A 57,671-nucleotide genomic window follows, 5' to 3' on the forward strand; every position below is an offset into this window, starting at 1 on the left:
CTGAATCGTCGAGACGATATCGCGCAGTCGGTTATCCTTATTCTCACCAAGTCGATAGACGAGAAACTCGTCAGACACCCCAGGAGTGTCGGCATTCTCATTGAAAGTATCCACGACCCGCTCCAGCTTCCTCTGACGGATCACGATATTCCGTTTCAGCGAGACTTTGCCTTCGATCAACCCTTCTGGAGCCTCGTATGAGGCTGAATCCCCACCGGTAAAAGAATAGAATAAACTGGCAACTGGAGCCCGCCAATCGATCACCATCGGCTGCTTGCCCACTGTATCGCTCACGCCCGCTTTTCCAATATAGAGCGGCATAAATTCCCGGCCAGACTCCTCAAAATCCAAGCGTCCAAAATAAGGCTCCTGTGCGGACTGTATCAGCTTCTGACGCTGTCCTTCCCTGCTTGCCTCAAGAGCTTGCTCCGTGAAATCATCCCCTATATAGACTGGGATGCTCCGAAGCTGCTGCAGCTGATCATCAATACTCGCCAGGGCACGGTCGAGCTTCCGTTCCTCTTCTTGATAGGCACTTTGAAATTCACTCACTTTCAGTTACCTCCTAAGATAAAATTTGTCAAAAGGAATTCAATTATATCACTGCGATCCATAAAAAGCGAACAAGAACTTTCAGCATTACAAAAATAGACGCCCGAGGCTTCATAACCACCGCAGCGTCTGTTCTTATTATTTATTGGCTTGTTCTTTATCCAAAAGATCTCGTACAGCTACACTAACCATGATCAGACCGACGACCGGCGGAACAAAGGAATTGCTTGCCGGAGGCTGCTTCGCTTTGCGAATTTCTGGTGCATTGGCAGGTACGATTTTCTTCGTTACTTCGGCGCGCGGTTTAACCGGCTGCTCCGTAGAGAAGACGACCTTAACACCCTTCTTGATGCCAAGCTCGCGCAGCTTCGTACGCACAACTCTGGCTAGAGGGTCCATATGAGTCTTAGATATATCCGCAACCTGGAATTTCGTAGGGTCCATCCGATTCGCCGCTCCCATACTGGACAGCATCGGTATGCCTCTCTTACGGCATTCAAGAATAAGATGAATTTTATAAATGATTGTATCCGAAGCATCAAGCACATAATCGATATCGTATTTGAACAATTCCTCATAGGTTTCTTCCGTATAGAACATGTTCAAGGCGATCGTTTCACATTCGGGATTGATCAATTTGACCCGCTCACACATCAGATCCGCTTTTTTCTGGCCGATCGTCGTCGTCAGCGCATGAATTTGCCGATTCAAATTTGTTATATCTACAACGTCCTTGTCGATTAGAATAATACGGCCTACTCCGGTCCGGGCCAGAGCCTCTACCGCCATCGAGCCGACGCCGCCGATCCCAAGCACTGCTACTGTACTATTCTTCAGAATTTCCAGCCCTTCTGCTCCGATGGCCAGCTCTGTCCGTGAAAATTGATGAAGCATGATTCATATACCTCCCATTAGCCCTGACGATAAATTCAATTTCCTGTATGCAAATGAACCGTCATTAACTATACAGAAGATTGTCCCGTTTGTCATCATATCACCCCGATGCATCTCTACTCAAGCTTCTCCTTCAGTTTTACACAAATTACATTTAAACAATAGGGTTAATGGGAGTTTCTTGTTTGTTCATAATACCAAATTGGATCATATTAGGAATTTTAAAAGGACCTCACCCCGCAGCAAGCGGAGTAAGGTCCTAGTGTATAACTCACTATAAGTAGTCTGTTCAGGCAGATTGCCCGAGACTGCTATATTATTTTGCAGCTACAGGAGGCTTAGTTGCCACCTTAATATGCAGTTGCTCCAGTTGAGGCGTATCTACCTCGGATGGTGCATTCATGAGTAGATCGGTCGCACTTGCCGTCTTAGGGAATGCAATCGTCTCACGCAGGTTGGAGCGTCCAGCCAGCAGCATGACCAGGCGGTCGAAACCGAAGGCGATACCGCCATGTGGCGGAGTACCATACTCGAACGCATCCATCAGATATCCAAATTTGTCCTTCGCTTCTTCCGGCGACAAGCCAATTGCGTTGAACATCTTCTCCTGAACATCGCGCTTAAAGATCCGCATCGAACCGCCACCTACTTCATAGCCGTTCAATACGAGGTCATAGGCTTGAGCCAGGATTTTGCCTGGGTCTGTATCGAACAGTTCCAGATCTTCTTCGCGCGGACGGGTAAACGGATGGTGCTCAGCTACATAACGCTTCTGTTCTTCATCCCAGCCCAGCAGTGGGAAGTCCACTACCCAAGCGAATTTATAGACATTGTCATCGATCAGGCCAAGATCGCGTCCGATCTTCAGACGAAGTGCACCAAGCACATCGGCAACAACCTTCTTGTTATCTGCGGAGAAGAGCAGCAAGTCGCCTTCTTCAGCTCCTGTACGCTCTTTCAGAATCTCGATTTCTTGCTCGCTCAAGAACTTCACGATCGGTCCGCGGAACGTTCCTTCCTTAACCTGTACCCAAGCCAGACCTTTGGCTCCATAGCGTGCCGCATAGGGTCCAAGATCATCGATATCCTTACGGCTCCAGGTTCCGCAGCCCTTCGCGTTAAGGACTTTAACCTCTCCGCCCTTCTCAATAACGGAGGAGAATACCTTCACACCGCTGGTTGCGACGATATCGCTAACGTCAACGAGTTCCAGACCAAAGCGAAGATCTGGCTTGTCAGAGCCATATTTGCCTATAGCATCGGCATAGGTAAGACGCTGGAACGGAGTCTCAATATCGATCCCCTTCGTCTCTTTGAACAGACGAACAACCAGCTTCTCCATCATTTCCAGCAGCTCATCACGCGACAGGAATGAAGTCTCAATGTCCACCTGAGTGAATTCCGGTTGACGGTCAGCACGCAAGTCTTCGTCACGGAAGCAGCGGGCGATTTGATAATAGCGCTCAACACCACTCACCATAAGAAGCTGCTTGTACAGCTGCGGAGATTGCGGCAGAGCGAAAAATTCACCAGCATGCACACGGCTAGGTACCAAATAATCGCGTGCGCCTTCTGGAGAGCTCTTCGTCAAGATCGGAGTTTCCACTTCGATGAAGCCTTCCCCATCGAGGAAATCACGGAATACCTTAGCTGCCTTGGAACGGAGCCAGAGTGTCTTCTGCATTTCAGGACGGCGCAGGTCCAAATAACGATATTTCAGGCGCAGTGATTCATCCACTTCCACTCCATCTTCGATGAAGAATGGAGGTGTCTTCGCAGCGTTCAACACTTCAATCTCTGTAATTTGCACCTCGATGTCGCCGGTTGGCATATTCGGGTTGATCGTCTCGGCGTCACGCTTCACTACTTTACCGCTGACAGCAAGGACATATTCGCTGCGCACTCTGTCAGCAATACTCAAAGCCTCGCCGGAATAAGCAGGGTTGAATACGATTTGAACCAGGCCGCTGCGGTCACGCAAATCGATGAACAGCACGCCACCCAAGTCGCGACGGGTCTGAACCCAGCCGTTCAGCGTAACTGTTTCTCCAATGTTTGCGGCGCTAAGCGTTCCGCATTGATGAGTACGTTTCATGATATAAATATCTCCTTTGCCATTTTTTAAGGTTGTTCAAAAAGTCCACTTTTGATCACGAAGTAATACTGAAAGCATATTTGACATCGAATCTTGAATTCAGCCGGGCCTTCCGATGCTCACGTAGGTTTGGCATACGTTCCGCTTCTTTCGTCCCTAGCTTCATTCAAGCTTCTCGGTGCTGAAAATCGGACTTTTTGAACACGCATTTTTATGAGTAAAAGCTCAATTGAAGCTCTTGATCATTTCATTATTTCTTCAATTCATTGGCCAGATCGTCCAGTTTGACATTACGCTGTTCTCCGGTCTCCATCGATTTCAGCATAATCTCACCTCGCTCTAGCTCGTCATCACCGAGAATCGCTGTGAACTTAGCCTGCATCCGATCTGCCGATTTCATCTGAGCCTTAATCTTACGCCCCAGATAATCGCGGTCCGCCGAGAAGCCTGCCTGACGCAGCTTGGCTGTCTGGATCGTAACTTCCTTATCGGCCGCTTCGCCCAGTGATACGAGATAAATATCAAGCGGTCTGATTCCGCTGATCCCAATCTCCTGTTTCTCCAGAATCAAAGCGATGCGCTCCAGACCGATCGCCATGCCGATACCCGGCTGATCCGGACCGCCCACTTCACTGACAAGTCCGTTATAACGTCCGCCGCCGCCAATCGTATCAATCGCACCGATCCCCTGAGCCTTATATTCAAACGCTGTGTGCGTGTAATAATCAAGTCCACGTACAAGACGAGGATTAATGACATACTCAACCTCCATCGCGGTGAGCAGCTCTTGTACCTTGGCAAAATGCGTCGTGCACTCTTCATCCAGACTATCCAGAATCGAGGGGGCATTCACAAATTTACCTTGATCTATTTTGCAGTCGAGAACGCGTAGCGGATTACGCTCCATACGGGACTGGCAATCCTTGCAAAGCGTATCCTTCATTGGTGTGAGGAAATCAAGCAATGTCTGACGATAAGCAGCCCGACTCTCCGCATTTCCTACCGAGTTAATCTCCACCTTAACATCCTGAAGGCCGAGCTCACGGCAGAACTGATAACCGAGCGCCACTACTTCAGCATCAATCGCCGGATCTGTCGCTCCGAACGCTTCGATACCAAATTGGTGGAACTGTCTTTGTCTTCCGGCCTGCGGGCGCTCATATCGGAACATCGGCCCGATGTAGTACAGCTTGCTCACATCTGGCTCTCCGTACAGTTTGTTCTCCACATAGGCTCGTACAACCCCGGCAGTGCCCTCCGGACGCAGTGTCATGCTGCGGTCCCCTTTGTCCGTGAAGGTGTACATTTCCTTCTCAACAACGTCTGTCGTCTCACCGACGCCACGTTCAAAGAGTGAGGTCTGTTCAAATATCGGTGTACGAACCTCTCTGTAGTTATAACGCCGACATAAATCGCGCGCTTTCTCTTCGATGAACTGCCATTTTTCCACCGTGCCCGGCAACAAATCCTGTGTACCTGTCGGTTTCTGAAAAGCCATAATATCGATCCTCCATCGTTATGAATTGCTCGAAAATAAAAAAACTCCCGCCCCTGTCATCTATAACAGGGACGAGAGAATATATTTTCATATTGCCCGTGGTACCACCCATATTCCGAATACGTGCAAGGAATCCGCCCCACATACAACACTCAGTACTGTACGCGTAACAAACCTGCCTGCATTCGCTCCATACGGTTAACGCCCGTTCCACGCTGCACGTCTACTAAGCACTCCTCGCAATAACCATTGCAAATGCCTTTCGTCGCCAGTTCTCGGGGAAGTCCTTCCTTCAATCATCAACCAGAATCCTTCCAGCCAGCTGCTTCAATTGCTACCAAACGGTGATACCGCCATACAGCATATTGAACAGTCAGGGATTCTTCTCTGTGGGTGTGGGGCTGAAGTACTCGTCCCGTCATCAAATCGCTATAAATGTTGCTCATACTCAAACTAATATATATTTTTTGATTTTAATTAACTAATGCGACAAAGTCAAGTCCCCTATACAAGAAAAAAACCTGTTACCAACGGGGTACAGGTTCAAAAGGTATATATTAAAAAGGGGGTCATGTCTTTATTATAAACAGGCTATGTTAAAGGACTGTGAAGCGAATGTTACAGTTAGATTACAAAAATCACATATCAGCCGGTTCAATATAGGCCCCCAAAGACCGCAATTTAAGGACGACACGCTCATACTGATCATCGCTTACTTTAGCGCTCAGCGCATACTGGAATTGGTCCGTATCATCCGCTACTGCATCATCCAGTGCATCGTCTCTAACTGCATTTCCATGATCAGCATCCGCGCTATTGCTTCCATCCAGATCACTGCGTACATCGCCATCCCTCATGTCAACGACATGGAATAATCCTTGGGCAGACATCGTCCCAGGTCCGGTGGCAACTGTAAAGCCGTTGTTACTCATCGGGTAGAAGGCAGGAGCAGACCAATCGCTGCGAGCTACCGAGTCGGACAATCGCCCGACCTCAACGTCATCGGCCTGGAAGGCCATCAAGCTTGCTCTGGCTCCTTCAGCCTCATCCTCATTATGAAAATAAGCTTGAATATGTTTGGACATCCTTGTTCACTCCCTTATAGAGGTTGCTTCAAAATATAACGAACAATACATCGCATGACTATACGGTAATTGCTTAACGACGCGGCAGATATTCGCTAGAAGGTCTGAAATCCCGCAAAGATTCGAACTCATCCTTCTGTCCCGACTTCGCTAGCTTTCCAGCCTCATTACAGCTCCCTACCGGGATGTGTGAGAGACTCTGCCATATTTTTGATTTTAAGGATTGGCGCATAACAAACAAGCTCCCTCACTGATCTTCTATGCGGCAAATGCTTGTCCAACAAGTCGCCATGATTGAACCCAATCTCGGTAACTTTATTGAACTCTCTACATAGAAGGGTATCCAGTGAAGGAGCCCTTTATCCGTAATATACAGCGGTGGCTAACTAACGATCAAGCGCTAGGGCTGTCCAGCACAATGGTAACAGGTCCCCAGTTCGTCAGAGCGACGTCCATATTGGCACCAAATTGGCCAGTCTCCACCACAAGACCTTTCTCACGCAGCATCTCATTGAAGCGGTTATAGAGAGGCTCAGCCTGTTCTGGTCTGGCAGCAGCGATGAAGCTTGGGCGCTTGCCCTTACGGCAGTCACCATAAAGCGTGAACTGCGATACCGACAAGATAGCTCCTCCGATATCTGTAACGCTAAGATTCATCTTCCCTTCCTTGTCTTCAAAAATCCGCAATCCCGCGATCTTCTCAGCAAGATAAGCGGCTCCTTTGTCCGTATCCTCATGCGTAATTCCGACCAGCAGCATAAGGCCTTGCCCGATTGAGCCAATAACTTCACCCTGTACCGTAACACTAGCTTCTTTACACCGTTGTAAGACGACTTTCATTTCTGCATTAACTCCGTTCTTCTTGAAATTACAGGTTCAGAATAAGCTATTGCATGATCCGATGAACTGTATAGACATCCTTAACACGCTTGATCCTCTCGACGACGGACTGTAAATGATCTGTGTTACGAATGAGGATAGTCATATGAACCTGGGCCATTTTGTTCTTATCCGAGCGCCCTGACACCGCAGAAATATTCGTCTTGCTCTCCGATACTGCCTGAAGAACTTCATTTAGGAAGTTGCGCCGATCATGACCCGTGATCTCGATATCAACACTATAGTTGGCTTCGATCGCTCCAACCCATTCTACTTCGATAATACGTGCTGCCTCTTCGCCGTCTCCGTCATGAGGAATATTCGGACAGTCACTGCGGTGTACAGATACGCCCCGTCCCCGAGTGATGTATCCAACGATTTCGTCCCCCGGAACCGGATTACAGCATCTCGCGAAGCGAACGAGCAGGTTATCGATCCCCTTCACGACAACGCCATTGGTCGGACGAGATTTACGGGCCTCTGGCCCCGGCTTCACTTCTTTGATCTCCGAAGTGAGCTCGATGGAATTGCTCTCTTCCTGCTCCTTGCGCAGCTTCTCTGTGAGCTTGGTGCATATTTGTGCTGCCGTAATCCCACCAAATCCGATAGCCGACAGCATATCATCGATATCATTGAAAGAGTATTTCTTTGCGGCATCCAACAATTTATCGTCCGTCATCCATAACGATGCATCAATACCGGCGCGCTTCAGCTCACGTTCAATCGCTTCGCGTCCCTTTTCAATATTCTCCTCGCGCTTCTCTTTCTTGAACCATTGCTTAATCTTACTTCGGGCATGGGAAGACTGCGCGATCTTCAGCCAGTCCTGACTTGGTCCGTAGGAATGCTTCGAGGTCAATATCTCGACGATATCCCCTGTCTTCAGCTGGCAATCCAGTGGAACAATCCGCCCGTTCACCTTGGCACCGATCGTTCGATTGCCAACCTCCGTATGGATGCGATATGCAAAATCGAGCGGAACAGAACCCGCGGGCAGTTCAATGACCTCTCCGGAAGGGGTGAACACGAACACCAAATCGGTGAAGAAGTCCATCTTAAGGGATTCCACGAACTCGGAAGCATCCTTGGCTTCATGCTGCAGCTCAAGAATTTCATTAAAGAACGTCATCTTATTCTCCGGACCACCCGCATAGCTGCCTTCCTTGTAGGCCCAATGCGCCGCGATCCCATACTCTGCCGTTCGATGCATTTCCCAGGTACGGATTTGTACTTCTGTCGGCTCACCATTCGGCCCAACTACGGTCGTATGGAGCGATTGATACATATTCGCCTTAGGCATTGCGATATAATCTTTGAAGCGCCCAGGCATCGGTTTCCATAAAGTATGGATAATTCCAAGGGTTGCGTAGCAATCTTTAATATTGTTCACGATAATACGAATAGCAAGCAGATCATAAATCTCATTAAACTGCTTGTTCTTCGTCGTCATCTTCTTATAGACACTATAGATATGCTTAGGGCGGCCCAATAGATCAGCTTCTACCCCCATTTCCTCCAGCTTTTCTGTAATCCGCCCGATCACGTTCGCAATATATTCTTCTCGCTCTGCCCGTTTCTTGCGCATTAAATTGGCGATCCGGTAATACTGCTGAGGGTTTAAATAACGCAGCGCAATATCTTCCATTTCCCATTTAATGGCCGAGATACCGAGTCGATTTGCGATCGGACAGAAAATTTCCAGTGTCTCATAGGCAATACGACGCTGGCTCTCTTCTGATTGATATTTCAAGGTCCGCATATTGTGAAGACGGTCGGCAAGCTTAATCACAATCACGCGAATATCCTGCGCCATAGCTATAAACATTTTGCGATAATTCTCATTCTGCTGCTCTTCCTTGGAACGGAACTTAATCCGTTCGAGCTTAGTCAGACCATCAACCAGCAAGGCGCATTCCGTGCCGAATTGATTCTCGATCTCCTTCAAGGAGACGGTAGTATCCTCCACCACATCATGAAGAAGCGCTGCAATAATCGACAAAATGTCCATTTGCATGCTAACGACGATATCCGCCACCGCCAAAGGGTGCAGAATATACGGTTCTCCGGATTTCCGTAACTGGCCATGGTGGGCCTGTTCCGCGAAATCATACGCCTCCCGAATACGAGGAAGATCCGGTTCTTTTATATAGGCGGACGCCTTTTCAAGTAATCGCTCTATGCCCATTGAATCCAGTCCGAGTCCTTTCTATATATAAATCTAGATTGAGATTTGTACGTTAGAGGGCACTATACCCCCAATTTTGATTTCCTATAATTATGACTCTTACATACCTTGCCGTCAACTATTGAGTCATCTATTTTAGCTGCTTGTGGAAGGTTGTACTGAATCTGTCCGACAGGTTCCAACTATTTTCCCGTTTATTTGAAAATAATGTTTCATATTTGGGAGGAATTAACCCCCATACTGACGAATATCCATATAGCAGAAAATCTCGATTTTATATCTTAATTAGGAGGAATCCCATTCTTATGAACAATGTGAATGTCGATCCATCCTCGACCGGGTTAGACCCAAAAGTGGCCGGTCTTCTATGTTATGTATTCAGCTTCATTTCAGGTATCATCTTCCTCGCTATCGAGAAGAAAAGCCAATTTGTTAAGTTTCACGCGGCCCAATCCCTCATCGTCTTTGGCGCCTTAACACTAATTAATATTATTCTAGGCTTCATTCCGATTATCGGGGCGATCATTGCTTTTATTGTTTGGCCGCTTTCTTTTGTGCTATGGATCGTGCTTATGCTCCTTGCCCTGCAAGGGAAGCAGACGAAGTTGCCTATCGTCGGCGATTACGCCGAACAGCTCAGCAGAAGCTTCTAAAGGTAGTTCAAAAAGTCTGCTTTTGATCACGAAGTGAATCAGGAAGCAATTCGGCATCGAATCTTGAATTCACCCGGCTCTTCTGGTGCTCACGTACAAACTACATAAAATCTCTTGAAACTGGGTCCGGATTTGCAGAAATGCAAATACCGGGCCTTTTTTTGCTTCTGTGCTTCTAATTACCTGCGATATACGATTGAGAATATTCAACTTTACACGGGGGATTCTGAAGGATAGCGTGACTCGGCTAAATTTGTTGTTGAAAAATGTCAGGATTGTCCTTATCATATTAGGGATGCCTTAAGAACGTTAAATAAAATAGAGGAGTGACCCTGCTTGCAACGTGAAATTCAAGTTAATGAGAAAGTTCCTTTCGGGCCTGGCGTACTGTTAAGTATTCAGCATTTATTCGCCATGTTTGGCAGTACAGTTCTAGTACCGAATCTATTCGGTGTAGATCCGGGCATGATCCTGCTGATGAACGGAATTGGCACCCTGCTCTACATTCTTATCTGTAAAGGCAAAATTCCTGCCTATCTTGGATCAAGCTTCGCCTTTATCGCCCCTGTTAGCCTGGTACTCAAAGAATACCCGGGCAATGGATATTCACTTGCTTTGGGCGCTTTCATCATTACCGGTCTTATTTTCATCCTTGTAGGATTACTCGTAAAATATGCTGGAACCAAGTGGATTGATGTTGTATTCCCACCAGCCGCTATGGGCGCTATCGTAGCATTAATCGGTCTTGAATTGATTCCAGTAGCTGCCGGTATGGCAGGATGGATCTCTAAAAATCCTGGAGAAGCATTTACTCCAAATGCTACCAGTATTACTCTGTCACTAGTAACTCTAGGTGTAACCATTCTCGGTGCAGTACTCTTCCGCGGCTTCCCTAAGATCATTCACATTCTGATTGGCATTGTGGTCGGCTATATCCTCGCTCTAATCCTCGGTGAAGTGAATACAGGAGCAATTGGCGCCGCAAAATGGCTCTCCATGCCGACTGTAACGACACCTCAATGGAACCCGGCAGCCATTATTACGATCATCCCAGTTGCACTGGTCGTTATCGTCGAACATATCGGTCACTTGCTCGTTACTGGCAATATTGTCGGTAAAGATCTATCAAAGGATCCAGGACTGCATCGATCCTTGCTGGGGAACGGTATTTCTACCGTATTATCCGGGTTTGTCGGCTCCACGCCAAATACAACCTATGGTGAGAATATCGGTGTTATGGCATTAACCAAGGTGTACTCCACGTACGTAATCGGTGGAGCTGCAATCTTTGCCATCCTTCTCTCGTTCTCAGGCAAATTCTCGGCCGTCATTGCCAATATACCTGAACCGGTTATGGGCGGAGTATCGTTGCTCCTGTTCGGCGTCATCGCCGCTTCCGGTCTTCGTATCTTCGTTGAACAGAAGGTCGATTTCTCCAAGGCTACAAATATGATTCTAACTACCGTCGTATTTGTGGTCGGACTTAGTGGCGCTACATTGAAATTCGGAAATGTGCAATTGAAAGGCATGGCGCTTGCCACGATCGTAGGTATCGTGCTCAGCCTGTTCTTCAAGTTCATCCAGCATTTCGGCCTCTCTAACGAGAAGGAAGACGCTGCTTAATTTTATAATATAGACAAGGGCGGTCTCCCAGTAGTGAACTACTACTCTGGAGACCGCCCTTGCTGTATCATAAAAAGGTTGAATTCAGGCGCACCTGATTAATAATCATATTTTGCGAGAGAGAATACACTAATGTCCGGCAGCTTCGCACGCCCGTTCAACTCGCTTAGCTCTATTAGGAAAGCCGTGCCTACAACATTGCCGCCTAGCTCGCGAACGAGATTGACAGAGGTTGCGATGGTGCCGCCCGTTGCCAGCAAATCATCAGCGATCAATACGTTCTGTCCAGGCTTGATGGCATCCTTATGCATCGCTAATTTATCTTTGCCATATTCAAGATCGTAGCCAACCTCAATTGTCTCATATGGTAGCTTGCCGCTCTTGCGTATCGGTACAAAACCAACTCCTAGCGCATAAGCTAGCGGAGCTCCTACAACAAAACCGCGGGCTTCCGGTCCAGCGATGACATCGATCTCCAATTCGCTTACCATCTCTTTAATCGCATTGATTGCTTCCTTGTATTTCTCACCATCATTCAGCAAGGTCGTAATGTCCTTGAAGCTGATGCCTGGCTGTGGGAAGTCAGGAATGACGCGAATATACGGTTTTAAATCCAACAAAATCTCCTCCATCAAAATAAAATAGACTTCAGCGTAAGACTTGAACAAAATTCAATACTATGAAACCCCCTGCAATTGACAGGTGATCCATTCCGTAATTTGTGGCACTTCTTCATGAAGCAATATTTGCTCCATCTCGGCAAGCAGACCCAAGCTTTGATAGCCCGATGCCGATTCTAACGGACGTTTAGATGGCGCAGAATTTACTGTAATCCGTCCTTCACCTCGAACGATGAAATCCAATTCTACAAATATATCCAGAATAAAATATAACATACGGCGAGAGATTCCAAAACGGGACATTAATTCAGCAATGACCCGTTCTTCCAGGCATTCATCCTGGCCAGCATATTTCCTGAGAAATATATAGACCTGCTTGAAACGCTCCCGCGACGGGGCTTCGATCGTATCTACCGATGAGCGTGGATGAAGCAGAAATACCCGTTCCAGATTAACAAAGCTAGTTAACATTTTATTCCAAATATCCGCCGAATCCGGCAATTCTATTACAAATAATGTTTTTACTGTAACCGCATCGCCACGATCCGATTCAGACCTGCCAGGGCTAATCCCCTGTTCCTGGTCATAGACCCAGACCGAAGTTCCCTCCAAATGGCCAACAGCGAGCAAATCAGCTCTACGACTAGAGACCGCAGCCATCGATCCTGCACTGCAATATGAAGTCTTCAAGATGCCCTGCTGCAATTCCTCGATTTTAGTACCAGGGTCCAGTGGATCGCGATAATCAAACACCTGCAGATGCGGAATCGAAATATCCTGAATGAATAGCTGCGGTTTACGCTGACCGTTCCATTCATTGATCCCGGCTTCTACAACCAGATCAACTCTCGCTTCCGGTGTTAAAAGCTTGAATATTTCCCCTTTTCCAAAAGCAACGGCCTCTATCATACTTCCATCCTGACGGATCGTCAACTTCAAATGCTTGCCATCCTTACCCATCTGCCTATAATCGAGCAGTTCAGCGCCACGAACGAGCAAACGTGGGGAAGGATTCCCCATGCCGAATGGCGCTAATTGGGCCAATTGTTCAATCACTGGCAGCGTGATCTCTCGCAATCTGCATTCGAGATCCGCCTGTAGGGAGGGGATGAAATGCTCCGGCCTAAGTACGTTCCGAGCAAACTCATTCAGCCTCTGTTCGAACTCCTCCAGACGGTCTCTATGCAATGACATACCTGCCGCGGAAGGATGTCCACCATAATGATCAAGCAGCGCATCGCAATACGTTAAGGCTTCATAGATATCAAAACCCGGGATGGAACGCGCCGACCCTTTGCACTCTCCGGTAGCAACATCAATGCCCAGCACCAAAGTCGGACGGTAGTATCGTTCTAGTATTTTAGAAGCTACAATGCCAACTACTCCGACATTCCAGCCCTCTCCAGCAACTACTAGCACATCCGGTAGCGTTCCAGCAGCTTCTTTTGCCTCAATTCGTTTGAACGCTTCACCTACGATATCATCGACAAGCTGCTGTCGCTCCCTATTGAGCAAATCCAGCTTCTCTGCCAAGTCCTCTGCCACTTCCATGCTCGTTGCGGTTAGTACGTCGAGCGCGCTGAATGCATGGCTCATCCGCCCTGCCGCATTGATACGTGGTGCTAGACCGAAGGCTACATTCGTAGAGGTCACTTCCCCCTGATTCCATCCGGCAGTATGAAGTAAGGCTGAGATACCTGGGAAAGAAGAAGCTGTCATCTGCTCCAGCCCCATGCGGACAAGTACTCTGTTCTCGTCCGTCAACGGCATCAGGTCCGCTATGGTTCCTAAGGCTACCAGCTCAAGCCATGCAGCGGGAGTGTCCTTACCTAGCAGAGCATAGGCCAGCTTATATGCAACACCTACGCCAGCCAATCCTTTGAACGGATAAGGGCAATAAGGAAGCTTCGGATTGATCAGCGTATAAGCTTCTGGCAGCTTTGCCGGTGGCTCATGATGGTCGGTTACAATCACGTCAATGCCTAGCTCAGCAGCATAAGCGATCTGTTCCACTGCGCTAATTCCGGTATCTACCGTAACGATCAGGCTGACTCCATTGTCATGAGCCTGCTTGAGAACATGATTATGTAATCCATAACCTTCCTTGGAGCGATGCGGAATATAGAATTCAAAGTTCGCCTGCAGCGTTCGCATCAGCTCAATCATAAGAGCAGTTGACGATAGTCCGTCCGCATCATAATCCCCGTATATCAATATCCGCTCCCCGGCGTCCACCGCCTTGCGGATTCTTGGAACCGCTTCCTCGATTCCACTCATCTGATATGGATCATGCAGTTCCATTAAGGAGTGATCCAGAAATTTCGAAGCATCCTCGGAATTGGAAATTCCCCGCGTCACTAACAGTGATGCCAGCAGAGCCGGAATCTCTAACTGCTGTTGCAGTTGACGAGAGGCCTCCAAGTCATAAGGAGATATATTCCAATGGTATTTCGATTGAAGCAATGACTTTACACCCTCTTTCTCCAGTCGATCCCCCGATATTGATTACAAAGTGAAACAGGAAGTATGATTGGAAGTATTATTGCAGCAGGTTCGGCATATCGTCATTCGCCCCGAGCTGATTGCTCTTATAGGGATAGCCGGGATCATAAGGTAGAACAAGAATACTGACATCATTCACATGAGAGAAGCGATGCATGAGCAGTACCTTGGCTCTATTGGCGATATCATTTGCCTCTGTCACCGTAATCTGCGGATTTACGCTAATCTTAGCGATAACCCTCACATAGTGCCCCTGCTCTTGTGCACGCAAATCTTCGACGGTAATAATTCCATGGACGCGCTGAACGGTCTCTATGAGTCGTTCTGTATCCTCTCGGAACAACGTTGTAGTCAACGTACTGTTAATCACCCTACGAACCATAATATAGGCTCTGTAGGCTATGAGAATAGCCACGATGATTGCCATGATCGGATCGAAATAGAGCATCATCGGTATATCCAGAGCATGACCCGCCATCGCACCGAACACACCCAGCATGACGATTATTGAGCAGTACAACGAATAACGGTGGTTCTCGACATAAGCTTCGCGCTCTTTCTCAGCCCGAGTAGATGAAGACCGATACTGTATCTGAAAAATAAGTTCCTTCATGACGAGAGAGACAACCACAACGACACCAGCTACATAACCAGGCGCAAGGATATCTCCTTCGAAAATCGCCGTTACCGTCGTGATCATCGTCTGCATAGCACCTAGCAAAATCAAGACAGCTATGAATACAGCAATAGGAAGAAACGATTTCGCCTTCTGAGCCGGGTCCTGTCGGGAAAGTGGTGATTTGTGCTCATAGAATCGTCTCCATGCATCCGTTAACGAAGAACTGACTGTAGTTAAAATTTCAGCTAAAGAGAATAATGCATCTGCCAGCAGAGCATAGCTATTAAACAATATTCCTATGATTCCTTTTAATGCTGTTAGAGCAAAATTGCTTGCCATACTTACTGCAGCGATGGAATCACCAGCAGCAGTTTGTTCGCGTCTCATGATATCCCCCCCTGAAACCCGAGAACTAATTAAGAATGATAGAGCCGCGTCGTAAACGACGCGGCTCTTCATACCCAGCAACAATACTTCTCTCTATATAATCGCTTAAGCCGCCTTAGCCGGTTTTTTCTTTTCTCTTACTTTAAGCACAAACCACAATGGGCTAGCGATAAAGATGGTCGAATAAGCCCCGAGCACAAGACCGATCGTCATAGCAAGTGAGAACATTTTAATCGATTCCCCGCCGAGCAAGAACAGGAAGAATGCTGCGATGAATACAGTCAAGACCGTATAAATCGAACGCATGATCGTCTGAGCAATACTGTGATCGACGAGTTCTTTGAGATCATCTCTGGTCTTCAGTTTGGCGAATCGCATATTTTCACGAATCCGGTCAAAGATAACGATCGTATCGTTGATAGAATAGCCGATGATCGTAAGTACGGCAACGATAAACGTAAGATCGACCTTGAGCTGGAAGATGGAGAATATCGCTATGACCAGAATTGCATCATGCAGCAAAGAAATAACAGCTGCTATAGCAAAACGCCATTCAAAACGGATACTTACATAAATAATAATCCCTAAGCACGCAATAAGAACCGCTTTAATCGCATTTTGCGCCAGCTCCTTAGCCATTTCCGTATCTACGGTATTAACCTCAAATGCTGCACTCTCATCGAGCTTGCTTATTTCTTTCTTCAACGCTACATCCTGATCTTCATTGAGAACCTTCGTGAAGCGGATGCTTATCCGCTCCTCCCCAACATTAATGGTTGTTCCCTCTGCAATGTCGAGATCCTTGACAACAGATTCAATCTCGCCCTTTGAAATCGACTTCGAGACCGTCACGTCTACGTTGGAGCCAGATTGAAAATCTACACTATAATTCAATCCAAAAAAGGATAGAGACGCTACGCCAAGTACGATTAAAGCAATCGATATGGCGAAGAAATATTTACTTAGATGGACATAATCCAGTCTTTTAATGCTCTTATCAAAGTGCACGAATCTCACTCTCCTTAACCCCGAAGTATTTCGGTTTCATCAGCTTACCAGCCTTGAGCAGCAAGTTAAGGAGGAACCGGACGAAGTAAACATTCGTTGCGATACTAAGCACGATTTCCACGATGAGCACAAGGGCAAACCCTTTAACTGATCCAGTTCCGTAAATATACATCACGATAGCTACAATAATCGTCGTAATGTTGGAGTCCAAAACCGTACGGAGTGAATGCTTGCCGCCTGCTTTTACGGACGACATCACGCTCTTGCCGCTCCTGAGCTCTTCTCTTATCCGTTCGTTGGTAATGATATTGGCATCGACGGCCATCCCGATCCCGAGAATGATCGCGGCAATCCCCGGTAGAGTCAACGTGAAGTTCGCCCACGCGAACACCGCAATCAAGAGCCAAGTGTGTAAAATCAATGCAAAGCTAGCAATAAGTCCAGGTGCCCGGTACATTCCGACCATGAACACTAAAATAAACACGGAGCCAATCAAACCTGCTTCAATCGTAGACTTCAGCGATTGTTGGCCAAGGGTTGCTCCAAGGCTCTGCGAATATTTCTCATGAAGCTTCAAAGGCAAGGCGCCAAGGTTGATAACATCGCGAAGCTCTTTTGCTTCATCCATACTGCCCCCAACGCTGATTGACGCTGTTCCATCGGTAAGAACGGCTTGTACAACTGGCGCTGAGATCAATTCATCATTCATATAAATAGCAAGTGGTTGACCGAGCAAACGTTTCGTTATTTCAGCAAATTTATCTTTACTCTTCACCTTGATGCTTACCTGCGGCTTATTCATATTATCGAACTGAAGCGCAGCGCCATTCTCGGCAAAGTCGGTACCGATCATTTCGATCTTGTTATATTCGTCTGCGTTTTTCTCAGTTCCATCCTTACTACGGAACGTCAATTCCGCAGGCTCCTTCATCATTTTACGCACTTCTGCTTCGTCGGTCACACCGGCCAATTTCACACGAATCCGGTTCGTGCCTTCCGTAGTAACTTCCGGCTCACTCGTACCGAGCTTGTTCGCACGCTTCTCTAAGCTTTGCGCTGTTTTGACGAGCGATTCTTTTGTTACTTTAGCCCCAGCCTCCAAAGGCGAAGCCTCGTACAAAATCTCGAATCCGCCCTTCAAGTCCAGGCCGAGACGCATGCTTTTCAGTAAACCAGGGGTTGTCCAACCCATCAGGGCTGATACGACAACCACGACGGTTATGAATGCCACTATTCTTTTCATCCCGTACTTCGATCCCCTTTCAATTCTCAATATTCCTATTATAGCTAGGCAGGAATCGACCGTCAATTTAACGAATTTTGTCATTTTTATTACGATCGACTCTTATACCTGTGTTCAGAAAGATCATTTTTTAGTGATAGAGCACAAAAAAGACCCCTTAATCTAAATGGGATCCACGAAAAGCTGAAATCGTCAAATAATTCATAAAATGGGTTATCTTCAAAGAAAGGATATCATTTACCAATTGATGCAATGGCGGAAAGCCATTCTTTTCATACTTCTGGCTGACACAGCTCCATATTTCCTCTTCAGTCACATGTTCATAACCGATCATTCGGAATTCTTCCACTTTGCTGCGGCACAAATTCTCGATCGTCTCAAACAGTTCCTTCCTCGTGTAATCCTCTTCAGCCATCCTGGTGCCTCCTTCCTCATCCCCATCTAAATAACATTCTACTTCATTTTTCCGATTCCTGCTTGATAGAATTATTGAATTATAATCGGACTTTTTGAACTTCCTCTTAAAGACAAGTCATGAATTGGGACAGGACCAGCATATGGTTAATTAACATTGATATTCGTAGAGGCTTATTTAGGGAGAGAGGGAATCACTTTGAATAAACAAACCTTTATCCAGGGCACGATGATCCTGCTCTTGGCAAGTGTTGTTAATCGTATTCTCGGCTTCATTCCGCGCATTATGCTTCCAAGGATCATCGGTACAGAAGGCGTTGGCTTGTATCAGCTCGGCTATCCCTTTTTCTTGGTGATTGTTACCCTCATAGCGGGCGGCATTCCGCTGGCCATTGCCAAGCTGGTGGCCGAGGCAGAGTCGGCGGGGAATCCACAGCGATCTGCTACTATTTTACGGACAAGCCTGGTCTACGCGACGGCAGTCGGATTTCTATTTACGTTCATCTGCCTCTTCGGGGCCCCTTGGGCAAGCCGCTATATTCTCACAGACCCACGGGTCTATCACACCTTTATCGCGATGAGCCCAATGATCGTCATTGTCGCTGTGTCTTCCGTCTATCGCGGGTATTTCCAAGGGAAGCAGAACATGGTCCCCTCCGCCGTCTCATCAGTCACAGAGACCATTGCAAGAATTGTCTGTGTCCTCTTATTCTCCTACCTGTTCCTTCCTTTGGGAATCGAGTATGCCGCAGCTGGAGCGATGCTTGGAGTCGTATTCGGGGAGATTGTCGGCCTCGTAGTCTTGCTATGGCAATATAGCCGTATACGCCGGAAAAATCCATCCAATGCTGCAACGGCTCCCGTCGTCATAGGGCAACAGGACAAGAACTCCTTTTTCTCACAGATCTGGCAGATCCTCAAAGTGGCTATTCCAGTAACTGGTGGTCGCTTAGTTGGTTCGATGTCTTACCTGTTAGAGTCCATTATTACAGCACGCAGCCTCGCCATAGCTGGAGTCGCCACAGCCATCGCCACCTCTCAATATGGCGCGTTACAGGGGATGATCATCCCGCTCCTGCTGCTGCCGGGCGCATTGACCTCTTCGCTTGCCATATCACTTGTTCCTTCTCTGGCGGAAGCTCAGGCCAAAGGGGATATGCGAACGATTCATCTAAGACTTCATCAATCGATCAGGCTGGCGCTAGTGACCGGCGCACCTTTTGCAGCGATCATGTATGTCTTGGCCGAACCGCTCTGCCAGCTTCTATACGACAACGGGAGTATCGCAGGAATGCTGAAAGTTATGGCTCCGATCGCCCTCTTCTCCTATGTGCAAGCCCCGCTGCAAGCCACACTACAAGCACTAGACAAACCTGGGCGGGCATTGATCAATACTTTAATCGGGGCTACCGTCAAGCTAGTTCTCATCTATTATCTCGCCTCGAACCCTAGCATGGGCATTTACGGAGCTATTTTCGCGATCATTATCAACATTGTTGTCGTTACTATACTGCATGGCTTCAGCGTCTCACGCGCGCTTCGCTTCCGATTTCCCTTGCTTGATATTTTAAAAGTCGCTTGTCTGATGATCATCATGAGCGGGGCCGCAGCCTATCTCTATAACGAATTACTTACTATCTCAAGTAAGGGATTTCGCTTCATCATTACCTCACTGATCGCTGTAGTGATCTACTTAATCCTGTCCGCAGGCATGAAACTGATAGATTGGCATGATATTAGCCGAATTCCAATTTTACGGAGATGGATTAAGAACTGAACAACTGACATACTTCTGAGTTGTCATAACCTCCCCTGCTTGACCATAAAATAATATCAATAGAGGTTGTTCAAACACGAAGTGAATCAAGAGGTATCCCTACGTCGAATCTTTAATTCAGTGGGGACTAAGCAGATGCTTAAGAAGTTATGTTTCCTACGAAACCATTTCAGGTGCTCACGTAGGTTTTGCCTACGCTCCGCTCCTTTCGTCCCTGACTTCATCCAACTGAAGCGTTTCGGAGAAACGTACATCGGAAGCATAAGTTTCGGTGCTGAAAACCGACCTTTTTGAACATGCACTATTAATAGGAATGGAGGAACGCGTCATGAATTTCATCCGCCGCATCGTTTCAATCCGTATTTCCCATCCGACCATATCCGGGCTGTGGTACGCTTTTCTCTGGATGATGATCGGCGCTCTCGTACTCTCTCTGCTTCTACAGTCCAATATGCTAGAGGAGCAGGAGCTTGGCTTGTATACTTACATCGTTCATTCCATAGCTATCCTATTCGGAGGACTAGTCTCCGGCAAGCGCGCTCAGATGAAAGGTATGTACCAAGGCTGCATCACAGGTCTAATCTATGGAATTCTCGTATTTGTAATCAGTTTCCTAGCCCTCGACAGCTCGATTCAGCTTGCTACATGGCTCTTACTGCTGCCAGCACTGATCATCGGCGCGATCGGAGGTGTATTTGGAGTCAATTTGAATAGACGTTAGCGGATACAAAAAAAAAAGAGCCTGAATTTAGGCTCTTTTTGTTATTCACTCAAGGATTAACGGATTAAACTTACGACTCTTTAACTTGGTGACTAATCGCACTGCGCTCGAATGTAAGCTTAGTTACATCATTGACGCGAAGTACAACGGTGTCGTCTGTCAACTCTAAGATCGTACCATGCAAACCGCCGATTGTTACAATCTTATCGCCCTTTTGCAAAGCATTCAGCATGTTATTGCGTGTACTCTGTTTTTTCTTTTGCGGACGAATCAGCAAGAAATAAAATACCGCAAACATAATAATAAGAGGCACTACAAAGGATAGCAATTGGCCAGATGTCGATGGCGCTGCTGCACCTTCTGCAAGTTGAAACATGTTCTTATCCTCCTTCCATTTATCTCCTAATTAATTTAAAATCCTTTGTCATTGCCAAACAGACCATACTGTTCGAAGAATTCGTCCCTGAAATCCAGCAGTCTATCGTCCATAATCGCCTGCCGCACTTTCTTCATCAGATTAAGCAGAAAATGCAGATTGTGATATGTAGTTAACCGCAATCCAAATGTCTCATCACTCTTAATCAAGTGACGCAGATAAGCCCTGGAATAGTTCCGGCATGTATAGCAGTCACATTCAGGATCCAATGGTCCAAAATCTCTGGCGTACTGGGCATTGCGAACAACCAGTCTTCCCTGGCTCGTCATTGTTGTTCCGTTGCGGGCAATCCGAGTCGGCAGTACACAGTCGAACATATCGACACCACGTATTGCTCCCTCGATCAATGCATCCGGAGACCCAACACCCATCAGGTACCGAGGCTTGTCTGCTGGCAAGAGTGGAACTGTGTAATCCAAAACCTCATACATGAGATGCTTAGGCTCGCCTACACTCAGTCCACCAATAGCATACCCCGGGAAATCGAGCGAAGTCAAATCCCGCGCGCTCTGCTTGCGTAGGTCTTCATACATGCCCCCTTGCACAATCGCGAACAGTCCTTGATCGTGCGGTCGAGCATGGCTCTTCAGGCAACGCTCTGCCCATCTCGTCGTCCGTTCCATCGACTTCTTCACATAGTCATAATCTGCAGGATAAGGTGCGCATTCATCGAATGCCATCATAATATCCGAGCCAAGGGCGTTTTGAATTTCCATAGCAACTTCAGGCGATAAGAACAGCTTGTCACCATTCAGATGGGAGCGGAAATGAACGCCTTCCTCGGAAATCTTCCGCATCTCGCTTAGAGAGAATACTTGGAATCCGCCGCTATCGGTCAGAATCGCCCGATCCCAGTTCATGAATTTATGAAGTCCGCCAGCTTCGCGGACAATCTCATGACCCGGACGTAGGAACAGATGGTAAGTGTTGCTGAGAATAATCTTCGCTTCCATCTCCTTCAGTTCTTCCGGACTCATTGTCTTGACCGTAGCCAAGGTGCCTACTGGCATGAAGATCGGAGTCTCGAAGCTTCCGTGCGGAGTATGCACGATCCCGAGCCTTGCTCCGGATTGTTTACAAGTTTTGATATGTTCATAAGTAATTGCAGCTGTCACGTTGTTCCCTCATTCCGTAGACCTAATAAATAAACATCGCATCGCCAAAGCTGAAGAAACGGTATTTCTGCTCAATCGCTTCCCGATAAGCATTTAATATATTCTCCCGCCCAGCTAACGCACTAACTAACATCACCAGCGTAGACTTCGGCAGATGGAAGTTAGTAATCAAAGCATCGACCAGCCTGTACGTATACCCGGGATAAATGAAAATTCCCGTCCAGCCGCTACTCTTCACGATTGGACCATCACCGCACTTCTGCGCCACAGTCTCCAGTGTCCGCGCTGATGTCGTGCCAACAGCAACGACTCTCCCGCCCCGCTGCTTAGTAGCATTCAAGAGATCAGCCGTCTCCTGCGGCAGGACATAATATTCCTCATGCATCACATGATCCTCTATGCGGTCAACGGATACCGGACGAAATGTGCCGAGCCCGACATGCAACGTTACAAAAGCGATGTCAACCCCTTTATTGCGAATCTGCTCCAGCAGTTCCTCCGTGAAATGCAATCCCGCCGTCGGCGCCGCCGCAGACCCCTCGTGCTTGGAATAGACCGTCTGATAACGCTCCTGATCATCTAATCTTTCCTTAATATAAGGAGGCAGCGGCATCTGTCCCAACCGATCGAGAATTTCATTGAAAATTCCTTGGTAAGAGAAGCGCAGCACTCTGCCACCCATCTCTCCTTCTGATTCAATAACCGCCTTCAGCTCATCACTGAAGACGATGACTGATCCCGTCTTAAGCTTCTTGCCAGGTTTCACTAATGCTTCCCAGCTGTCATTTCCCAAATTCTTGAGCAGCAGTACTTCCGCCTTAGCTCCTGTATCTTCTTTGACACCGAAGAGGCGAGCCGGAAGCACTCTTGTATCATTCAGTACAAGAGTATCCCCTGGCTGTAAATACTGGGTAATCTCCGAGAAATGATGATGCCTGGTGCTTCCACTGCGCTTATCCAGCGTTAGCAAGCGCGAAGCGCTCCGATCCGACAAAGGGGTCTGAGCGATCAGCTCTTCCGGAAGCTCAAAGTCGTACATATTTATATCCATATCTTGTTCATTCCTTAACGATAGTTACATTTTGGTAGTAGTGTTGCAAAATCTTTTGGTAATCATACCCGGCATCCGCCATTCCCTTGGCTCCCCACTGGGATAGTCCAAGGCCATGCCCGTTGCCGCGTCCTACAAAGAGGAACTGATTGGATTGGTCAACCACACGAGCAACCCCGTCTCCATCCATAACGACCATATTACCGCCGCTCCAGGTTTTCTGACCGGAAGCCGTTAGAACAGATGTGCCAGAAGCTGCTGTACCGCTTGTAGTCGCTCCTGAAGCACCCAGTACAGTATACCTTCCCGTTGCCTTAATATCAAACAGGGTGCTTGGCAAGCTACCTAACGCGGAACGGAAGGCATCTGGGTACTTCACATCAAGATTCTGCCCGTTCGCTTTGATCTGCGTGACCCGACCCGAAGGTCCTCTCTGTGTAACCTCCATATTATAGATCGACGACGGAGCCGGCGTAGAGGTCTTGCCGCTTAGAGACTTCACTAATTGATCCGATGTAAATGGACCGCGAATCCATGCATAAGTGCTAGATTCATCGACTTTATCAAGTACGATAGCCTCATCACCAGGGTTCAGCTTAGCTACAGGATCGACATCGGATTGAATCTGTGGCAGAGGCCGAACTGCTACGGAATTAGTCGTTACACTTAGCTTCTTCAAGCCAGCAGCTGTAGTTCCGCCAATCAATTCTGTATTATCCTCACGTACGTATCCCGTCTTACCGTTAGACAGCAAAACATAGTACCACGACTTTAGCGCGGCCTGTGCCGCCTTGTCCCATTCACTGTTTACGCTCGAGAATGTCGGATTCACACTGCCCCATACCTCGGAAGAATCAGCCGACACGCCGCCGCTGTTGGACGAGAATATGGCTTCGACAATTTTACCATTGGACTTGATAACTTCACCTGCAGTGCTATTAACTGCCTCGATGATGCTGTCCTTCTCGTTATCCACACCGTTATATACTTGACTCAGAGTCGTATCGATGAGCCCGGCGACCTTGAACCGATTCGTCGAGGCTGAATAGAGGGCATAGCTGCGCGCAGCAACGGCTTGTGCCTTCAAGGATTCCTGTGGCCAAGATGCTGGAACTTCCCCGGAAACTACCGAATACAAATATTTCTCGAGTGGAAGTTCATTGACAAGGGCGAGTTGACCGTTAAGCTGGCTAATCTCAAAACTCCCTCGATAATTGCGCCCCGATCTTTCGACGACCTGGGTTGCAAGCATATCATCTCCATTAACAATCAACTTGCTATCCGTCCCTCTCAGCTCGTAGTGATCCACTGGGGACGGCGAATTGAGATTAAGCGTTACGTCCTGTTGCACGATCACTCCTGGCTCGGAATCGTCAACCTGGGACCAGGAAGCCTGCGGTAATGAACCACGCACTGCTGACAATTCAGACTCGCTCGCTGCTCCACCAGCCCATACCGTATATTGCTGCTGCCCAATCAAGACGAGATAGGCATCCACACCAGCAGCAGACACAGATTTTCTTAGAGCTTCCGCTTCTGACTTGCTGCCAAGGACCCCTGCGGAATAATAATAGCCGCCTTTGACAGAAGGAGCTTGTCCGCTAATAACTCCAGACAAACTGCCGGATACTCGACTTACCGCTTTCTTAGCTTCTGCCGCGCTCGCATAAGGCCCAGTATAAATTTGATAGACTGTGCCTCCCGACTGCTCTACAGCGTAAGCCACAGGACGGTCTGCCGTACCCTGCAGCTTTTTAACAGCTGCGGCAATCGATTTCCAGTCGGAGCTCTCCGCCGCTTTAATTCTATTGCTTCCTGCGCTGAAACGCACAGTTTGGCCGGAATCCAGGGTAAGCAATGAATTATTGCCGCCAAAGGAAGTCTGAAGCACCAAATCCATCGCGGATCCTGGTTTTAAGGTCACTGCCGGTACTGTTAATTTATAGGTACTGCCAAGATCAAGGAACATCGCTACGCGTACGCGATCCCCCGACCAATCATCGGCAGATACGGGTGCAGATACAGGAAGCTGTAGAGCCCCTGCCAGCAAAACTCCCGCTAATATCCCCCTTCCCCATTTTAACAGCTTGAATGTTGTCTTCTTCTCCTTCACTTGTTCGCTCCTCCTTCGTGTTGTCTTTTTATTGTAATGTCAATAATTGCTTCAAACGAATAGTTGCAAATATACACTTATAACCTAAAAGCCTGCATGAAATGAAGAAATAGCTGCACAGGTGCAACTATTTCCTGACTAAAGCCTCGATCGTCAGAAAATCGATCCAAATAGTTGTATAAATGCAGTTATCTTCCCTGTTTAGGGTACAAAGGCTACTTTTAGGTGCAAATAAGCACTTATTATCTGTATTCGGCCCTCAAGGGAGGGGAGCCGGGCTTTAGCCCCTGTCTTCTGGATAAGGGATTCCCAAGTGATTGTAAGCAGCAGCTGTTACAATTCTGCCACGCGGTGTCCGCTGTAAATAACCGATTTGCAGCAGATAAGGCTCATAGACATCCTCGATCGTCTGGCTCTCTTCGCCGATTGTTGCTGCGATCGTATCTAGTCCAACGGGACCACCCCGGAAGCCGGTGATCATCGCATTGAGCATTTTGTGGTCGATCATATCCAAGCCCTTCGGATCCACCTGCAGCATTTGCAGCGCTTCTCCGGCAACTGCCTCCGTAATCATTCCATCACCGCGAACCTGGGCATAGTCGCGCACTCGCTTCAGCAGGCGATTGGCAATTCTTGGCGTCCCACGCGAACGTAGAGCAATCTCATCAGCTGCATCGCCAACAATCTGTATACCGAAAATATCCGCACCACGAGATACGATATAGCTCAGTTCTTCCATCGTATAGAACTCGAGCCGACTGACGATGCCGAACCGATCCCTGAGTGGTGCAGACAACAGTCCAGCCCGGGTCGTAGCCCCCACTAATGTAAAAGGCGGCAAGTCAAGGCGTACGGAACGTGCACTTGGTCCCTTGCCGATCATAATATCCAGCGCCGAGTCCTCCATCGCCGGATACAGGACCTCTTCGACAGTCCGATGCAGACGATGAATCTCGTCAATGAACAGGACATCGCCCTCTTGTAGATTGGTCAGCAAAGCCGCCAAATCTCCAGGTCGCTCAATCGCTGGCCCTGAGGTCGTACGCAGATTTACGCCAAGCTCATTGGCAATAATGTTGGCTAGTGTCGTCTTCCCGAGTCCTGGCGGACCATACAACAGCACATGATCCAACGCCTCTTTGCGCATTTTAGCCGCTTCAATATATATCTTCAAGTTCTCCTTGATCTGATTCTGTCCAATATATTCAGACAAGTAGCGGGGCCGAAGGCTCAGCTCCTCCACTTGATCCTCCATCATTAAATTCGCGGAAATGATTCGATCCTCCACCGCTCTCCCACTCTCCTTCTATCCCTCTCGCCTGTTAGAGGTTGTTCAACATGTACTTCTAACCTGCATACAACAGCTTGAGGGCCTTCTTCATTAACGAGTCAACCTCTTCATCTGGCTTCAATTGATCTTTCAACTTCGCCCACACACGATCAAGCTCTGCATCCGTATAGCCCAATGCCTTCAGAGCTTCTCTAGCCTCCGGCCAGCCTGGTGTAACATTGACGTCATCCAGTTCTGACACATCCGCCGAGATCGGATTGAACAGAGTCGCACCACCCAGACCTTCGAGCTTATCCTTAAGATCCAGAATCATTCGCTGCGCCGTCTTCTTACCAATTCCTGGCAGCTTAGTCAGGAAAGCGATGTTCTCATTATGAATCGCTGCAATCACTCCATCCGGATTACCGCCGCTAAGAATACCGAGCGCTACGCGCGGACCAATTCCCGATACCTCGATCAGCTTGCGGAACAGCCGCTGCTCCTCCCGAGTCGGAAATCCGAACAACAACTGGGCATCCTCCCTGACATGATGGTGAATGTACACCGTAATCGCATCCTGCCCTTTGGCTGGGAATACGTACGGATTCGGACAGAACACGCGGTAGCCCACACCCTGTACATCAAGTACAATATATTCCGTCTCTACATAAGCAACTTGGCCTCGCAAAAAATCGATCATGACCTCAATACCTCATTTAACTTGGAATTTAAAGTGTATGAATGCGCGTGGCAAATAGCAATCGCCAATGCGTCAGCCACATCATCCGGCTTCGGAATCGCCTTCAGCTTCAGGAACATCCGGGTCATCTCCTGCACCTGGCGCTTCTCCGCCTTCCCGTATCCGACGATGGCCTGCTTGACCTGCATCGGCGTATATTCGGCTACTGGCAGTCCCTTCTGGACCGCTGCAAGCACAAGCACACCTCTCGCCTGTGCAACTGTCATCGCCGTCGTTACGTTGCGGTTGAAGAACAGCTTCTCGAGTGCAACCGCATCAGGTTTATATTTCTCGATCAACTGGACCATTCCTTCATATACATAGAGCAGCCGGTCTTCCTCCGGCGTATGGGCCTTCGTCTCAATGCATCCATACTGAACCGGTGTACATTTGCTGCCTTCTTTATCGATAAATCCGAACCCGACAATCGCAATTCCCGGGTCTATCCCCAATATTCGCAAATACAATCTCTCCCTAATATCCACTTTTGATAAGAAAACCTCCAACGAGGCCATTCAGTGATGAGCGATCGCGACTCAAAGGTTGGTTTTCTTGCGATATAGAATTTCATCAGCATAGCTGATAACTTATAAATTCTATATCTAACACGAAGCAACTCAAGGAAGTGGATTCGACATCGAATCAATTCAGCCGGGCCTTCCAGTGCTCACGTACAAACTACGTACGCTCCGCTCCTCATGCCCTAGCTTCATCCAACCTTCTCGGTGCTGAAAACTGGACCTTTTGAACTCAGGTTTCAAGCCTTTATATCAAGAATTCTTCCAGTAACCTTCTAATTTCCGCTTCCCCGAGCCGGGAAGAACGCATGTCCGATAAGCGAACATATGTATTCACTTCATTATAACAAAAGATTTCCACCCTTGCGGAAAAAGTTTGAGGGAATAACAAAAGGAGCTATCCCAAGTAGATATCACTACTTATGGAATAACTCCCGGTCTGGCCTTGTTCTTATTTATGCTGTTTTAGTGCTTCCTGCGATACTTCCACCGCGAAATCACTGAAGGTTGACAGCACACTGTTATATTCATCGACATCCTGAACCCGGATTCCTTGTTGCAATTGTCTCACTACATCTTCAGGCAGCACACTCTCCATCGTCTCTACATCCAATTGGAAAAAAGTACGCAGTACTTTCTCTTCCTTGGGCGGTCCTTCGAATAAGCTCAAATTCCCATCTTTATCGATGCCCATATACCCTGATCGCTGACATTCCTCGGATAGTCCGACGATATGTTCCTCCAGCCAGACTTCGCCGAGCGCATCCACCCGTCCTGTCCATTCTGGATGCTCCTTGGCTAACACTTCAATTTCCTTCGCATCCATTATCCCGAGTACAGAGCGTTCCTCACCACAGGTATATATTTTATTTAAATGGACGATACGAGCTCGCTTCCGATCCTGAAGTCCCTTCACCCAATCAGCGGATGGCGGTCCAGCCTGATCCTCGGCATAGCTGCGCAGCTTGCCTAATGTCTCAAGCGCGAGCGGCTCACCGGTCATCAGCTTCTCAAGCTGACCAGACAGCTGCAATCCCATCCATGCCATTGCCGCAACCACAGCGCAGGCACTAAAGGTCCAAATCGCACGTCTCCACCTTTTCCAGCGTCTTCTCCATTGCTTTTTTGTACGGAATATATTCACGATGATCCCCTTCTATCGACCTTTTTGAACATGCACTAATATTGTGACCGATAGAATCAGGAAATATACGGCGTTACCACTCTGTACACTCTTCAGCAAACACAAAAAAACAGCCATTCGCAAATGACTGTTCTTGATCGGGACGACACGATTTGAACATGCGACCCCCTGGTCCCAAACCAGGTGCTCTACCAAGCTGAGCTACGTCCCGAAGTAAAAAACCTGACAAAGAAGATAATAGCACATCTAACTTGGTATAGCAAGAAAAAGTAGATTTAAAAAGAGAAAGGGGAATAATCACTCATTATGCCCCTGACATAGCCACCCAATGTCCCTGAGATACCTCTACTAATCTGGAATGCTCGAGCTGATACTTGTCCGCCTCGGTATAATCGTAGAGGGCCGATCTCGTCTTTTTCGCCTCGATCTTCGGATCAGGTACGGGGATTGCTTTAAATAACGACTTGGTATATTCATGCTGCGGATTGGCATAGAGCTCCTCGCTCTCGGCGAGTTCCACGATCTTGCCCATATACATCACAGCTACTCGATCACTGATATGCTTCACCATAGAGAGATCATGCGCAATGAACAGATAGGTTAGTCCAAGCCGCTGCTGCAGCTCTTCCAACAGCTTGACGACCTGTGACTGAATCGATACATCAAGCGCAGAGAGCGGCTCATCACAGACGATGAACTTCGGTTCGACCGCAAGCGCACGGGCTATTCCAATCCTCTGTCTCTGCCCTCCCGAGAACTCGTGAGGATATCGCATGGCGAAGGATGGATCCAGTCCTACCATATCAAGCAGTTCCTCAACTCGCTTCTTCCGTTCCTCCTTGCCGCCGACAAGACGATGGACATCAAGCGCTTCCCCGATAATATCAAGCACCTTGAAGCGAGGATTCAGCGAGGCATATGGGTCCTGGAAGATCATCTGCATGTATCGACGCATCGTCTTCATCTCTGCTGAAGTTAGACGGTTCACCGCCATCCCCTGATATAATACTTCTCCCCCTGTTGGCTGATGAAGGCGAAGAATTGCCCGACCGGTCGTCGATTTGCCACTGCCTGACTCACCGACAAGACCCAGCGTCTCTCCCTCGCGGATATGGAAGCTGATATCATCGACGGCCTTCAATATGTTGCCTTTGCCCAAATCAAAATGCTGTCTTAACGATCTAACCTCAAGCAGAGAACTTGCACTATCCGAGTTCGTTATGATAAGAGGTGATGGCTTCGCCTTCTTCTTCTCGTTCAGCCTTGGCAACGCATTTAATAGCTTCAACGTATACGGATGAGAGGGCTTTTCGAAGATTTCCTCGGTCGTACCGCTCTCTACAATTGCCCCTTCCTTCATAACGACGACACGATCGCACATCCCGGCGACCACCCCAAGGTCGTGTGTAATTAAAATGATCGAGGTACCGAATTTCTCTTGGATATTCTTCATTAGACTCAAAATTTGCGCCTGAATCGTCACATCAAGTGCCGTCGTCGGTTCATCGGCAATCAGCAGAGCAGGACGGCATGCCAGGGCAATCGCGATCATAACCCGCTGACGCATCCCACCGGAGAATTCATGCGGATATTGATTATACCTGACTTCACTATTGCGGATCCCTACCAGCTTGAGCATTTCCAGAGCCTGCTGCTTCGCTTCCTTCTTCGATAGTTGCTGATGCTTGATCAGACTCTCTGAGATCTGTTTTCCGATTTTGATGGTCGGATTTAAGGATGTCATCGGGTCTTGAAAGATCATGCCGATATCACGACCACGAATGCTTTCCATCTCTTTTTCCGAATAATCGGCCAGGTTTTTACCTAGAAAAGTAATCTCTCCTGCTTTCATATATGAAGGCGGCGAAGGCAGTAAACGCATAATCGAACGAGCCGTTACGCTCTTCCCGCTGCCGGATTCCCCTACAATCCCCAGGGTCTCTCCCTTTCTAACCTCGAAGCTTACCCCGCGGACCGCTTCAACTTCTTGTTCACGTGTCTGAAAGGAAACCGTTAAATCCTTCACTTGTAGTATAGTTTCCACATTAATCACACCTGTCTAGTATGTATTATCGTTAAATCTATCATTTCGAGTGTTGACATAAAAAACAACCTACCATAATATATACTATATCCATCGGAATAATGCAAATTGTTACATCAGGAGGGGAACTGTTGTGGAAGTTGCTAGAGCGACCAAAGAGCAAACTAGAGAATCGCATTTTATCCATTACATAAGTAACACCTATGCCAAAATGCTGCGGAATCCTTCCTATAAATATTTTTTACTAATCCTGGGAGCACCCGTTAATCTCGCTGTTCTACTATTTCACTTATCTCGCCGAAAGAATGACGTCTATCACACTCTACTTGACGAGACTCATCACGAATTACTTGAATCCGGCTATATGGGGCAACTATTAGAAGAGACGCGAGAGCAGCTACTGAGAAAACAGCAATTCTTCAAACAGAACGTAAGCGCGGAGCAGACGGAGCGCGAGGCCCATAAAATAGCCAAGGCCAGATTTCAGGAGGAGCTGACCGAGAGCACGAATCGCAAGCTACTACTTAACGGACAACAGAGATTAAGCTATGCCGAGACTTTTGCCTCGTGTATTCAGAACCGGGTCTTTCTGCTCCTCTCATTCATTCCTGGGATTCTTATGTATCTGCTGATCTTTCTCTATAGCAGCCCTTATGTGAAATATGTGTTTGAGAGATTGCTTATGAGTCTGCTCGTCATTATGGGTGTATCGGTGCTCGTCTTTACAATTCTTCATTTGTCACCGATGAATCCGGCAGCGAATATTCTCGGCGAGACGGCTACGGAAGAACAGATCGCTAACTTTAATAGAATCTATGGACTTGACCAGTCCTATCTATCCCAGCTATGGAACAACATCAAGGGAATCGCCACCTTCGATCTGGGCAAATCGTTCTCCGGCAATGAACAGGTGACAGCGACAATCGCCAGGAAGTTTCCAATTACCTTTACGCTGACGATGATCTCCCTGCTAATATCCATGATCATCGCCATACCCGTGGGGATTATATCAGCGATGAAGCGCAATTCCTTCTGGGATTATACGTTTATGTTTATTGCCCTGATCGGCTTGTCTATTCCAAGCTTCTGGCAGGGACTCATCTTCATATTGAATTTCTCGATCAAGCTTCACTGGCTGCCGGCCACGTATAATCCGCAGAACTGGCTGTCGATCATCATGCCGACGATCGTGCTAGGAACTGGGCTTACTGCATCAGTTGCCAGAATGACCCGTTCTTCCACCCTGGAAGTCATCAATGAGGATTACATTATTACAGCCAAAGCTAAAGGGCTCAGCAAACGTCAAGTGCTCTGGAGACATGCGGTCCGCAATGCGATGATCCCGATCATTACCGTCATCGGCTTGCAATTCGGCGGTATGCTGGGCGGATCGGCGGTCACCGAGAAAGTATTTAATATTAGCGGGATCGGCAGCTATATCGTAGATAAGCAATTTATTCCTGATATCCCGAGCATTATGGGCGGGGTTGTCTATACCGCAATCACGATATCGCTGATCAACGTCATTATCGATATTCTGTATGCCTTTTTCGATCCAAGAATCCGAACCAGGATGAAACAATATTAAAGCAGGTGTAGATATGATCAAGACGAACTTGAAAACTTCCGAGGAATACAGCAAAGCGATCTTCGCTCTGGTGGTCTCCCTTGCCTTATCCGTACTGCTGCTGCTGAACAGCTACAATTTCTCAGCACAGACAGTTAAGCCATATGTTTTTGCCGCTTTTGTTGCGTATGCGCTGTTCACTATCATTCAGACGGCCATTACCCTGCTGATCAGGAGAGATATTCTCCTATACGGAGAGATTAGAAGCTTCACGCGTGCACTCGGCTATGTACAGTTGGCTAGTATTGTGACAGGGAATCTATTCACGGTCACTTCGGCTTTTTATCTCGTTAAGAAGCAGAGGACCCCGGAATATGCCCTGGCTGTATATACATTACTTACAGGTATCTTTGTCATTGCGGTATCGGCGCTCAATCTGTTCAAGCCGTATGTATCAGATACATTCCTGCCGGCGATGTTCATTCTAGTAATCGTAAGTCTATTTCATCTCATCGCATTGCTGCTTGTGGCGAAGTATGTACGTGGTCACCAACCCATCGCCTCGTGGATGTCAGTCGTTGCTTGTCTACTAATCCTGACCGCCACTACTGGCAATCTATTTGCTCTACTGCTCGGCATCAATCTGCTGCTGAAGATCCGCAACCAAGGAAATCCCGCCTCGGCAAAGTGGGAGGATATCTGGGAGAAAATCACGAGAAATACGGCGGCGATGATCGGCTTGTTCTTTATCATTTTCCTGTTCTCGATATCGATCTGTAGCCTATTCACCTTCGATTACGCGATGGCAACCGAGAATAACTACAGCGCTATATTGCAGCATCCGAGTCTTGCTTATCCGCTTGGTACGGACAATTTCGGCAGATGTCTATTCTCGCGCATCATATTCGGTGCACGTACTTCCCTGATTGTTGGACTGATCTCTACAGCGATCCCTCTCGTTATCGGCGGTATCCTTGGAGCGGTATCCGGCTATTATGGACGGCGCACCGACAATATCATTATGCGGCTGCTTGATATTCTATATGCGATTCCTGGGGTTCTGCTAGCGATTGCGATTATAGCCGCCTTCGGCGCCAACACCATTAACCTGATCCTGGCGCTAAGCATTGGCTCCATTCCTACTTACGCCAGGACGATGCGGGCCAATGTACTGCTAGTCTCTACCTTCGAATATGTAGATGCTGCCCGAGCTTTCGGATCCAAAGATACTGCGATCATCTTCAAGCATATCGTTCCGAACTCGCTCGCACCCATGATTGTTAAAGCGACTTTAACGATCGGTGCAGCGGTGATCTCTACAAGCAGTCTCAGCTTCCTCGGCCTCGGCGTAGAGCCGCATATCCCGGAATGGGGAAATATTCTGAAGTTGGGCAGCACTTACTTGGAGACAAATTCTTACTTGGCTATTTATCCTGGGCTGGCCATCATCGCTCTCGTTCTATCTTTTAACTTTCTTGGAGACGGGCTTCGCGATGCATTGGATCCTAAATTAAGCTAGCTTCATATCTTTACCTGGCATTAGTTTTTACCATTTGCGGTTGGCCTTCATTTTCATCAGCTATGCGGAGGCTCGCCTCTCATTTGTCGTATGAGAATGAATCAATATATATAACAACAATTCAGGAGGGAACTATTCATGAAAAAATCTTCTTTGCTTGCACTACTGCTTACGTTTGTGCTGGTGGCGAGCGGTTGCTCCGTGAAAACCAAGACAGATGTAGCAAGTAACCCAGATAACTCTGGAACAACACCTGCCCCGAACAATACCTCGGTGGATATTGAAGTGCTTAGCATGAGTTCAAATGAATCAGATATTAATATTATTCGCGACCAATTAACAAAGAATGGCTTCAATGTGAAGCTGAACATTCAACCAGACTACGGCAGCTTCAAGGCACAGGAGGACGCGGGTAACTTCGATATCGCCCTGTCCAGCTGGACAACCGTTACCGGGAATCCCGATTATGCCGTTAGATCGCTGTTCAAGACCGGTGGCGACTACAGCATTATCTCTAATCCTGAGCTGGACAAGCTAATCGATGAAGCTGCTGCCCAGACGCCGGATCAATACACAGAGACCTACAAGCAATTGGAACAGCATCTCGTATTTGACAAAGCTTATATTGCTCCGCTCTATATTTCCCTGAAGAGCCAGGCAGTGAACAAGGATGTGCTGAACCCGGATACTGTCCGACTCTCGAAATCCCGTTCCCTGGCTTGGGAGACCATTGATTTCAACGATATATCCAAACGGGACAAGGAGCCGCTTATTCTGACGCAATCTGCTTCAGTCCTGACATCCCTGGACCCGATCAAAGGCAATGACGGATCGATTAACCAGCTTAACACAAATATGTATGTACGCCTGATTAATCTGACGGATGATGACAAAATTACTTCTGACGGCTCTCTATCCTATAATCACAGCATCGCAGAAGGCAATACGGAATATTACTTCATCCTTAGAGACGACATTAACTTTGCCAAAATCGATAACAAAAAGGCTGTCGACACCGGTGAGCGCGTAGGTGCGGATGACGTCATCTTCTCCCTCGACCGGGCCAAGGACAAAAATTCGGTACCAGATCACCGTACATACAGCCTGCATGAGCATATTAAAACCGTTGAGACCGTTACTGACCTGGCCGCTCTGGACAATGTGAAGCAATCTTCGGGCAGCGGCACAATCAAGGAAGCGCTGGAAGCTGGACTCGATACGAAGATCAAAGAACTCGTAGCTGACAAGAACCAAGCCGACAACAAAGCAGGTAAATACCAGGTTGTGAAGCTGACAACGACTGAGCCTTTCCCGCAAGTGCTGAATTACTTGGCACACCAGTCTGCCGGGATTGTCTCCAAGAAGCAAGTGGAGAGCATCAATACTTATGATGTAGCCAAGTTCGATGTTAATAAGGATATTCCTTACGGGGATCAGAACACAGTTACGGAAGGAAGCAAATACAACAATACTCTGTATGCCAGCGGACCTTATATTTTGTCTTCCAAAAATGACTATGAAGGAATCTTCTACAAGAATCCTGGCTATCGCAAAGGTACAGAATCCGAACCAAAGATCTCAACTGTAAAAGTCCGCTTTATCGCCGATACCGATAGCGCTTTGTCCGCACTGCGCAGCGGTGAGATCCAACTCTTCTACGGTGTACCGGAGACGAAATATGATACGATAGAGAGCGACAGCAAGCTGAAGCTGCAAAGTATTGAGAGCAACGCTGTATCCTATCTGCTGTTCAATACGAGCAATCGTGATGTAGCCAAGAGCGATGATCTGAGAAAAGCCGTGCTCTACTCGATCAATCAAGATGAGTTCCTGCAATTCTATAACAACAAGAAGATCAAGGCGGTCTCGACTGTTAGTCCGATCGTCAAGACCGGCAATGAGCTGACGGCTGATCCGGCCAAGGTAAAGGAATACCTGGATAAATATAATGCGGCAAAATAAACAGCTAACCCTATAGCTTCACAGCCAAGCAAGAAAAGAACCCTCGAATCCAGGCCATGACCATCATGGCAGATTCAAGGGTTCCTTATTTTAAGAGGTTGTTCAAAGAGTCCGCTTTTGATCACGAAGTGAGTCAAGAAGCAAATTCGACATCGAATCTTGAATTCAGCCGGGCCTTCCGGTGCTCACGTACAAACTACGTACGCTCCGCTCCTCAGGCCCTAGCTTCATTCAACCTTCTCGGTGCTGAAAACCGGCCTTTTTGAACACGCACTTTAATTATAAAATTTCAAATAACGGTGCCTCAGAAATAAAATGAACAGGTATATCAGGCAGCTTCGTCTGGAGCGATTCAGCTAAATATTTCATCCCCGGTGCCTCACTCGCCGCATGTCCTAGGATCACAAGTGCCCTCGGCTTGTTTTGAGAGATTGAATCCTTAACATATTCCGGCGTTTCCCATTCTGGTCCCTCGCCATATAGGATTAAATCGAGATTTTCGCGCTCAAATAGAGGAATCACCGGATTTCCCCCGCCTCTATAGCCAACCAAAACTCCGATTCTCTCGCACGACATCGTGCGATCTCCGACGACACGCACTTGTCCCAAGCCTAGCTTGTTCTTAACATGAGCTGCTATTTCCGCAACCGTCAGCCCCGGCAGTCTGATCATCGCAGCAAATGAACGATATCCATCCAGTTCATCTAACCAGTCCAATTCCCGTACCAAGCCGTAGGTTATTCCATCGGGCTGGGAGCGGTGTACCCCATCATGATTGCGATAGATGGCAACTCCACTCTGCTCGATCATACTTTTCTTCTCACGTACTACGTCTGTTCTTGCAATCTGTTCCCCCGGCTGAAAATGATTATAAAATAAACCTTCATGGGTAATCAGTAAATTGACTTCGAGGGACTTCGCCCTTTCAATGACATGCTGGCTGGCAATGAAAGCTGTGGCAATCCCCTTCACCGCTGTATCCGGGTCCCCATACTCGAGCCTGTCGACACCGTTCTCCGGCGAGCCTCCATCAGAGTCTGCCAACAGCTCTAATACCTCACGTATGCTTATACTCAATGGAATCGATACCCCCTGCTTCGTCTCACCTATATATGGTGAACTAATCATTGTATCTTTTCCTCCAACCTATCATGCTCGCAGACAAATAACCATAGCCACTTCTATCGGAAGTTTATCCAAATTACGCTTTGCCAGCGAGTTTACAGTTTGCTTCGTCTTCTAAATTCATTTGGTGTTAGTCCAGTTATCCGTTTGAACACTTCGGAGAAGCTGGCATGCCTCTGATACCCTACATCGCAGGCAATTTCTCCAACTCCCTTCGCTGAATCCAGCAGCATTCGCTTCGCTCTGTCCGTACGGATTATCTGTACATACTCGGTAATCGTTAATCCATAAGCCCGTTTGAAATAGCTGGTTAATTTACTTGAGCTCATACAAGCGAGTCTTGTGAGATGCGCCAACGGGATCTGTTCAGCATAATACCGTTCAACATGGGTCTTTACCCTGGCCAAGGCCTCCAAATCCTTACCGGGGATTTCATGAGCAGCATGGACCATAAGCTCATTCGTTCCCCACTGCATCACCAGTGAAATAATCTCCAGAACCTTGCCTTCATAATACATTCGCGCAAAATGATCTGTCGGCTTAGAAGCGCGAATTTGCTTTAATATCTGTTCCACCTCCGGGATGGTTCCCGTTCCGTCGAGCCTTGTGCAGATCGTAGGTAAAGCCTGGAAATCCTCTGAATATTTTGTCGGCAGAATCTCTTGGTAGAACTCTGGAAGCAAATTTATGCTAACGCCCCGAATAGGCATATTCTTCTGAAAAGTCTCTCTATGTATACTCTCATTACCCATGCAGGCGATCAGATTCTCTGTCCGTGAAGCCTTCCTGCTGCAAATCAGATGGGCCAACGGTGATTCATAATACCCTAGACTTAAGGATGCTGGGTGCTCGCATAGAAAGGATATGTCACGATAAAATACAAGGTCGCATACGGCGATCGCGTGCCAGCGATCTATGGGATATATCCAGTAGTACCCTCTTCCTTCTGTCGGGGCAAGGCAATAGCAATAACCGCTGCGTTTGAAGTTATGCTCCTTCTCCACAGGCATCAGCCCGATCCCGGACAAATAGGGCAGAAACAGCTTATCCAATATGTTCCCCAAGGCTCATCCTCCCTGTAATTACTGCTGGAAGCCTAAGCTTTTCCTCTAAAAACCATAGTTGCTCTCCACTCATTGACGCTGTAAAACCCGAATTATATGATAATGATTATCAATATCATTTAGTTGATTTTATATTACATTCTTTAATAAATCAATGTTCCGGGAGGGTTCACCTTGAATGAGGAAAGTACATTAGAGAAGGCTGATCAAACGAAGCTCATATTAAATGAGAAGCTATACAAAGTCATGATTAGATTATCCTGGCCAGCTATCATCGCTATGGTCTTATATGGCTTAAATGCCGTCATTTCAGCCTTTTTTGTTGGTAGATATGTTGGCGAGAACGCATTAGCCGGCGTCTCGGTAGCCTATCCGCTAAGCCAGATCAGTGCAGGATTAGGCTCTCTTATCGGGGTCGGAGCAGGATCCGTATTAAGCATTGCTATCGGTCGTCAGGACAAGAGCACCCAGAAGCGACTGCTTGGAAATGTTAATTGCCTCGCTCTAATTGTCACAGGCATCTATATGATCCTTGGTCTGGTCTTCTCTACACAATTCATCAAAATGATGGGTGGAGAAGGCGAAGCATTATTTTTCGGCGATCAGTATTTTCGAATCACAGTCCTCTGCTCATTCTTCTGGATCTATGGCCTGGCCGCTAACATGATCATACGGGCAGAAGGCAAGATGAAATCCGCGGCTTTGCTGATGGCGATCGGCCTGGTAGCTGACGTTGCGTTTCATTATATTCTTGTCGTTCTTCTTAATCTGGGGGTAGAGGGTGCAGCATGGGCCACCAACATCGGCATGATTGTATATACGCTGTTGGGCTGGATTTATTTTAAGGGCGGATTCTCTTCCTTTAAGACGAGCACGTTCGCCTTTTATTGGAATGGTTCTATTCTTAAATCGATCACAAATCTGGGAATGTCCTCGCTGATCATGAACATTATGAATTTAGTGCAGGCCGTCATCGTATTCAACGCTCTTGCCAAATACGGTACAACGCTCGATATCGCTTTCTACGGGGTCGTATTCCGTATATTCACTTTCCTGCTCACGCCAATCTTCGGTCTAATGCGCGCACTTCAGCCTGTTATCGGAATAAACTATGGCGCTAGACAGTATGACCGGGTCATTAGCTCGTATAAAGTCTTCACATTCGCCTCAATGTTGTTAACCTTGCCATTCTGGATCCTTTCAATGGTCGCTCCGCAGTTCATTCTGGGAATGATGCTGCCCGATCAAGCTTTCACAGGGGCCCAATTCTTGCATTTCCGAATTTATATGGCCATTTTGCCCCTCTTATCTTCGATCTTCATGGCAATGACCTTCTTCCCTTCTATTAATAAGGGAAGACCGGCCGTGCTCATCGGGATTGCCAGACAACTGGTGTTCTATGTTCCAGTAATGCTGCTGCTCCCCAGAGTATTAGGCGTATCCGGTATTTATTACGGCTCGCTTGGCATTGATACAATCATCGTACTATGGACCGTGATTATGGTCAGACAGGAATTCATAGCTCTGAGAGCAGCAAAAGCTGAGGACTCCGAAGCAGCAGGACAGCTCAGTTGTACTTAACACTGAGCTGTCTGACGCTCTCGGCCTCCTCAGCCACTGTAACTAGGCTGACTTCACAGCCTAATGGATATTCAGGTTCATCCTGTCTTCTGCTTTTACAATAAAGAGTTCAACAGGTCCACATTCAATCCCGATGTGTTCGGGAGCACAATATCGGCGCCAGCTGCCTTCAATGCTTCGGCTTCACCGATGCCGACCGCCTTCATTCCGGCTGCTTTGATGGCTTCAACTCCGGCTGTTGCGTCCTCGATACCTACGCAATGCTCCGGGTTGGCTCCAACCTCCTCGGCGCCGCGCAGGAACAGATCTGGCGCTGGTTTGCCGCGCTTCACAGAATCCGGATGAACGACATAGCGGAACAGATTGTCGATCTCCAGCGAACGCAATATTTGCGGCGCATTCTTGCTTGCCGAAGCGATGACGGCCGGAATGCCTTGGGCATTCAAATCAGTCAGCAATGATACGATACCAGGATAAGTGTCGGCTGGAGTAAGATTAACCAGCAATGAGACATAATGTTCATTCTTTTGCCGAGCCAGCTCCGCCTTCTCTTCCTCTGTATAATCGTTCTCCTTTCCACCCAGTCGCAAGATTCGCTCCAGTGATTCACCGCGGCTAATTCCCTTCAGCGTCTCGTTAAAGTCACGGTCGAACGGAATTCCGATCGATTCGCCCAGCTGCTTCCAAGCTACATAATGGTATTCCGCAGTATCGGTAATGACACCATCAAGATCGAAAATAACTGCTTCCAGCTTCATGCTCTCACTCCAACTCCTCTTGTTTATTTACAACCTTAAGGTATTTACATGTTAAGTTCAATGAGTTTCTCTGTACTCGAAATCGTCTGTCCATTCCATTCCACAGTGACAGTCCACCCGGCATCATTGCGAATTTGTCCAGTTAGGACGCCGTCTTGTTCTGTCAGAGACAGATCAAATTCAGCATCGGCGATAACCAGACGCTCCAGCGTGCATGCTTTACCCCTCCAAGCTGAAGGCAGCTGTGGCCGCAAATTCAATTCTTGACGGGCAGCGAACGGTGCTACGCCGAAGAAATGCCGTATAAACGGTACAGCCAATGCATAGATTGTCCAAGCCTGCACAACACAGCCATAATCAGGTGACATCTCAGAGAAGGAACCTGGAAGGACGCGTGAGAAGCTGCGGCGCATCCGATTCAAGAGATCAAGCGCGGCATCGGCATTTCCGTTAGCTGCCTCAGCTACTGCATGTACCCCGGTAGAGATCGTCATTGTACCTTGCTGGAATGTTCCGGACAAATACGTACCGTATTCACCGATAAATGTATCGTTACGCATATTATCCAGCGCTCTACGCGCCTTATTAGGCTCTGCAATTCCCGCTTCCATCGGGGTTACAATAACCCAGTTCTTGTTCAGTAGCCAACCGTGATCCGAGTCGGCAGTTCCGCCATTGGTAGCTTTAGCAAGTAGACCTTCTACATACTCGCGATAGCCGGTCACACCCTGCCCTTCGGCAAGCGAGACAAGGTAATCCACCTTCGGTGCTACATCGCTAGCCGGTGCGACTGCATCGGCATACAAGCCTTCATCCTCTTGCCAGAATGAGCGATTGATCGCATCTATGCAGCGCGTTGCTAGCTCGCTATACTTGCTCTCTGCCGCAGCGTCCTGCAAATATGCGCTCATTTCAGCCATAGATTGTAGAGCTTTCGCCGTATAGACAGCGCTGTCGATGAGCTCCATATTCAGGCCAGCGATTTCAATAATGCCGTAACCAGAAGGGAATAGATCATGATCCGGGTCCATCTCCTCTAGCAGCCAATCGATGCCTTTTACACAATAAGCATAATGACGGCGCAGCAGCTCTTCATCCCCAGTCCAGCGGAACAAATCCCAGACAAAGGCGATATAATGCGCTGTCTCCTGTGTATTGCCCGGGTTGGATACAGCGCCAAGTGTCGTTACCTCATGGATGAAGCGTCCATTGCCGTTAACCTCTTCGGATTTTTGCAGCAGTAAATTCAGTGTGTCCTTGGCAAGCTGTGGATCGCCAATTGCTAGTACACCTTGCAAGGAATAGGTATTGTCACAGCCGAACCACCAAGGATATGTCGGTCCGCCAGCAGTCAGAGCACGCCCGATCCCATCTACCTTCTGGATCAACCATTGGTTATTCCATTTTGCCCAGGCGAAGACATCGTTCCAGTCTGCTTCCCCCTCGATCGTAAGCTTGGCCCGATCTGCCACGGCATTGTACAACTCTTGCTTCTCAACAAGAAGCTCTTGATGATGCGCAGCAAGCCGACGATATGAGTCCGCACATTCTTCTGCGGACACATAGGAACCAGCAACGAACAGATTGAAGCGGCGGCTCTCGCCGGCCGGGATCGTCAACTCGGTTCGGAAGGCAATCCCGCAGCCCGCTCCGGCAGTGAATTCCGGACCATACAGCTCGGATCCAACCTCCAATTGATCCCCCGCCAAATCCGTACCAACTTGCACGAACCAGTCATTCTCAGGATCGCGAACAAGCACTTCACGCGGATTCAACACGGTAGCTTGGTCTCCAGCCCCCTTACGGACACCGACCTCATCAGAGTACCAAACCGCCCGCAGATCAGTGCGCGCGAGCAGTTCTACCTTCAGATGAAGTTCCCCTTCTCCATAATGACGAAGCTCATATCCTGCAGTCATGCCTTTCACTTGTTCAGGCGCAAACTGTGTACGTTCCATAGCTATAGGTATATAACTGAGGCCATGGTCGTATTGGAACCGACTGCCCCACGGCTCGCTTGTAAAGCCATCAGCCCGGGACCAGACGGAAATATTCCGTTTGGTATCGGTGAGCTTCAACCAGAAGCCGTCGAGAAGTTTAACCGGATGCAGCCAGATCCCGCCCATTTCATTAGCCACATGATGGCCGAAATCCGGAAAGTACCCGTCCTGTGTACCACAAATTTTGACGTATTCTCCGCCGTTATAATATAAGTTGAATGGATGTTTGCTGTTAATGCCAGCTACCTTCACCTTCATCTCCTCCATCTAATAAGAGGTAATTCAAAAAGTCCTCTTTTGATCACGAAGCAAACTTAGAAGTGTTCTCGGCATCGAATCTTGAATTCAGCCGGGTCTTCCGGTGCTCACGTACCCACTACGTACGTTCCGCTCCTCTGACCCTAGCTTTATCCAACCTTCTCGGTGCTGAAAACTGAACTTTTTGGACCTTATTTTATGAGGTAATTCAAAAAGTCCTCTTTTGACTCTCATTATAAGAACATGAACGCATTTAGCCGCATCAGCCTTTTATAGCCGAAGAAATCGAAATGCCTTCAATGAAATATTTTTGCGCAATAAAGAACAGAATCAATGCCGGCAGCATAATGAGAATCGTCGCAGCCATCAGCATGTTCCACTCGACATTATACATCCCTTTGAACATGGACAAGCCGAGTGCCAGCGTATACTTTTCATTGGAGTTCAAATAAATCAATGGTCCTTGGAAGTCGTTCCATACGCCCATAAAGGTGAAGATCGATACCGCAATCAGCGGAGCCTTCGAGAGAGGAGCCATAATCCGAATGAAAATTTGCCAACGGTTCGCTCCGTCTACAAATGCCGACTCATCCAGCTCGCGTGGAATACCGCGCATGAACTGACGAATCAAGAAGATGTTAAATGCTCCTCCACCAAGTCCACCAAAAAATGCTGGCAGAATCAAAGGCAGGAAGGAATTCGTTAAGCCTACTTGTTTAAAGAGCAAGAAGGTTGGAATCAATGTTACCTGGCTTGGCAGCATCATTGTAGCCAGCAAGATCAGGAATAGGGTCTGCTTGCCGCGGAAATTGAAGCGTGCAAATCCATAAGCACAAAGAGCACCTGTAAATACGGTCCCAATCATAACAGGAACGAGAATAATCAACGTATTGCGAAGGAACAAAAAGAACGGAATTGCACGAACTGCATCCGAATAGTTAGACCAGATCCATTTCTGTGGAAAGAAAGAATTGCCGAACACTTCAGCCGGTGTCTTTAATGATGTAGATACTGTCCACAGCAGCGGTACCAGTACAATGGCCGAGCCCGCGATCAGAATAAGAAGAGCGAGCCACTGGGATAGATTGAATTTTCTAAGTGAAGTTTGCATAGTAGGTCTCTCCCTTCCTTTTAGTCTCGATCATCGCCCTGGTAATATACCCAGAAGGACGAGCTGCGGATAACCAGAAGCGTGAATAATAGAATGATAATAAACAATATCCAGGAGAGTGCGGACGCGTAACCCATATCGAATTCGATAAACGCTTTGTTGTACAAATACAGATTGTAGAACAAGGTTGAATTGAGCGGACCGCCATTCGTCATAACGAACGCCTGGGTAAAGTATTGGAATCCACCGATAATCCCCATAATCAGATTGAAGAATATAGTCGGAGTAATCAGCGGCAGAGTAATGCTGAAGAAACGGCGGAATATACCGGCACCATCAAGCTCTCCGGCCTCATACAAGTCCTCAGGCACCCCTTGAAGACCAGATAAATAAATAATGATCGTGTTGCCGACTCCCCACAGACCCATAACGATCAGCGCGCCGAGCGCATAGTTCGGATCTTGGAGCCAAGCTGGACCTTGAATGCCGAACCAGCCTAGCGCCTCGTTCAGAATTCCGTATTCCGGGTTGAAGATCATGACCCACATCATCGAAGTGGCAACAGCTGGAATTACAGACGGCATAAAGTAAATAAGGCGGAAGAACTTCATTCCGCGTGAACGCATATTGAGCAGTACGGCGATTAGTATCGAAGCGACCTGGAACAGCGGTACAGACACCAATGCAAAAATAAAGGTAACTTTTAGAGATTGATAGAACAGTGGATCATGGAAAATGGCTTTAAAATTGTCCAGTCCCACATATTGAATAGATTCAACGCCGGTGATAACATCCCATTTGCTGAAGGATAGAATCAGCGAAAAGATCATCGGCCCAAGCGTGAAAATGATAAGTCCCAATAGCCACGGAAGAATAAACAAGTACCCCGCCCGATCCGATTTGGAATTATTCATGACATCCTCCTTGATGGAAGCGGGCGAGGCGCCTTATCGACACCTCACCCGCAGCGATTTTACTTAATTTTAGAGTCCGCAGTTTTGGCCGCTTCATCAAGCGCGCTCTTCACATCCATCTTACCAACCAGAATTTTCTCAAGGGCTTGAGTAAATGCATCTTTGAAGATTGGACCGTTAGCAGAACGCATGGTTACCGGCTTGCGAGCAAAGCTCATCATTTCAATGACTGGCTTATCTTTCTCTTCAGTTGCCTTAACTTCTTCAAGTTCAGTTGTAGTAGCTGGCAATACTAGACCGTCTTTGGAACGAAGCTTCTGAGCATCGGTACCGGACAACCATTTCATCAGTTCGAAAGCTTCTTCTTTATGCTTCGTCTTAGAGTTCATTGCCCAGCCTGCTGCAGCGATAATGCTTGCGCGGTCGCCGTTCGGACCTTTTGGAATCAGAGCGGAACCGTATTCAACATTCGATTTATCCAAGTCGGACTTGATCCAACGTCCTGTAACCATCATAGCCAGCTTGTCGGTCATGAACATGGAGGAGTCTCCACCCATTGTTTCCGTATCTTGCGGTGTTGGGGATACTCTGTTCTGACCCGTCGACAGGTCTACGTATTTCTGTATCGCAGTTACTGTCTTTTCACTGTTCATGAAGCCTTCAGCTTTAGTACCTTCTTCGTTGGCAATGTCAGTTCCATATGCCCACAGATAAGTGTAGATCGGGTATTCCCAAGTTCCAGCGTTAAAGCCGAATTGCGTATATTTATTGTTCTCTTGCTTGGTCAGCTTCTGTGCTGTCGCGATCAAATCGTCCCAAGTCCATTCATCGCTAGGATAAGCAATGCCAGCTTCATCAAAGATACGCTTGTTATACCACAGAGCGAGTGGATTGAAATCTTTAGGCAAGTAGTACAGCTTGTCGTTGATGCGTTCCATATCGATCAGGTCCTGCTGATACATTTTCAGATCAAAAGAGCTATCCTTAGCAACATAATCATCAAGCGGCTCAACTACGCCTTTATCTACATAAGCATAGAAATCGCCTTCACCAATCAGGAATACGTCAGGAGCAGTACCACTAGCAAGCGAAGTAGTCAGCTTCGTTGCATAACCGTCGCCAGGCACTGGCTCAAATTTAACTTCAATATTAGGGTGAGAAGCATTAAATTCATCTGCCAGCTTCTGCTCGCTAGAGCTGCTGTTTACATCTCCCCAAGTAGTAAATGTAAGATGTACTTTCTCTTTGCTGCCGCCATTACCAGCAGAGCTGTTGCCCGAATTTGCTGTGTTACCGCCTGTGGAACAAGCGGAGAGGAGCAGAACTGAACTTAACACTGCTGCAAGTGTAATCGACAATTTCTTTTTCATTTAAATGACCTCCCTAAATATTCACTTTATGATTAAAAAATAGCAGTATCTTGGACTACCTGCAGTTCGCCGTTAACGAACAATTGTACTGGCTCGCTTGCAGTGTTTGTTATCGAAATCTGCTGAGGTGTGATGCTGATTTCAAGCGGCTTGCCTTGCCAATGCAATGGGAAGCTTAATTTCTCCCAGTGATCTGGAAGCTTAGGCGCCAAATGAAGCTGACCATCCAGCATTCTTACTCCGGCAAATCCCATTACAACACACTCCCAGATTCCGCCGAGCGATGCAGCATGAATACCGGCATCCGATGAGTGAATCTTCGGCCCCAGATCGATCTCAGCTGCTCTCTTGAAAAGATGATAAGCGAGTTCTTTATCGCCGAAGTCGCTGGCCAAAATCGAATGAGTCGAGAGTGACAGCGATGAATCATGCAGCGTCTTCTCTTCGTAGTATTCGTAGTTCGCCAGCTTCACTTCAGGAGCGAATTTATTTTCTAGCAAGAAGAACAGCATCATGATGTCCGCTTGCTTCGAAATCTGCATGTTACCAACCTGATCCAGGTTGTAGTCGTTAAATATGCTGCCCACTTTTTCCTGATCCTTGTAAGGAGTCAGATCAATAATTTCTTTCTGCAAATAAGTATCGTCCTGTGGAATAATCCGATTTTCATTTGGCTGTGGAAGGTAGATCAAATCCAGCTTGCTCTCCCATACCTTCCGAGCTTCCTTCAAGTTCAACAATTCATCATAATGCTTGAACAGTTCAGGACGCTCTGTCTCCAGCTTGCTGTAATACTGCATTGCTAGTTCGATATTGAAATGAGCCATATAATTCGTGAAGGCGTTGTTGTCTACATGCTCTTTGTATTCATCAGGACCAACAACTTCGTTAATCTCATAACGTCCTTCCGCCTCGTCCCATTCCAGTCGGCTTGCCCAGAATATTGCCGTATCGAAGATCATCTCGTAGCCATAGCGCTCCATGAAGTCTTCATCTCCGGTGGCCCGGTAGTAATGCCATACGGCATAGACGATATCGGATGTAATATGCTGCTCGATAAATCCGGACCAGATCTTCGTCTGCTCTCCTGTCACAATATCAACCGCGCCCCATACCGGTGTCACTTCACCATCGGATGGCCAAGCGGCTTCCCATGGATACATCGCTCCGGCATAACCGTTCTCCTTCGCTTTGCGGCGTGCGCCTTCAAGGCCCAGATAACGGTATTCCAACAGCGAACGCGCCGTCTTCGGATTGCTGTAAATATAGAATGGCAGGATGAAAATTTCTGTATCCCAGAAGGAATGACCTTTGTAGCCTTCACCACTAAGACCTTTCGCTCCAATTCCCATTCTCCGATCATGGGCCGGAGTCATAACTACCATGTGATACAGAGCAAAACGCAATGCCAGAAGGTCAAAGGAATTCTTCGATTCGATTGTGATTCCATATTCATTCCATACCTTTGCCCAAGCTGAGGCATGATCTTGGAACAGTGCATCGTAACCTGCGGCGTACACGCTCTTCAAGTCGCCGAGAGCATGTTCTCTCATAGCCGGCAAGCTGTAATCTTGCGCATAAGCTAGGTCGCGGCTTGTATGAACCGTTGCCACCTTCTCGAAGCTGAGGCTTTGCCCTTCCTGAAGATCTACGCTGTAAGCGACTGCCACCTTGCGGCGATCAATCTCCATTGCCGGGCTATTCTCGATTTCTTGGCCATCCAATTTTAACCGATGTGCAGCTCCGATAACAAAATCAACCTTGGATTCCGTCGTCGTCTGGATCAGCTCCAGATATTTCTTATCATAAATCCGTTTCTCGCCCTCATGGAAATGCTGGCTTCCGCTATTGCTCACCTGAGCATCGATACCCGATGCAATCGACACTTTGACCGAGCCGCTCAATGATTTGATATCCAGCTTCATTCCGATCAGATGCAATCGATCCAACGATACGAATCTGCGGAATGTAAATTCCAGCTTCTTGCCTTCCGCATTGGTCCAAATGAAGGAACGAACCAGCTCTGCATCGCGCAGATTCAAACTGCGGCTGTATTCCGTTATTTCTCCTTGTTCCAATGTGAATCTCTTGCCGTCAACTCGGATATCTAGACCAGTAACATCGGCCGCATTCGGCAGTTCACTTACTTCAAATTCATCGAAACGGTTAAAGGTACCGTTCACGAACAAATTGCGCTTCTCTCCAACATAGGATTCTTCAGCAGCGGAACGAAGTCCCATATAGCCGTTGCCTAAAGCCATTACAGCTTCGCACTTTCCGAGCGCAAGAGTCTGGAAGTTCTCCTCCGTTACTACCCAATCCGACGCTCCGTCCGGCAGTTTCTTGTTGTAATTTAGCATGGCTTAAATTTCCTTTCTACTCCTGAATTCAATATCTTTAAATTTTTGAAAAAATTCCACAGTATTCTGTAAGCGTTACCGAAATCGTTTTCGAACCTGAAAAAAATTCGAACGCGATTTCGAAAACTTTTACTCTGTAAAAACTTTTTGCAAAGGTTTTCGAAAACGTTTTCGATCATATTATAAAGTCTTAATCGATTCCCTGTCAACTATTTTGAAGGGAAGAATTTTGTGAAAGCCTGGTAAGTTATTCTCTAGCATCTTTACTACCTGCTCCAGTGCGGCAAACCCGATCCCGGCAAAGTCCTGACTAATCGTCGACAGCTTGGGGGTCGTATAGCTGGACAGCACGATATCATCGAAGCCCATAATCGATATATCCTCTGGAATGCGCAGGCCAATCTCCTTGCAACGATTGATCATCCCGATCGCCATCAGATCACTGGCTACAAATATCGCGGTTAACTGCGGATTATTGTTAATATATTCTTCCGTCAGCGTGTAAGCCTTCTCTTCACTAAAGTCAGCCTCGATCACACGCGAATCAATAAACGGGATCCCTGCACTTTCCAATGCTTCACGGTATCCCTGCTCCCGCTGTATACTAACCGTCGCATACTTATGCCCGTTCACCATACCAATCTCGCGATGCCCTTTGCTGATCAGGTATTGAACAGCCCGTCTTGCTGCCAATAGATTGTCCGTAATAACAGAACCTGTATGTGGCCCTACTGTATGAGCATCGACGACGGTACAGGGAATATCGCTCTTGACCAGTTCTTCGAAATACGGGTCCGTCGTCCGCAGGCCTGAAATTACGACCCCGGCTATTTTGTGATCCTTGCAAAATTGCCAGTAGGAACGGTCCTGCTGTTCAGAAAGACTGCGAGTATAGATAACGACCTCATACCCGTATCGGGTAGCGGCGGCATACACTCCGCTCATAATCTGAAACATAACGCCGTCCTTACCGCTCGTCTGCTCGAAATTGGATATGATTAGTGCGATCGTCTTCGTTACTTTATGCTTAAGATTCTTCGCCAGCATGTTGGGAGAATAGTTCAGCTCCTGCGCTGCTTTGAGAATCCTCTGCCTGGTTGTTTCGCTTACATCGCTGTACCCGTTCAAGGTCTTGGAGACCGCCGAGATGGAAACATTAGCATGCTTGGCTACATCTTTAATAGATACCATGTTTTCTGAAATCCCATCCTTATTCAATTTTCATTACTTTCTATTTCATTTTCATTATAGCATATAGGTCAAAAGCAGGAAAAAGCTTGCAAAGCTGAGAGTTCAACTTTACAAGCTTCATGGCTTACTCTAGAAAAAATTGCATCGTTCTATCCGACGACTCCGGCAAATACTCATGTCTGAAGTCAGGATATATGACAAGTCCCTTCTTCGTGTTCATCTTATTGTAGGCTGCAAATTGAGTGGATGGCGGACAGATGGTGTCCATCAAGCCCACGCTCATCAATACCTCACCTTTTATGCGTTCAGCCAGGAATTGAATATCTATATAGCCGAGCTTCTCAAATACTTCGTGCTCACGCTCGTGCAGTGTATCATAATAGCGGAAATACGTACGCAGTTCACCGTAGGCTTCCTGATCCAGATCCATGTCCCAGGTCCGCTTATAATCACTAAGAAAAGGGTAGATCGGCGCCAGCTTCTTCACCCTTGGCTCCAAAGCAGCACATGCTATCGTAAGTCCGCCACCCTGAGATCCGCCCGCTGCGTAAATCCGATCGGGGTCGACCTCAGGCAGCTTCATCGCTATCCCAGCAAGCTGTGCCGTGTCCAAAAATATATGGCGGAATAGCAGCTCATCCGGATGATCCTCTAAACCGCGAATAATATGTCCATGATGCGTATTCCCCTTCACCCCGCCAACATCCTCAGAGCTTCCTCCTTGACCGCGGCAATCCATGGCAAGTACAGAGAAACCTATCGAAGCATAAGCCAACTTATCACTCCAATCTCCGGCATGACCAGAATAGCCATGGAACATGACTATCGCAGGATGAGGCTCTTTTACTTGCTTAGGCCGTACATACTTCGCGTGAATTCTCGCTCCCTTCACACCCGTAAAATACAGGTCGAAACATTCCGCATTCGGCACTTGAAAACGGCTAGGCACAAGCTCAACCTGCGCATCCATCGCATGCATTTCAGCCAGCGCCCGTTCCCAGTACTCATCAAAGTCCGCCGGACGCGGATTTGTTCCTTGATAGCTCCTCAATTGCTCTATAGGCATATCAACAATTGGCATACTCCCACTCCTCTTCCTTACGACGTCATCCACTGCATGGGACGGAACAAACTCGGTCTTTTCTCAGCGCCTATTCCGCCTGCCCATTCGATCCAGCCACGTCTTCCTTGACCCTCATTCTCATTCACGAGCAACGAGAAGCTCATCACATCTCCGTTATGAGGCTGAATCGGCGTTATAGGTTTGAGTATTTGAGTTCATCAACAATGGTTCAACCTTTAACAGCAGAGCTTGCAAAACCTTGAATAATATACTTTTGTCCGAGGAAAAAGACGATGAGCAGTGGCACAACCCCTGCTGTAGCGGCGGCCATCATCAGATTGTAATCTACACCGGCTTCCAGCATGAAGTTCTGCATACCAAGCGGAACCGTATAAAGCTTCTTATCTAGTAAAAAGATCAGCGCGTTCTCATAATCGTTCCAGGTCCATGTGAAATCAATAATAGCGAAGGTCGCCAGCACCGGTTTGGAGAGCGGCAGAAATAATTGAAAGAAAATCCGGAAGTGACCGGCTCCATCAATAAAAGCTGCTTCAGAAATCTCATGCGGAATGCTCATGAAAAATTGCCGGATCATGAAGACGCCGAACACGGTGAACAAACCTGGAAGAATGAGCGCCCAATGGGTATTGTAAATTCTCATCCAATCAAACATGATAAATTTCGGTACAAAAAGAACTTGCGGCGGTATCATCATCAAACATAAATAGAGCAAAAAGATGCTGTCCCTCCCCTTAAACGGAATACGGCTAAAACCGTATGCTGCAAAAGCAGCCAGCAAAGGAGCACCAATTAGCAAAATCAAAGAAATCTTCAGGGAATTGAAATAAAAAAGGGCAAATCCGTCTCCGGTCATCCATACCTTAAAGTGGTTGGTCCATACAGGATCGAGCGGGATCCACTGAATTGGATAAGTGAAGACATCCTTTGGCTTCTTGAACGAGGTGCTGACCATCCAGATCATTGGCGACAGTAGCAGCAAACTGGCTAATGCCATGATGATCGTATTGAAGCTCTTAGCCACCCGTTCTCTGATCATTCTCTTATTTCTCGTATCCATAGTGCGTCTTCTCCTCTGTTAATAATGGACCCATTTTTTCTGGCCAACCCACTGAATCAGCGTAATACAAAGGATGATCAGGAACATGGTCCACGAGACTGCTGACGCATAGCCCATTTCATAAAAGTTAAAGGCTTTTTTATAGGCGAAAATAGAGAACACCGTCGTACTATTGCCTGGTCCTCCTTGGGTGATCGCATAGATCATGCCAAAACTTTTGATGGAGCCGATAAAACCAGTGATCATCAAGAAAAAGGTCGTCGGACTAACCAATGGAAAGATAATTAAGCGCAGCAGTTGCCCAAATGTTGCTCCGTCCATCTTGGCAGCTTCCAACTGCTCAGATGATAATTCCTGCAGTGCAGCCAAATAAATGATCATATTGTAGCCAATGCCGCCCGCAGTCATCATGATCAGTACCGCGTACATCGCCGTATCCGGGGAAGCGAACCATAGTGGAGGCTCAGATATGCCAATGGATCGAAGGAAAGCGTTGATTGGACCGTTAGTAGGCTGGAACAGCACCATCCAGACAAAAGCAATGGCGATGCCACTGGTAAAATACGGAGCAAAAAAGAAGGCCCGCAATGTCTTCTGGAAATAGGTGCGATTATTGAGCATGACTGCAATCAGAAATCCAAGCATAATAGAAATCGGTACAGGGATTAACACCAGCAAGGTGTTCTTGACCGAGACAACAAACAAATCATCTCTCACCATCATTCTGAAATTATCCAATCCAATAAAGCGCGGGGGTTGCCCGCTAGCGAATACCCAATCCGTAAACATTAAATAAAAGGAGAACAGGGCCGGAACGAGCATAAACACCGTCATTCCGATTAAATTAGGTGCGATAAACACATAGCCTACTAGCCTCTGCCGCTTCATCCAGCTCACGATCGGTCACCGCCTTTCTCTCTAGTAATGTAGCTTGCAGCGTCATGCGGCAGCTTGCGGCCACAGAGAGGTGCGGCATCCAATTTACCACCCCTCTCCAGCCTTGCTGCGCTATTTAGATAGCGCTTTCAAATTCTCGTTATGCACCCGTGCTAATTCCTTCGCACCTTCCTCTGGCGTCAGCTTCTGGGTGAATACTTTATCATAGATGGCCTGCTGCTCGGTTCCTGTCTTCCGGTCAAGACGACTCAGACCAAGCGGCAAATCCCCGAACATGACCCGCTTAATTGAATCCAGGTCATAAGTATCCTCCACACCCTTGAACATGAGAGCGACAGCCTCATCGACGGGGAAATCCTTGGAGGATGGTACTCTTCCGCCTGCCGCCATCGGCAGCATGCCCTCATCCGCATACCACTTCATAAATTCCCAGGCAGCTTCCTGATGCTTGGTGCTAGGATTAATAGAAATCACATCGCCTAATCCGCCAGCGTTAATGTAGTCCGCCTGATCCTTGTTTACTTTAGGAGCCGGGGCGGCCGCTACCTTGAATGTCCGCGGAAATTCTTGAATATTATTCGTCGTCCGGAAGATTTGGTTTGTAGAGAACAGCATTGCCGCTTCTCCCTTCACAAACATTTGGTCCAAAGCGGGTTTTGATGTGATCTGCTCCGTATGAGGCATTAGGCTTTTATCGGTAAACATCATGTCCGAATAAACCTGAAGCGTCCTGACTGTCAGTGGATTATCGAAAGCGGAGGTGCCGTCATCTTTTGTCAGCTGCAAACTCTGCTTCTGCAAGGAACCGTTGATAGGCACATTGAAGTAATAATCACTTTGCGCCAATCCCCAGACATGGTCAGACTTGAGCTTGGCGGCATAATCTCTGAACTCATCCAGCCCCCACTCCGTTGGAATCGGTAGCCCCTTGGCATCGAGCATATCCTTGTTCAGCCAGACAAAAGACAAGCCCTTCTGGGTGGGCAGACCGTAATACTTGTCGTCCACCTTCCATAGCGCAGCGCCTTCTCCCATTTTGGCCTCCACGTCATAGTCGGAGAACTTGCTCAGATCAAGGGCATTGCCCGCTTTAATCCGCTTTTCATAAAGGCTGTAGTCATAGTTCACGTACATGTCCACCGGCTGGCTAGAGATGAGCGCCGTATCCAGCTTCAGGTTACCCGCATCATCATTGACAAACCGCACATACTCTACCTGAATGTCCGGATTTTGCTTATTCCAGTTGTCTACAACCTCCTGAGGCCCATTCTCGGATGGTACCGCTCCCCACAAAGTAAGCTTAATCGGGTCACTATTAGCCGTACTTGCCCCAGGGGAAGTCGTTCCCTCCTTTTGATTGCCGTCTCCTTTTCCACCACAGCCAGCAAGTGCCAGCGGCAATGCTACAAGCAGCGCCAGCCCAGCAATCATCCATCTTCTGTTTCTCATCTTACCTGCAACCTCCCTTAAATCGGATGTTTGATTCACCCCAACTATACCAAGCCGCCCATGATCTCATAAGGGTTGAAACTTGCAGATGAATAGTACAAAACTTAGATGTTATTCTCCCGCCTGAAGGAGCTGGGCGTTTGCCCAACCACGCGCTTGAATACCTTAATAAAATAGGCGTTATCCGAAAATCCCGTTTGATAGGCGATCTCCTCCACATTTAGCTTGGAATGCAACAGCAATCGCTTCGCCTGCACAATTCGGATGTTTTGCAGATAGGCGATCGGCGTCAGTCCGGTCTTTTTGCCAAACACGGTGCTTAAATAATCTACGTTTATGGATACCAGCCTGGCTAAATCTGCGACCTTGATATTCTCTTTGAAATGCTCCAGCATATATTGGATCACCCGATTTACCTCCGGATGGTCTGTATAACTAATATTTTCCTCCTTCATCTGGCGGATCTGCTCGTGTATAGCTTGTTGTACAAAGACAAGCAGCGACTCATGGCTGACGGCCGAGTTGATTTCCCATCTGTCCTCCGATTTCCGTCCTGCCAGCATAGCAAGCATATGAAGGAGATGAGAAGCCAGCATTTTTACTTCTATATGAGAAAAAGCCGAGATTTCCATACTGCCCCATATCAGAGCAATCACCTCGGCGCATTTGTGTTCATCGCGTTCTTCAAAGCAGCGGATCAGTTCAGCTTCCAGCTCCGCAATAGCAGGCAGCTCGTGTCGCTCCTTCACCGAGTCTGCCTTACACCCGTACCAATCTGCATTCAATTGATTCAATGCTGAGCGCCAATCCTGGGACAGCTGAGTCAAACTGCTGCCAGCCACTATACCAATAGAACAATTCAGCTTAAACTTGCTTCCATGCTCGGCCTTCTTCTGAGAGCTCCAGCAGAAGTAAGTCGTCTGTCCTCTCTCATAGAAGGATTGAACCAAAAGATACTTCTCCGTTTGGATACTAGCCAGATTCTCATTAGCCGGAACTGCTCCGCTCAACACAGTAAAAATATCCAGATTTAAACTGCGGAATTTCTCCGCTGCCGCAATCGTTCCGATTTGATCATTACCGTCAGATGCGGTCGTTCCACAAATACCTGACCAGACGCGGTGATAATAAGGATACAACGCCTCCCCAGCGATCGTGAATTCCTCGATCAACTCTTCCTTAATCCGCGCCAGATTCTCCAACAGAACATCATCATTTAAGGACAGCTTCAACAGATAGTTGAAAGCCCCATATTGAAGGGCATCCCGGGCATAATCAAAGTGGCTCAATGCCGTTAGCATAATAAATCGGCTGCGAATTCCCGCCTTACGCGTTTCCTTTAACAATTCAATCCCGTCCATCCCCGGCATGGCAATATCAGCAATCACGACATCAGGCTTTAGCTTCAGAATAGCCGCCAAGGCTTCCTTACCGTTTCCAGCCTCTCCTACAACGCTAAATCCATGGCGTGCCCAGTTCACCGTATCCCGAATCGCCTCGCGGACAAACACCTCATCTTCCACCAGTAAAATCGTCCACATGATCATCGTCTCCTTCCTGTAAATAAGGCGTCGCAATCAGCAAAGGCAGCCGGAGTCGGACCAGGGTCCCTTCCGCTCCAGTTATAAATTCCATAGAACCCTCCCGCTTAAAAAGTAATTGCAGCCTTTCTTTCAAATTGCTCAGTCCGATGCCGTGGCCGCTTCGTCTTCCCGGCTTAAGCGCGGCCGCTTCCATGCCGATGCCATTATCCTCCACCTCAAGAACCAGATCACTTCGCTCTGCTCTAACCCTTACCCAGATCGTGCCGCATCCGTCAGCCCCATCAAAGCCATGGGCAATGGAATTCTCCACTAGAGGCTGAAGGCTAAGCTTGGGGACCAAAGCGTGCTGAACCGACTCATCTATTTCATAAAGAATGATGAAATGGCCCCGAAAGCGAAATGATTGAATAGATTCATAGGAACGCAACAGCTTTATTTCCGCATTAAGAGGAATCAGCTCTATTTCCGAGTTGAGACTTGCTTCCAGTATTAACCCCAAAGACGTACAGATGCCTGCGATTGCTTCTTGTTTTTCCCTTCTGGCAATCCATTTGACGGTATTCAAGGTATTCAACAGAAAATGCGGGTTCATTTGCGAGAGCAGCATTTGGAAGCGAACAGCCTGCTTCTGCCGCTCCTCCAGCTTAAGCTTATTAATAAGCACCAGGACATCGTCAATCATTCGATTGAAGCTTTCGCCGAGGAAGCGCACCTCATCTGTTGCACCCCTGCCGATGGAGATTTTTACATTCAGCTTCTTATCCGACGCTTCCTCCATACTGCGTTTCAGCACGTTCAGCGGCTTTGTCATGCGGGCGGACAAAATGATGGTCACCAACACGAAAGCGATAACCAGTATGGTCAAGAATACAAAAACAATAAATCTTAATTGCCGAATCTCCTGCTGCAGCTCGCTTAGCGGCATTTGGCTGACCACATACCAATCCAGATCCTCCAGATAGCTATAATTGATCAAGGACAAGGATTGTTTATCCTCATAGTGCCCCTCCTGGGCTTGCAAAGACATAATTCTATGCATCATATCCGTACTGAAAGCTGTTATCTTGCTTTGTAGAATGGTCTCTCCTTGTCCGGTAAAAATGGTCAGATCCTGATTCACTGGACTATCCTTCAATGTGCTGCGGAACCATTCCTGTATGTTAATGCTGATCCGGGCCAGTCCGTAGTTTCCTCTCAATGGGTCATTCAGGATTGTGTACAGACTCAGTAGCTTACTCCCCTGGCTGCCTCTTACATCGTTCAAATCATCCGCTACCCAGCGGTATGGATGAGCACTGCTTTGCAGAACACTCTGCCAATCCTGCAAATCCTCTAAATCATTGGTCAACTGACTGTTGGGAGCATATGAGGTGTATACGTTGCCCTTAAGATCGATGAATCGAAAATACAGCTCCGTCTGATGGAAGAAAAAGCTGTTGTTGATTCCAAACATTTTGCTCTCGATCACTTTCTTTCGTTCTAGGGGATCATACTTGTCCGGATCGTGCATGATCTGGATCAGGCTCTCATCCTGGCTCAGCATGATATTTGCCTTATAAGCAAAGGCCATCATGTCATTCAAAGACATATGAACCTGCTGCATACGCTCGGACATCCGATCCATCATATCCTTCTGGCGAATCGATTCAAAATGCTGGAACAAATAATAAATGGC

46 protein-coding genes and 1 tRNA gene (2 of these 47 only partly in view) are annotated in these 57,671 nt (G+C 47.6%); 8 read left to right on the plus strand and 39 right to left on the minus strand.

Features of this window, described 5'->3' with window-relative positions:
• The 7 genes from EI981_RS22475 to EI981_RS22505 form a co-directional block, all read right to left on the minus strand.
• Nucleotides 1-552, minus strand: the start of a protein-coding gene (locus EI981_RS22475) for a HelD family protein (RefSeq protein WP_127002069.1). Its footprint begins 1,575 nt before the window's first position; only the first 552 of its 2,127 coding nucleotides appear in the window; its start codon is at nt 550-552; its stop codon lies off the left edge, out of view.
• 138 nt (nt 553-690) lie between these two features.
• The gene (locus tag EI981_RS22480; RefSeq protein WP_127002071.1) at nt 691-1,446 is read right to left on the minus strand and encodes a tRNA threonylcarbamoyladenosine dehydratase; all 756 of its coding nucleotides are present in this window, start codon (nt 1,444-1,446) and stop codon (nt 691-693) included.
• Between the two features lie 316 nt (nt 1,447-1,762).
• A complete protein-coding gene (aspS, locus tag EI981_RS22485) occupies nt 1,763-3,541 on the minus strand; it encodes an aspartate--tRNA ligase (RefSeq protein WP_127002073.1) in 1,779 nt (592 codons plus the stop codon).
• A 250-nt stretch (nt 3,542-3,791) separates the two neighbouring features.
• Nucleotides 3,792-5,039, minus strand: a complete 1,248-nt coding sequence (gene hisS / locus EI981_RS22490; RefSeq protein WP_127002074.1) for a histidine--tRNA ligase — start codon at nt 5,037-5,039, stop codon at nt 3,792-3,794.
• Between the two features lie 638 nt (nt 5,040-5,677).
• Entirely contained in the window at nt 5,678-6,124 is a 447-nt protein-coding gene (locus EI981_RS22495) for a hypothetical protein (RefSeq protein WP_127002075.1), read from the minus strand.
• Between the two features lie 393 nt (nt 6,125-6,517).
• A complete protein-coding gene (dtd, locus tag EI981_RS22500) occupies nt 6,518-6,964 on the minus strand; it encodes a D-aminoacyl-tRNA deacylase (RefSeq protein WP_127002076.1) in 447 nt (148 codons plus the stop codon).
• 46 nt (nt 6,965-7,010) lie between these two features.
• Nucleotides 7,011-9,188: a RelA/SpoT family protein gene (locus tag EI981_RS22505; protein ID WP_127002077.1), complete on the minus strand. Its 2,178-nt coding sequence runs from the start codon at nt 9,186-9,188 to the stop codon at nt 7,011-7,013.
• A 305-nt stretch (nt 9,189-9,493) separates the two neighbouring features.
• Between EI981_RS22505 and EI981_RS22510 the strand changes: the two genes are divergently transcribed.
• On the plus strand, nt 9,494-9,841 hold the full coding sequence (locus EI981_RS22510; RefSeq protein ID WP_127002078.1) for a DUF4870 domain-containing protein: 348 nt from the start codon (nt 9,494-9,496) through the stop codon (nt 9,839-9,841).
• Between the two features lie 336 nt (nt 9,842-10,177).
• Nucleotides 10,178-11,464, plus strand: coding sequence for a uracil permease (gene uraA, locus EI981_RS22515; RefSeq protein ID WP_127002079.1), 1,287 nt, complete (start codon nt 10,178-10,180; stop codon nt 11,462-11,464).
• Between the two features lie 98 nt (nt 11,465-11,562).
• On the opposite strand, the gene EI981_RS22520 is transcribed toward uraA, so the two are convergent.
• The 6 genes from EI981_RS22520 to EI981_RS22545 all read right to left on the minus strand — a co-directional run bounded on the left by EI981_RS22520 (nt 11,563) and on the right by EI981_RS22545 (nt 18,258).
• Entirely contained in the window at nt 11,563-12,081 is a 519-nt protein-coding gene (locus EI981_RS22520) for an adenine phosphoribosyltransferase (RefSeq protein ID WP_127002081.1), read from the minus strand.
• Between the two features lie 60 nt (nt 12,082-12,141).
• On the minus strand, nt 12,142-14,547 hold the full coding sequence (gene recJ / locus EI981_RS22525) for a single-stranded-DNA-specific exonuclease RecJ (protein ID WP_127002083.1): 2,406 nt from the start codon (nt 14,545-14,547) through the stop codon (nt 12,142-12,144).
• A gap of 76 nt (nt 14,548-14,623) precedes the next feature.
• Entirely contained in the window at nt 14,624-15,592 is a 969-nt protein-coding gene (locus EI981_RS22530) for a cation diffusion facilitator family transporter (protein ID WP_162616249.1), read from the minus strand.
• Between the two features lie 105 nt (nt 15,593-15,697).
• Nucleotides 15,698-16,609, minus strand: a complete 912-nt coding sequence (secF, locus tag EI981_RS22535; RefSeq protein WP_127002088.1) for a protein translocase subunit SecF — start codon at nt 16,607-16,609, stop codon at nt 15,698-15,700.
• On the minus strand, nt 16,590-17,843 hold the full coding sequence (gene secD, locus EI981_RS22540) for a protein translocase subunit SecD (RefSeq protein ID WP_127002090.1): 1,254 nt from the start codon (nt 17,841-17,843) through the stop codon (nt 16,590-16,592). The genes secF and secD overlap by 20 nt, the downstream gene beginning before the upstream one ends.
• Before the next feature lie 157 nt (nt 17,844-18,000).
• Nucleotides 18,001-18,258: a post-transcriptional regulator gene (locus EI981_RS22545; protein ID WP_068779809.1), complete on the minus strand. Its 258-nt coding sequence runs from the start codon at nt 18,256-18,258 to the stop codon at nt 18,001-18,003.
• A gap of 198 nt (nt 18,259-18,456) precedes the next feature.
• Between EI981_RS22545 and spoVB the strand changes: the two genes are divergently transcribed.
• Complete coding sequence (gene spoVB, locus EI981_RS22550) at nt 18,457-20,034, plus strand: stage V sporulation protein B (RefSeq protein ID WP_127002092.1); 1,578 nt, start codon at nt 18,457-18,459, stop codon at nt 20,032-20,034.
• Between the two features lie 328 nt (nt 20,035-20,362).
• Nucleotides 20,363-20,755, plus strand: coding sequence for a TIGR04086 family membrane protein (locus EI981_RS22555; RefSeq protein ID WP_127002094.1), 393 nt, complete (start codon nt 20,363-20,365; stop codon nt 20,753-20,755).
• 70 nt (nt 20,756-20,825) lie between these two features.
• Here the strand turns inward: EI981_RS22555 and yajC are convergent, their stop codons facing one another.
• From yajC to EI981_RS22605, 10 genes are all read right to left on the minus strand, one after another.
• Nucleotides 20,826-21,131, minus strand: coding sequence for a preprotein translocase subunit YajC (gene yajC, locus EI981_RS22560; protein ID WP_127002096.1), 306 nt, complete (start codon nt 21,129-21,131; stop codon nt 20,826-20,828).
• Between the two features lie 35 nt (nt 21,132-21,166).
• Nucleotides 21,167-22,306, minus strand: coding sequence for a tRNA guanosine(34) transglycosylase Tgt (gene tgt, locus EI981_RS22565; RefSeq protein ID WP_127002098.1), 1,140 nt, complete (start codon nt 22,304-22,306; stop codon nt 21,167-21,169).
• Between the two features lie 22 nt (nt 22,307-22,328).
• Nucleotides 22,329-23,357 carry a tRNA preQ1(34) S-adenosylmethionine ribosyltransferase-isomerase QueA gene (gene queA, locus EI981_RS22570; protein ID WP_127002100.1) on the minus strand — a complete coding sequence of 343 codons (1,029 nt, stop codon included), beginning with the start codon at nt 23,355-23,357 and terminating at the stop codon, nt 22,329-22,331.
• Nucleotides 23,358-23,364: 7 nt separating this feature from the next.
• Nucleotides 23,365-25,470, minus strand: coding sequence for a SpoIID/LytB domain-containing protein (locus EI981_RS22575; protein ID WP_227011542.1), 2,106 nt, complete (start codon nt 25,468-25,470; stop codon nt 23,365-23,367).
• A 280-nt stretch (nt 25,471-25,750) separates the two neighbouring features.
• Nucleotides 25,751-26,758, minus strand: a complete 1,008-nt coding sequence (gene ruvB / locus EI981_RS22580; protein ID WP_127002102.1) for a Holliday junction branch migration DNA helicase RuvB — start codon at nt 26,756-26,758, stop codon at nt 25,751-25,753.
• A gap of 58 nt (nt 26,759-26,816) precedes the next feature.
• A complete protein-coding gene (gene ruvA, locus EI981_RS22585; RefSeq protein WP_127002104.1) occupies nt 26,817-27,440 on the minus strand; it encodes a Holliday junction branch migration protein RuvA in 624 nt (207 codons plus the stop codon).
• Nucleotides 27,437-27,940: a crossover junction endodeoxyribonuclease RuvC gene (ruvC, locus tag EI981_RS22590; protein ID WP_127004907.1), complete on the minus strand. Its 504-nt coding sequence runs from the start codon at nt 27,938-27,940 to the stop codon at nt 27,437-27,439. Before ruvC ends, ruvA begins: the two co-directional genes overlap by 4 nt.
• A 508-nt stretch (nt 27,941-28,448) precedes the next feature.
• Nucleotides 28,449-29,141, minus strand: coding sequence for a BofC C-terminal domain-containing protein (locus EI981_RS22595; protein ID WP_127002106.1), 693 nt, complete (start codon nt 29,139-29,141; stop codon nt 28,449-28,451).
• A 137-nt stretch (nt 29,142-29,278) separates the two neighbouring features.
• Nucleotides 29,279-29,352, minus strand: a tRNA-Pro gene (locus tag EI981_RS22600).
• Nucleotides 29,353-29,445: 93 nt separating this feature from the next.
• The gene (locus tag EI981_RS22605; RefSeq protein WP_127002108.1) at nt 29,446-31,185 is read right to left on the minus strand and encodes an ABC transporter ATP-binding protein; all 1,740 of its coding nucleotides are present in this window, start codon (nt 31,183-31,185) and stop codon (nt 29,446-29,448) included.
• Nucleotides 31,186-31,396: 211 nt separating this feature from the next.
• Between EI981_RS22605 and EI981_RS22610 the strand changes: the two genes are divergently transcribed.
• From EI981_RS22610 to EI981_RS22620, 3 genes are all read left to right on the plus strand, one after another.
• Nucleotides 31,397-32,773, plus strand: a complete 1,377-nt coding sequence (locus EI981_RS22610; RefSeq protein WP_127004909.1) for an ABC transporter permease — start codon at nt 31,397-31,399, stop codon at nt 32,771-32,773.
• A 13-nt stretch (nt 32,774-32,786) separates the two neighbouring features.
• Nucleotides 32,787-34,271, plus strand: a complete 1,485-nt coding sequence (locus EI981_RS22615) for an ABC transporter permease (protein ID WP_127002110.1) — start codon at nt 32,787-32,789, stop codon at nt 34,269-34,271.
• A 138-nt stretch (nt 34,272-34,409) separates the two neighbouring features.
• The gene (locus EI981_RS22620) at nt 34,410-36,233 is read left to right on the plus strand and encodes an ABC transporter substrate-binding protein (RefSeq protein WP_127002112.1); all 1,824 of its coding nucleotides are present in this window, start codon (nt 34,410-34,412) and stop codon (nt 36,231-36,233) included.
• A 279-nt stretch (nt 36,234-36,512) separates the two neighbouring features.
• On the opposite strand, the gene EI981_RS22625 is transcribed toward EI981_RS22620, so the two are convergent.
• Together EI981_RS22625 and EI981_RS22630 are read right to left on the minus strand one after the other, a co-directional pair.
• A complete protein-coding gene (locus tag EI981_RS22625; protein ID WP_227011544.1) occupies nt 36,513-37,361 on the minus strand; it encodes a Nif3-like dinuclear metal center hexameric protein in 849 nt (282 codons plus the stop codon).
• Between the two features lie 92 nt (nt 37,362-37,453).
• On the minus strand, nt 37,454-38,422 hold the full coding sequence (locus tag EI981_RS22630) for a helix-turn-helix domain-containing protein (RefSeq protein ID WP_127002114.1): 969 nt from the start codon (nt 38,420-38,422) through the stop codon (nt 37,454-37,456).
• A 174-nt stretch (nt 38,423-38,596) separates the two neighbouring features.
• Here EI981_RS22630 and EI981_RS22635 point away from each other — a divergent pair, with 174 nt between their 5' ends.
• Nucleotides 38,597-40,003 carry an MATE family efflux transporter gene (locus tag EI981_RS22635; protein ID WP_227011545.1) on the plus strand — a complete coding sequence of 469 codons (1,407 nt, stop codon included), beginning with the start codon at nt 38,597-38,599 and terminating at the stop codon, nt 40,001-40,003.
• A 95-nt stretch (nt 40,004-40,098) separates the two neighbouring features.
• Here the strand turns inward: EI981_RS22635 and pgmB are convergent, their stop codons facing one another.
• The 14 genes from pgmB to EI981_RS22700 all read right to left on the minus strand — a co-directional run.
• Nucleotides 40,099-40,761 carry a beta-phosphoglucomutase gene (pgmB, locus tag EI981_RS22640; RefSeq protein ID WP_127002116.1) on the minus strand — a complete coding sequence of 221 codons (663 nt, stop codon included), beginning with the start codon at nt 40,759-40,761 and terminating at the stop codon, nt 40,099-40,101.
• Nucleotides 40,762-40,805: 44 nt separating this feature from the next.
• Entirely contained in the window at nt 40,806-43,028 is a 2,223-nt protein-coding gene (locus EI981_RS22645) for an alpha-L-rhamnosidase-related protein (protein ID WP_227011546.1), read from the minus strand.
• Nucleotides 43,029-43,281: 253 nt separating this feature from the next.
• Nucleotides 43,282-44,130: a carbohydrate ABC transporter permease gene (locus tag EI981_RS22650; RefSeq protein ID WP_127002120.1), complete on the minus strand. Its 849-nt coding sequence runs from the start codon at nt 44,128-44,130 to the stop codon at nt 43,282-43,284.
• 20 nt (nt 44,131-44,150) lie between these two features.
• A complete protein-coding gene (locus EI981_RS22655; RefSeq protein ID WP_127002122.1) occupies nt 44,151-45,044 on the minus strand; it encodes a carbohydrate ABC transporter permease in 894 nt (297 codons plus the stop codon).
• Between the two features lie 59 nt (nt 45,045-45,103).
• Nucleotides 45,104-46,414, minus strand: a complete 1,311-nt coding sequence (locus EI981_RS22660) for an ABC transporter substrate-binding protein (protein WP_127002124.1) — start codon at nt 46,412-46,414, stop codon at nt 45,104-45,106.
• Between the two features lie 32 nt (nt 46,415-46,446).
• A complete protein-coding gene (locus EI981_RS22665; RefSeq protein WP_127002126.1) occupies nt 46,447-48,774 on the minus strand; it encodes a glycoside hydrolase family 65 protein in 2,328 nt (775 codons plus the stop codon).
• Nucleotides 48,775-48,954: 180 nt separating this feature from the next.
• Nucleotides 48,955-49,965, minus strand: coding sequence for a LacI family DNA-binding transcriptional regulator (locus EI981_RS22670; RefSeq protein ID WP_127002128.1), 1,011 nt, complete (start codon nt 49,963-49,965; stop codon nt 48,955-48,957).
• Between the two features lie 124 nt (nt 49,966-50,089).
• Nucleotides 50,090-51,046: an alpha/beta fold hydrolase gene (locus tag EI981_RS22675; protein WP_127002130.1), complete on the minus strand. Its 957-nt coding sequence runs from the start codon at nt 51,044-51,046 to the stop codon at nt 50,090-50,092.
• A gap of 17 nt (nt 51,047-51,063) precedes the next feature.
• Nucleotides 51,064-51,192: a hypothetical protein gene (locus EI981_RS30025; RefSeq protein WP_257791997.1), complete on the minus strand. Its 129-nt coding sequence runs from the start codon at nt 51,190-51,192 to the stop codon at nt 51,064-51,066.
• Nucleotides 51,193-51,257: 65 nt separating this feature from the next.
• The gene (locus tag EI981_RS22680; RefSeq protein WP_227011547.1) at nt 51,258-52,106 is read right to left on the minus strand and encodes a carbohydrate ABC transporter permease; all 849 of its coding nucleotides are present in this window, start codon (nt 52,104-52,106) and stop codon (nt 51,258-51,260) included.
• An 18-nt stretch (nt 52,107-52,124) separates the two neighbouring features.
• Complete coding sequence (locus tag EI981_RS22685) at nt 52,125-52,994, minus strand: carbohydrate ABC transporter permease (protein ID WP_127004917.1); 870 nt, start codon at nt 52,992-52,994, stop codon at nt 52,125-52,127.
• A gap of 120 nt (nt 52,995-53,114) precedes the next feature.
• Nucleotides 53,115-54,452 (minus strand): ABC transporter substrate-binding protein, encoded by a 1,338-nt coding sequence (locus EI981_RS22690; RefSeq protein ID WP_127002132.1) that lies wholly within the window; start codon nt 54,450-54,452, stop codon nt 53,115-53,117.
• Between the two features lie 104 nt (nt 54,453-54,556).
• Nucleotides 54,557-55,993 (minus strand): response regulator transcription factor, encoded by a 1,437-nt coding sequence (locus EI981_RS22695; protein WP_162616250.1) that lies wholly within the window; start codon nt 55,991-55,993, stop codon nt 54,557-54,559.
• Nucleotides 55,965-57,671, minus strand: the 3' portion of a protein-coding gene (locus tag EI981_RS22700) for a sensor histidine kinase (RefSeq protein WP_227011548.1). Its footprint extends 18 nt past the window's final position; only the last 1,707 of its 1,725 coding nucleotides appear in the window; its start codon lies off the right edge, out of view; its stop codon occupies nt 55,965-55,967. Before EI981_RS22700 ends, EI981_RS22695 begins: the two co-directional genes overlap by 29 nt.

It is taken from the genome of Paenibacillus lutimineralis, from assembly GCF_003991425.1.
In the GTDB taxonomy this organism is placed as follows: Bacteria; Bacillota; Bacilli; order Paenibacillales; family Paenibacillaceae; genus Fontibacillus; species Fontibacillus lutimineralis.

What these genes read in the sequence shown, in the direction of transcription:
- EI981_RS22480 (WP_127002071.1), bottom strand. Translation starts at nt 1,446, where the DNA reads ATGCTTCATCAATTTTCACGGACAGAGCTGGCCATCGGAGCAGAAGGG.
- aspS (WP_127002073.1), bottom strand. Translation starts at nt 3,541, where the DNA reads ATGAAACGTACTCATCAATGCGGAACGCTTAGCGCCGCAAACATTGGA.
- hisS (WP_127002074.1), bottom strand. Translation starts at nt 5,039, where the DNA reads ATGGCTTTTCAGAAACCGACAGGTACACAGGATTTGTTGCCGGGCACG.
- EI981_RS22495 (WP_127002075.1), bottom strand. Translation starts at nt 6,124, where the DNA reads ATGTCCAAACATATTCAAGCTTATTTTCATAATGAGGATGAGGCTGAA.
- dtd (WP_127002076.1), bottom strand. Translation starts at nt 6,964, where the DNA reads ATGAAAGTCGTCTTACAACGGTGTAAAGAAGCTAGTGTTACGGTACAG.
- EI981_RS22505 (WP_127002077.1), bottom strand. Translation starts at nt 9,188, where the DNA reads ATGGGCATAGAGCGATTACTTGAAAAGGCGTCCGCCTATATAAAAGAA.
- EI981_RS22510 (WP_127002078.1), top strand. Translation starts at nt 9,494, where the DNA reads ATGAACAATGTGAATGTCGATCCATCCTCGACCGGGTTAGACCCAAAA.
- EI981_RS22530 (WP_162616249.1), bottom strand. Translation starts at nt 15,592, where the DNA reads ATGAGACGCGAACAAACTGCTGCTGGTGATTCCATCGCTGCAGTAAGT.
- secD (WP_127002090.1), bottom strand. Translation starts at nt 17,843, where the DNA reads ATGAAAAGAATAGTGGCATTCATAACCGTCGTGGTTGTCGTATCAGCC.
- EI981_RS22545 (WP_068779809.1), bottom strand. Translation starts at nt 18,258, where the DNA reads ATGGCTGAAGAGGATTACACGAGGAAGGAACTGTTTGAGACGATCGAG.
- EI981_RS22555 (WP_127002094.1), top strand. Translation starts at nt 20,363, where the DNA reads ATGAATTTCATCCGCCGCATCGTTTCAATCCGTATTTCCCATCCGACC.
- yajC (WP_127002096.1), bottom strand. Translation starts at nt 21,131, where the DNA reads ATGTTTCAACTTGCAGAAGGTGCAGCAGCGCCATCGACATCTGGCCAA.
- queA (WP_127002100.1), bottom strand. Translation starts at nt 23,357, where the DNA reads ATGGATATAAATATGTACGACTTTGAGCTTCCGGAAGAGCTGATCGCT.
- ruvA (WP_127002104.1), bottom strand. Translation starts at nt 27,440, where the DNA reads ATGATCGATTTTTTGCGAGGCCAAGTTGCTTATGTAGAGACGGAATAT.
- EI981_RS22610 (WP_127004909.1), top strand. Translation starts at nt 31,397, where the DNA reads ATGCTGCGGAATCCTTCCTATAAATATTTTTTACTAATCCTGGGAGCA.
- EI981_RS22615 (WP_127002110.1), top strand. Translation starts at nt 32,787, where the DNA reads ATGATCAAGACGAACTTGAAAACTTCCGAGGAATACAGCAAAGCGATC.
- EI981_RS22620 (WP_127002112.1), top strand. Translation starts at nt 34,410, where the DNA reads ATGAAAAAATCTTCTTTGCTTGCACTACTGCTTACGTTTGTGCTGGTG.
- EI981_RS22625 (WP_227011544.1), bottom strand. Translation starts at nt 37,361, where the DNA reads ATGATTAGTTCACCATATATAGGTGAGACGAAGCAGGGGGTATCGATT.
- pgmB (WP_127002116.1), bottom strand. Translation starts at nt 40,761, where the DNA reads ATGAAGCTGGAAGCAGTTATTTTCGATCTTGATGGTGTCATTACCGAT.
- EI981_RS22645 (WP_227011546.1), bottom strand. Translation starts at nt 43,028, where the DNA reads ATGGAGGAGATGAAGGTGAAGGTAGCTGGCATTAACAGCAAACATCCA.
- EI981_RS22650 (WP_127002120.1), bottom strand. Translation starts at nt 44,130, where the DNA reads ATGCAAACTTCACTTAGAAAATTCAATCTATCCCAGTGGCTCGCTCTT.
- EI981_RS22655 (WP_127002122.1), bottom strand. Translation starts at nt 45,044, where the DNA reads ATGAATAATTCCAAATCGGATCGGGCGGGGTACTTGTTTATTCTTCCG.
- EI981_RS22660 (WP_127002124.1), bottom strand. Translation starts at nt 46,414, where the DNA reads ATGAAAAAGAAATTGTCGATTACACTTGCAGCAGTGTTAAGTTCAGTT.
- EI981_RS22665 (WP_127002126.1), bottom strand. Translation starts at nt 48,774, where the DNA reads ATGCTAAATTACAACAAGAAACTGCCGGACGGAGCGTCGGATTGGGTA.
- EI981_RS22670 (WP_127002128.1), bottom strand. Translation starts at nt 49,965, where the DNA reads ATGGTATCTATTAAAGATGTAGCCAAGCATGCTAATGTTTCCATCTCG.
- EI981_RS22675 (WP_127002130.1), bottom strand. Translation starts at nt 51,046, where the DNA reads ATGCCAATTGTTGATATGCCTATAGAGCAATTGAGGAGCTATCAAGGA.
- EI981_RS30025 (WP_257791997.1), bottom strand. Translation starts at nt 51,192, where the DNA reads ATGAGCTTCTCGTTGCTCGTGAATGAGAATGAGGGTCAAGGAAGACGT.
- EI981_RS22680 (WP_227011547.1), bottom strand. Translation starts at nt 52,106, where the DNA reads ATGGATACGAGAAATAAGAGAATGATCAGAGAACGGGTGGCTAAGAGC.
- EI981_RS22685 (WP_127004917.1), bottom strand. Translation starts at nt 52,994, where the DNA reads ATGAAGCGGCAGAGGCTAGTAGGCTATGTGTTTATCGCACCTAATTTA.
- EI981_RS22690 (WP_127002132.1), bottom strand. Translation starts at nt 54,452, where the DNA reads ATGAGAAACAGAAGATGGATGATTGCTGGGCTGGCGCTGCTTGTAGCA.
- EI981_RS22695 (WP_162616250.1), bottom strand. Translation starts at nt 55,993, where the DNA reads ATGTGGACGATTTTACTGGTGGAAGATGAGGTGTTTGTCCGCGAGGCG.